General features: G+C 71.3%; 58 protein-coding genes (2 of these 58 running past the window's edge). 37 read left to right on the forward strand and 21 right to left on the reverse strand.

Going from position 1 to position 54,857, the window contains the following annotated elements:
* From ACIRVK_RS00825 to ACIRVK_RS00845, 5 genes are all read left to right on the forward strand, one after another.
* On the forward strand, positions 1-907 hold the 3' portion of the coding sequence (locus ACIRVK_RS00825; RefSeq protein WP_404242535.1) for an ABC transporter substrate-binding protein. Its footprint begins 722 nt before the window's first position; only the last 907 of its 1,629 coding nucleotides appear in the window; its start codon lies off the left edge, out of view; the stop codon is at positions 905-907.
* 6 nt (positions 908-913) lie between these two features.
* Positions 914-1,837, forward strand: a complete 924-nt coding sequence (locus ACIRVK_RS00830) for an ABC transporter permease (RefSeq protein WP_404242537.1) — start codon at positions 914-916, stop codon at positions 1,835-1,837.
* The gene (locus tag ACIRVK_RS00835; protein WP_404242539.1) at positions 1,830-2,810 is read left to right on the forward strand and encodes an ABC transporter permease; all 981 of its coding nucleotides are present in this window, start codon (positions 1,830-1,832) and stop codon (positions 2,808-2,810) included. Before ACIRVK_RS00830 ends, ACIRVK_RS00835 begins: the two co-directional genes overlap by 8 nt.
* Before the next feature lie 445 nt (positions 2,811-3,255).
* Positions 3,256-4,230 (forward strand): ABC transporter ATP-binding protein, encoded by a 975-nt coding sequence (locus ACIRVK_RS00840; protein WP_404242541.1) that lies wholly within the window; start codon positions 3,256-3,258, stop codon positions 4,228-4,230.
* The gene (locus ACIRVK_RS00845) at positions 4,223-5,281 is read left to right on the forward strand and encodes an ABC transporter ATP-binding protein (RefSeq protein ID WP_404242543.1); all 1,059 of its coding nucleotides are present in this window, start codon (positions 4,223-4,225) and stop codon (positions 5,279-5,281) included. Before ACIRVK_RS00840 ends, ACIRVK_RS00845 begins: the two co-directional genes overlap by 8 nt.
* 128 nt (positions 5,282-5,409) lie before the next feature.
* Here the strand turns inward: ACIRVK_RS00845 and ACIRVK_RS00850 are convergent, their stop codons facing one another.
* Entirely contained in the window at positions 5,410-7,524 is a 2,115-nt protein-coding gene (locus ACIRVK_RS00850; protein WP_404242545.1) for a prolyl oligopeptidase family serine peptidase, read from the reverse strand.
* Between the two features lie 186 nt (positions 7,525-7,710).
* On the opposite strand from ACIRVK_RS00850, the gene ACIRVK_RS00855 reads away from it, so the two are divergent.
* The 8 genes from ACIRVK_RS00855 to ACIRVK_RS00890 all read left to right on the forward strand — a co-directional run bounded on the left by ACIRVK_RS00855 (position 7,711) and on the right by ACIRVK_RS00890 (position 15,390).
* Positions 7,711-7,905 carry a hypothetical protein gene (locus ACIRVK_RS00855; protein WP_404242547.1) on the forward strand — a complete coding sequence of 65 codons (195 nt, stop codon included), beginning with the start codon at positions 7,711-7,713 and terminating at the stop codon, positions 7,903-7,905.
* A 45-nt stretch (positions 7,906-7,950) separates the two neighbouring features.
* The gene (mshB, locus tag ACIRVK_RS00860) at positions 7,951-8,838 is read left to right on the forward strand and encodes an N-acetyl-1-D-myo-inositol-2-amino-2-deoxy-alpha-D-glucopyranoside deacetylase (RefSeq protein WP_404242549.1); all 888 of its coding nucleotides are present in this window, start codon (positions 7,951-7,953) and stop codon (positions 8,836-8,838) included.
* On the forward strand, positions 8,835-9,245 hold the full coding sequence (locus ACIRVK_RS00865; protein WP_404242551.1) for a DUF6113 family protein: 411 nt from the start codon (positions 8,835-8,837) through the stop codon (positions 9,243-9,245). The genes mshB and ACIRVK_RS00865 overlap by 4 nt, the downstream gene beginning before the upstream one ends.
* Positions 9,246-9,399: 154 nt before the next feature.
* Positions 9,400-11,778: a hypothetical protein gene (locus ACIRVK_RS00870; protein WP_404242553.1), complete on the forward strand. Its 2,379-nt coding sequence runs from the start codon at positions 9,400-9,402 to the stop codon at positions 11,776-11,778.
* A gap of 141 nt (positions 11,779-11,919) precedes the next feature.
* Positions 11,920-12,846: an ABC transporter ATP-binding protein gene (locus ACIRVK_RS00875; protein WP_404242555.1), complete on the forward strand. Its 927-nt coding sequence runs from the start codon at positions 11,920-11,922 to the stop codon at positions 12,844-12,846.
* Complete coding sequence (locus ACIRVK_RS00880; protein ID WP_404242556.1) at positions 12,843-13,583, forward strand: ABC transporter permease; 741 nt, start codon at positions 12,843-12,845, stop codon at positions 13,581-13,583. Before ACIRVK_RS00875 ends, ACIRVK_RS00880 begins: the two co-directional genes overlap by 4 nt.
* A 5-nt stretch (positions 13,584-13,588) precedes the next feature.
* Positions 13,589-14,779 (forward strand): sensor histidine kinase, encoded by a 1,191-nt coding sequence (locus tag ACIRVK_RS00885; RefSeq protein WP_404243124.1) that lies wholly within the window; start codon positions 13,589-13,591, stop codon positions 14,777-14,779.
* On the forward strand, positions 14,776-15,390 hold the full coding sequence (locus ACIRVK_RS00890) for a response regulator transcription factor (RefSeq protein ID WP_404242558.1): 615 nt from the start codon (positions 14,776-14,778) through the stop codon (positions 15,388-15,390). Before ACIRVK_RS00885 ends, ACIRVK_RS00890 begins: the two co-directional genes overlap by 4 nt.
* A 3-nt stretch (positions 15,391-15,393) precedes the next feature.
* Here the strand turns inward: ACIRVK_RS00890 and ACIRVK_RS00895 are convergent, their stop codons facing one another.
* Entirely contained in the window at positions 15,394-16,245 is an 852-nt protein-coding gene (locus ACIRVK_RS00895) for a tetratricopeptide repeat protein (RefSeq protein ID WP_404242560.1), read from the reverse strand.
* 30 nt (positions 16,246-16,275) lie between these two features.
* Positions 16,276-17,319 carry a GNAT family N-acetyltransferase gene (locus ACIRVK_RS00900; protein ID WP_404242562.1) on the reverse strand — a complete coding sequence of 348 codons (1,044 nt, stop codon included), beginning with the start codon at positions 17,317-17,319 and terminating at the stop codon, positions 16,276-16,278.
* A gap of 140 nt (positions 17,320-17,459) precedes the next feature.
* On the opposite strand from ACIRVK_RS00900, the gene fdxA reads away from it, so the two are divergent.
* Positions 17,460-17,777 (forward strand): ferredoxin, encoded by a 318-nt coding sequence (fdxA, locus tag ACIRVK_RS00905; RefSeq protein ID WP_004926152.1) that lies wholly within the window; start codon positions 17,460-17,462, stop codon positions 17,775-17,777.
* A gap of 112 nt (positions 17,778-17,889) precedes the next feature.
* Positions 17,890-19,008, forward strand: coding sequence for a bifunctional succinyldiaminopimelate transaminase/glutamate-prephenate aminotransferase (locus tag ACIRVK_RS00910; protein ID WP_404242564.1), 1,119 nt, complete (start codon positions 17,890-17,892; stop codon positions 19,006-19,008).
* A gap of 72 nt (positions 19,009-19,080) precedes the next feature.
* Here the strand turns inward: ACIRVK_RS00910 and ACIRVK_RS00915 are convergent, their stop codons facing one another.
* Together ACIRVK_RS00915 and ACIRVK_RS00920 are read right to left on the reverse strand one after the other, a co-directional pair.
* On the reverse strand, positions 19,081-19,530 hold the full coding sequence (locus ACIRVK_RS00915) for an ATP-binding protein (protein WP_404242566.1): 450 nt from the start codon (positions 19,528-19,530) through the stop codon (positions 19,081-19,083).
* A 285-nt stretch (positions 19,531-19,815) separates the two neighbouring features.
* A complete protein-coding gene (locus tag ACIRVK_RS00920; protein WP_404242568.1) occupies positions 19,816-20,796 on the reverse strand; it encodes a heavy metal transporter in 981 nt (326 codons plus the stop codon).
* 83 nt (positions 20,797-20,879) lie between these two features.
* Here ACIRVK_RS00920 and dapE point away from each other — a divergent pair, with 83 nt between their 5' ends.
* Positions 20,880-21,959, forward strand: a complete 1,080-nt coding sequence (gene dapE / locus ACIRVK_RS00925) for a succinyl-diaminopimelate desuccinylase (protein WP_404242570.1) — start codon at positions 20,880-20,882, stop codon at positions 21,957-21,959.
* A gap of 67 nt (positions 21,960-22,026) precedes the next feature.
* Positions 22,027-22,785: a TIGR00730 family Rossman fold protein gene (locus tag ACIRVK_RS00930; protein ID WP_404242572.1), complete on the forward strand. Its 759-nt coding sequence runs from the start codon at positions 22,027-22,029 to the stop codon at positions 22,783-22,785.
* Between the two features lie 25 nt (positions 22,786-22,810).
* On the opposite strand, the gene folP is transcribed toward ACIRVK_RS00930, so the two are convergent.
* The gene (folP, locus tag ACIRVK_RS00935; RefSeq protein WP_404242574.1) at positions 22,811-23,671 is read right to left on the reverse strand and encodes a dihydropteroate synthase; all 861 of its coding nucleotides are present in this window, start codon (positions 23,669-23,671) and stop codon (positions 22,811-22,813) included.
* A 155-nt stretch (positions 23,672-23,826) separates the two neighbouring features.
* On the opposite strand from folP, the gene ACIRVK_RS00940 reads away from it, so the two are divergent.
* Together ACIRVK_RS00940 and ACIRVK_RS00945 are read left to right on the forward strand one after the other, a co-directional pair.
* Positions 23,827-24,180, forward strand: coding sequence for a DivIVA domain-containing protein (locus ACIRVK_RS00940; RefSeq protein ID WP_404243126.1), 354 nt, complete (start codon positions 23,827-23,829; stop codon positions 24,178-24,180).
* Entirely contained in the window at positions 24,177-24,755 is a 579-nt protein-coding gene (locus ACIRVK_RS00945) for a DNA-3-methyladenine glycosylase I (RefSeq protein ID WP_404242576.1), read from the forward strand. Before ACIRVK_RS00940 ends, ACIRVK_RS00945 begins: the two co-directional genes overlap by 4 nt.
* Positions 24,756-24,758: 3 nt before the next feature.
* On the opposite strand, the gene ACIRVK_RS00950 is transcribed toward ACIRVK_RS00945, so the two are convergent.
* The gene (locus tag ACIRVK_RS00950) at positions 24,759-25,562 is read right to left on the reverse strand and encodes an enoyl-CoA hydratase/isomerase family protein (RefSeq protein WP_404242578.1); all 804 of its coding nucleotides are present in this window, start codon (positions 25,560-25,562) and stop codon (positions 24,759-24,761) included.
* A 55-nt stretch (positions 25,563-25,617) separates the two neighbouring features.
* Between ACIRVK_RS00950 and ACIRVK_RS00955 the strand changes: the two genes are divergently transcribed.
* Together ACIRVK_RS00955 and ACIRVK_RS00960 are read left to right on the forward strand one after the other, a co-directional pair.
* Complete coding sequence (locus tag ACIRVK_RS00955; RefSeq protein ID WP_404242580.1) at positions 25,618-25,782, forward strand: hypothetical protein; 165 nt, start codon at positions 25,618-25,620, stop codon at positions 25,780-25,782.
* Positions 25,783-25,935: 153 nt separating this feature from the next.
* Positions 25,936-26,103, forward strand: coding sequence for a DUF3117 domain-containing protein (locus ACIRVK_RS00960; protein ID WP_003966491.1), 168 nt, complete (start codon positions 25,936-25,938; stop codon positions 26,101-26,103).
* A gap of 72 nt (positions 26,104-26,175) precedes the next feature.
* On the opposite strand, the gene ACIRVK_RS00965 is transcribed toward ACIRVK_RS00960, so the two are convergent.
* Complete coding sequence (locus ACIRVK_RS00965; RefSeq protein ID WP_404243127.1) at positions 26,176-26,874, reverse strand: O-methyltransferase; 699 nt, start codon at positions 26,872-26,874, stop codon at positions 26,176-26,178.
* A gap of 238 nt (positions 26,875-27,112) precedes the next feature.
* Between ACIRVK_RS00965 and sigE the strand changes: the two genes are divergently transcribed.
* The 5 genes from sigE to ACIRVK_RS00990 all read left to right on the forward strand — a co-directional run bounded on the left by sigE (position 27,113) and on the right by ACIRVK_RS00990 (position 32,260).
* Complete coding sequence (gene sigE / locus ACIRVK_RS00970; protein WP_404242581.1) at positions 27,113-27,817, forward strand: RNA polymerase sigma factor SigE; 705 nt, start codon at positions 27,113-27,115, stop codon at positions 27,815-27,817.
* On the forward strand, positions 27,814-28,782 hold the full coding sequence (locus ACIRVK_RS00975; protein WP_404242583.1) for an anti-sigma factor family protein: 969 nt from the start codon (positions 27,814-27,816) through the stop codon (positions 28,780-28,782). Before sigE ends, ACIRVK_RS00975 begins: the two co-directional genes overlap by 4 nt.
* A gap of 130 nt (positions 28,783-28,912) precedes the next feature.
* Positions 28,913-30,730, forward strand: coding sequence for a trypsin-like peptidase domain-containing protein (locus ACIRVK_RS00980; RefSeq protein ID WP_404242585.1), 1,818 nt, complete (start codon positions 28,913-28,915; stop codon positions 30,728-30,730).
* A 199-nt stretch (positions 30,731-30,929) separates the two neighbouring features.
* Positions 30,930-31,391 carry a sec-independent translocase gene (locus ACIRVK_RS00985; protein ID WP_404242587.1) on the forward strand — a complete coding sequence of 154 codons (462 nt, stop codon included), beginning with the start codon at positions 30,930-30,932 and terminating at the stop codon, positions 31,389-31,391.
* A 203-nt stretch (positions 31,392-31,594) separates the two neighbouring features.
* A complete protein-coding gene (locus ACIRVK_RS00990) occupies positions 31,595-32,260 on the forward strand; it encodes a hypothetical protein (RefSeq protein ID WP_404242589.1) in 666 nt (221 codons plus the stop codon).
* A 75-nt stretch (positions 32,261-32,335) separates the two neighbouring features.
* Here the strand turns inward: ACIRVK_RS00990 and ACIRVK_RS00995 are convergent, their stop codons facing one another.
* From ACIRVK_RS00995 to ACIRVK_RS01005, 3 genes are read right to left on the reverse strand one after another with little or no spacing between them, the layout of a single operon-like run.
* Complete coding sequence (locus ACIRVK_RS00995; protein ID WP_404242591.1) at positions 32,336-33,469, reverse strand: Mrp/NBP35 family ATP-binding protein; 1,134 nt, start codon at positions 33,467-33,469, stop codon at positions 32,336-32,338.
* 43 nt (positions 33,470-33,512) lie between these two features.
* Positions 33,513-34,106 carry a DUF1003 domain-containing protein gene (locus ACIRVK_RS01000; RefSeq protein WP_404242592.1) on the reverse strand — a complete coding sequence of 198 codons (594 nt, stop codon included), beginning with the start codon at positions 34,104-34,106 and terminating at the stop codon, positions 33,513-33,515.
* Positions 34,096-35,385, reverse strand: a complete 1,290-nt coding sequence (locus tag ACIRVK_RS01005) for a magnesium transporter MgtE N-terminal domain-containing protein (RefSeq protein ID WP_404242594.1) — start codon at positions 35,383-35,385, stop codon at positions 34,096-34,098. The genes ACIRVK_RS01000 and ACIRVK_RS01005 overlap by 11 nt, the downstream gene beginning before the upstream one ends.
* A gap of 199 nt (positions 35,386-35,584) precedes the next feature.
* Between ACIRVK_RS01005 and ACIRVK_RS01010 the strand changes: the two genes are divergently transcribed.
* Positions 35,585-36,328 carry a hypothetical protein gene (locus tag ACIRVK_RS01010; RefSeq protein WP_404243129.1) on the forward strand — a complete coding sequence of 248 codons (744 nt, stop codon included), beginning with the start codon at positions 35,585-35,587 and terminating at the stop codon, positions 36,326-36,328.
* 4 nt (positions 36,329-36,332) lie between these two features.
* On the opposite strand, the gene ACIRVK_RS01015 is transcribed toward ACIRVK_RS01010, so the two are convergent.
* Both ACIRVK_RS01015 and ACIRVK_RS01020 read right to left on the reverse strand, forming a co-directional pair.
* Positions 36,333-36,845, reverse strand: a complete 513-nt coding sequence (locus ACIRVK_RS01015) for a hypothetical protein (RefSeq protein WP_404242596.1) — start codon at positions 36,843-36,845, stop codon at positions 36,333-36,335.
* Between the two features lie 22 nt (positions 36,846-36,867).
* Complete coding sequence (locus ACIRVK_RS01020) at positions 36,868-37,983, reverse strand: magnesium and cobalt transport protein CorA (protein ID WP_404242598.1); 1,116 nt, start codon at positions 37,981-37,983, stop codon at positions 36,868-36,870.
* A gap of 452 nt (positions 37,984-38,435) precedes the next feature.
* Between ACIRVK_RS01020 and ACIRVK_RS01025 the strand changes: the two genes are divergently transcribed.
* Positions 38,436-39,020, forward strand: a complete 585-nt coding sequence (locus ACIRVK_RS01025) for a suppressor of fused domain protein (protein WP_404242600.1) — start codon at positions 38,436-38,438, stop codon at positions 39,018-39,020.
* A 30-nt stretch (positions 39,021-39,050) separates the two neighbouring features.
* Here ACIRVK_RS01025 and ACIRVK_RS01030 read toward each other — a convergent pair whose 3' ends face one another.
* The gene (locus tag ACIRVK_RS01030; RefSeq protein WP_404242602.1) at positions 39,051-40,277 is read right to left on the reverse strand and encodes an MFS transporter; all 1,227 of its coding nucleotides are present in this window, start codon (positions 40,275-40,277) and stop codon (positions 39,051-39,053) included.
* Positions 40,278-40,448: 171 nt separating this feature from the next.
* Between ACIRVK_RS01030 and ACIRVK_RS01035 the strand changes: the two genes are divergently transcribed.
* From ACIRVK_RS01035 to ACIRVK_RS01045, 3 genes are all read left to right on the forward strand, one after another.
* Positions 40,449-41,090 (forward strand): DUF6758 family protein, encoded by a 642-nt coding sequence (locus ACIRVK_RS01035; RefSeq protein ID WP_404242604.1) that lies wholly within the window; start codon positions 40,449-40,451, stop codon positions 41,088-41,090.
* Positions 41,091-41,222: 132 nt separating this feature from the next.
* Entirely contained in the window at positions 41,223-42,080 is an 858-nt protein-coding gene (locus tag ACIRVK_RS01040) for a PHP domain-containing protein (RefSeq protein WP_404242606.1), read from the forward strand.
* A gap of 52 nt (positions 42,081-42,132) precedes the next feature.
* Complete coding sequence (locus ACIRVK_RS01045; RefSeq protein ID WP_404242608.1) at positions 42,133-42,738, forward strand: MarC family protein; 606 nt, start codon at positions 42,133-42,135, stop codon at positions 42,736-42,738.
* 84 nt (positions 42,739-42,822) lie between these two features.
* Here ACIRVK_RS01045 and ACIRVK_RS01050 read toward each other — a convergent pair whose 3' ends face one another.
* Entirely contained in the window at positions 42,823-42,975 is a 153-nt protein-coding gene (locus ACIRVK_RS01050) for a hypothetical protein (RefSeq protein WP_133044490.1), read from the reverse strand.
* Between the two features lie 184 nt (positions 42,976-43,159).
* Here ACIRVK_RS01050 and ACIRVK_RS01055 point away from each other — a divergent pair, with 184 nt between their 5' ends.
* A complete protein-coding gene (locus tag ACIRVK_RS01055) occupies positions 43,160-44,053 on the forward strand; it encodes an NYN domain-containing protein (RefSeq protein ID WP_404242610.1) in 894 nt (297 codons plus the stop codon).
* A gap of 7 nt (positions 44,054-44,060) precedes the next feature.
* On the opposite strand, the gene ACIRVK_RS01060 is transcribed toward ACIRVK_RS01055, so the two are convergent.
* Together ACIRVK_RS01060 and ACIRVK_RS01065 are read right to left on the reverse strand one after the other, a co-directional pair.
* A complete protein-coding gene (locus ACIRVK_RS01060; protein ID WP_404242612.1) occupies positions 44,061-44,945 on the reverse strand; it encodes an alpha/beta fold hydrolase in 885 nt (294 codons plus the stop codon).
* 121 nt (positions 44,946-45,066) lie between these two features.
* Positions 45,067-47,565 carry a DEAD/DEAH box helicase gene (locus tag ACIRVK_RS01065; RefSeq protein ID WP_404242614.1) on the reverse strand — a complete coding sequence of 833 codons (2,499 nt, stop codon included), beginning with the start codon at positions 47,563-47,565 and terminating at the stop codon, positions 45,067-45,069.
* Between the two features lie 472 nt (positions 47,566-48,037).
* Between ACIRVK_RS01065 and ACIRVK_RS01070 the strand changes: the two genes are divergently transcribed.
* Positions 48,038-48,775, forward strand: a complete 738-nt coding sequence (locus ACIRVK_RS01070; protein ID WP_404242616.1) for a ferritin-like fold-containing protein — start codon at positions 48,038-48,040, stop codon at positions 48,773-48,775.
* Between the two features lie 79 nt (positions 48,776-48,854).
* On the opposite strand, the gene ACIRVK_RS01075 is transcribed toward ACIRVK_RS01070, so the two are convergent.
* The 4 genes from ACIRVK_RS01075 to ACIRVK_RS01090 all read right to left on the reverse strand — a co-directional run bounded on the left by ACIRVK_RS01075 (position 48,855) and on the right by ACIRVK_RS01090 (position 50,788).
* Positions 48,855-49,127, reverse strand: coding sequence for a hypothetical protein (locus ACIRVK_RS01075; RefSeq protein ID WP_404242618.1), 273 nt, complete (start codon positions 49,125-49,127; stop codon positions 48,855-48,857).
* 203 nt (positions 49,128-49,330) lie between these two features.
* Positions 49,331-49,558: a DUF3107 domain-containing protein gene (locus tag ACIRVK_RS01080; RefSeq protein WP_019754243.1), complete on the reverse strand. Its 228-nt coding sequence runs from the start codon at positions 49,556-49,558 to the stop codon at positions 49,331-49,333.
* Positions 49,559-49,713: 155 nt separating this feature from the next.
* The gene (locus ACIRVK_RS01085; protein WP_404242620.1) at positions 49,714-50,358 is read right to left on the reverse strand and encodes a TetR/AcrR family transcriptional regulator; all 645 of its coding nucleotides are present in this window, start codon (positions 50,356-50,358) and stop codon (positions 49,714-49,716) included.
* Positions 50,359-50,563: 205 nt separating this feature from the next.
* Positions 50,564-50,788 carry a hypothetical protein gene (locus tag ACIRVK_RS01090; protein ID WP_404242622.1) on the reverse strand — a complete coding sequence of 75 codons (225 nt, stop codon included), beginning with the start codon at positions 50,786-50,788 and terminating at the stop codon, positions 50,564-50,566.
* A gap of 196 nt (positions 50,789-50,984) precedes the next feature.
* Between ACIRVK_RS01090 and ACIRVK_RS01095 the strand changes: the two genes are divergently transcribed.
* The 4 genes from ACIRVK_RS01095 to ACIRVK_RS01110 form a co-directional block, all read left to right on the forward strand.
* A complete protein-coding gene (locus tag ACIRVK_RS01095) occupies positions 50,985-51,986 on the forward strand; it encodes an alpha/beta fold hydrolase (RefSeq protein ID WP_404242624.1) in 1,002 nt (333 codons plus the stop codon).
* An 8-nt stretch (positions 51,987-51,994) separates the two neighbouring features.
* On the forward strand, positions 51,995-53,170 hold the full coding sequence (locus tag ACIRVK_RS01100; RefSeq protein ID WP_404242626.1) for a DUF3152 domain-containing protein: 1,176 nt from the start codon (positions 51,995-51,997) through the stop codon (positions 53,168-53,170).
* Between the two features lie 56 nt (positions 53,171-53,226).
* On the forward strand, positions 53,227-53,319 hold the full coding sequence (locus ACIRVK_RS01105) for an Ms4533A family Cys-rich leader peptide (protein ID WP_404242628.1): 93 nt from the start codon (positions 53,227-53,229) through the stop codon (positions 53,317-53,319).
* 205 nt (positions 53,320-53,524) lie between these two features.
* A protein-coding gene (locus ACIRVK_RS01110; protein ID WP_404242630.1) for an ABC transporter substrate-binding protein crosses the window boundary here: on the forward strand, positions 53,525-54,857 show its 5' portion. It continues 386 nt past the right edge of the window; the window shows 1,333 of its 1,719 coding nt (coding positions 1-1,333); it begins with the start codon at positions 53,525-53,527; its stop codon lies beyond the right edge, outside the window.

Below are 54,857 nucleotides of genomic sequence, written 5' to 3' on the forward strand. Positions count from 1 at the left end.
CGGCGTCGACCTCAAGGTCTACACCGACAACAACACCGCCTACACGGACCTGATGGCCGGCAACCTCGACCTCGTCGACGACGTCCCGGCCGCCCAGCTCAAGAACGTCAAGAGCGACCTCCAGGGCCGCTACCTGAACACCCCGGCCGGCATCATCCAGACCCTCGCCTTCCCGTTCTACGACCCGGCCTGGAACAAGAGCGGCTCGGAGAAGGTCCGCAAGGGCCTGTCCATGGCGATCAACCGCAAGCAGATCACCGACACGATCTTCCAGAAGACCCGCACCCCGGCCACCGACTGGACCTCACCGGTGCTCGGCACGGCGGGCGGCTTCCAGGACGGGCTGTGCGGGGACGGCTGCACCTACAACCCCGGCCAGGCCAAGAAGCTGGTCCAGGAGGGCGGCGGCCTGCCCGGCGGCCAGGTCAAGATCACGTACAACGCCGACACGGGCTCGCACAAGGAGTGGGTGGACGCCGTGTGCAACTCCGTCAACAACGCCCTCGGCAACGACAAGGCCTGCGTCGGCAACCCCGTCGGCACCTTCGCCGACTTCCGCAACCAGATCGGGCAGCACAAGATGACGGGCCCCTTCAGGGCCGGCTGGCAGATGGACTACCCGCTCATCCAGAACTTCCTGCAGCCCCTCTACTACACCAACGCCTCCTCCAACGACGGCAAGTGGTCCAACAAGGACTTCGACCACTTCGTCGACCAGGCAAACCAGGAGACGAACACCAGCAAGGCGATCGGCCTGTTCCAGAGCGCCGAGAAGGTCGTACGGGACAACATGGCGGCCATCCCGCTCTGGTACCAGAACGGCAGCGCCGGGTGGTCGAACAGGCTCTCCAACGTCGCCCTCAACCCGTTCAGCGTCCCCGTCTACAACGAGATCAAGGTCGGCTGAACCGCCGTGGGACGGTACGTGGTCCGGCGTCTGCTCCAGATGATCCCGGTGTTCATCGGGGCCACGCTGCTGATCTTCCTGATGGTGAACGTGATGGGCGACCCCATCGCGGGCCTGTGCGGCGAGCGGCAGTGCGACCCGGCCACGGCCGCCCAGCTCAAGAAGGAGTTCGGGCTCGACAAGTCCGTCTGGCAGCAGTACGTGACCTACATGGGGAACGTCTTCACCGGCGACTTCGGTACGGCGTTCAACGGGCAGAAGGTCACCGAGCTGATGTCCACGGCGTTTCCCGTCACCATCCGGCTCACGATCGTGGCGATCCTCTTCGAGATCGTCATCGGCATCCCGCTGGGCGTCATCACGGGTCTGAAGCGGGGTCGCCCCGTCGACACCTCGGTCCTCCTGCTCTCCCTCGTCGTCATCTCCGTCCCCATCTTCGTCACCGGCCTGCTGCTGCAACTGCTGCTCGGCGTCGAGTGGGGCTGGATCAAACCGTCGGTGTCCGCGGACGCCACGTTCGGCGAGCTGATCGTGCCGGGCCTGGTCCTCGCGTCCGTCTCCCTCGCCTACGTCACCCGGCTGACCCGTACCTCCATCGCGGAGAACCGGCGCTCCGACTACGTCCGCACGGCCGTCGCCAAGGGCCTGTCCCGCCGGCGGGTGGTCATCCGCCATCTGCTGCGCAACTCCCTGATCCCCGTGGTCACCTTCATCGGCACGGACATCGGCGCGCTGATGGGCGGCGCGATCGTCACCGAGCGGATCTTCAACATCCACGGCGTCGGCTACCAGCTCTACCAGGGCATCCTCCGGCAGAACACCCAGACGGTCGTCGGCTTCGTGACCGTCCTCGTCCTCGTCTTCCTGGTGGCCAACCTGGTCGTCGACCTCCTGTACGCCGTACTCGACCCGAGGATCCGCTATGCCTGAGCAGCCGTACGAACCGGGGGGCGCCATCGCCGGCACCGGCATGGGCGGCGCGATGGACCTCGCGACGAGCGAGGCGACGACGCTGGAGCGCACGCCGGGCGGCCCGGAGGGCACGGGGCCGCAGCAGAAGCCGCGCAGCCTGTGGTCGGACGCCTGGCGCGACCTGCGCCGCAACCCCGTCTTCATCGTGTCGGCGATCGTCATCCTCTTCCTGGTCTTCATCTCCCTGTGGCCCTCGGCGATCACCTCCATGAGCCCCCTCAAGTGCGACCTCGCCAAGGCCCAGGAGGGCTCCCAGCCCGGCCATCCCTTCGGCTACGACGGCCAGGGCTGCGACGTCTACACGCGCACGGTCTACGGCACCCGTACGTCCGTCACGGTCGGCGTCTGCGCCACGCTCGGGGTCGCTGTGCTCGGCTCGGTCCTCGGCGGACTCGCCGGGTTCTTCGGCGGGTTCTGGGACTCGATCCTCTCCCGCATCACCGACATCTTCTTCGCGATCCCGGTCGTGCTGGGCGGACTGGTCCTGCTGTCGGTGGTCACCAGCAACACGGTCTGGCCGGTCGTCGGCTTCATCGTGCTGCTCGGCTGGCCGCAGATCGCCCGCATCGCCCGCGGCTCCGTCATCACCGCCAAAGAGAACGACTACGTCCAGGCCGCCCGCTCCCTCGGCGCCGCCAACTCCCGCATCCTGCTGCGGCACATCGCGCCCAACGCGGTGGCGCCCGTGATCGTGGTCGCCACGATCGCCCTGGGCACCTACATCGCCCTGGAGGCGACCCTGTCGTTCCTCGGCGTGGGCCTCAAACCCCCGAACGTCAGCTGGGGCATCGACATCTCCTCCGCCTCCGCCTACATCCGCAACGCCCCGCACATGCTCCTGTGGCCGGCCGGCGCCCTCGCCCTCACCGTCCTCGCCTTCATCATGCTCGGCGACGCGGTCCGCGACGCCCTCGACCCGAAACTGAGGTGACGCCACCGTGACGAGGAACGGCCGCAGCCGACGGCCGCGGACCGGTGCACGGCCGACGGCGCCCGTCGCCGCCCCGAGCGCCCTACGGGTTCACGGGGTCTGTGCCCCGGCATCGGTGGGCGGGACGCCGCGGTGTGAGGTGCCCTCGGTTCGATGCGCAGGCGTCGGTGTCGTGGCGCTGATCTCATGCGGTCGGTGGCCCCGGGCCGGGGTCCGGGCGGTGGTGACCGGTGTCGGCGTGGGCGCCCTGCGGGTGGGCCGTCGCCTGCGGGTTCGCGGGGTCTGCGGCCCTGTATCCGTCGGTGGCCCCGGGCCGGGGTCCGGGCGGTGGTGACCGGTGTCGGCGTGGGGGCCCTGCGGGTGGGCCGTCGCCTGCGGGTTCGCGGGGTCTGCGGCCCTGCGTCGGTCGGTGGGACGCCCTCGGTCCGATGTGGAGGTGATGGCGTTGTTGCTCGAAGTGCGTGATCTGCACGTGGAGTTCCGGATGAGGGACGGGGTCGCCAAAGCCGTCAACGGGGTGCACTTCGGCGTGGACGCGGGGGAGACGCTCGCCGTGCTCGGGGAATCCGGGTCGGGGAAGTCGGTGACGGCGCAGGCCGTGATGGGCATCCTCGACGTCCCGCCCGGGCGGATCACCGGCGGCGAGATCCTGTTCCAGGGGCGGGACCTGCTGAAGCTCAGGGAGGAGGAGCGGCGGAAGGTACGCGGCGCCGAGATGGCGATGATCTTCCAGGATGCCCTGTCCTCCCTGAACCCCGTGCTGTCCGTGGGCGACCAGCTCGGCGAGATGTTCGTCGTGCACCGCGGGATGTCGCGCAGGGATGCGCGGGCGAAGGCGGTCGAGCTGATGGACCGTGTGCGGATCCCGGCCGCCGCGGCCCGCATCAAGGACTACCCGCACCAGTTCTCCGGCGGTATGCGCCAACGCATCATGATCGCGATGGCGCTGGCTCTGGAGCCGGCCCTGATCATCGCCGACGAACCGACCACCGCGCTGGACGTCACCGTCCAGGCCCAGGTCATGGACCTGCTCGCCGAGCTGCGGCGCGAGTACAACATGGGGCTCATCCTCATCACCCACGACCTCGGTGTCGTCGCGGACGTCGCGGACAAGATCGCCGTGATGTACGCGGGCCGGATCGTCGAGTCGGCGCCGGTGCACGACATCTACAAGGCGCCCGCGCACCCCTACACACGAGGCCTCCTCGACTCCATCCCCCGTCTCGACCAGAAGGGCCAGGAGCTGTACGCGATCAAGGGGTTGCCGCCGAACCTGATGAACATCCCTCCCGGCTGCGCGTTCAACCCCCGGTGCCCCATGGCCCAGGACGTGTGCCGGACGGACGTACCGCCCCTGTACGAGGTTGATCAACAGCGGGGCAGTGCCTGTCACTTCTGGAGGGAGTGCCTCAATGGTTGACCAGGTTGAGCCCATCCTGGAAGTGAGTGGACTGGTCAAGCACTATCTCTTGACCCAGGGCATCCTGTTCAAGAAGCAGGTCGGTGCCGTCAAGGCCGTCGACGGTGTGGACTTCACGCTCAACAGGGGAGAGACCCTCGGCATCGTCGGGGAATCGGGCTGTGGCAAGTCGACAGTTGCCAAGATGCTCGTCCATCTTGAGCGGCCGACTCAAGGGTTGATCAAGTACAAGGGCGAGGACATCGCCAAACTGTCCGGCAAGGCCCTCAGATCCGTCCGCCGCAACATCCAGATGGTCTTCCAGGACCCGTACACCTCCCTCAACCCCCGTATGACGGTGGGCGACATCATCGGGGAGCCGTACGAGATCCACCCCGAGGTGGCTCCCAAGGGCGACCGCCGCAAGAAGGTCCAGGAGCTGCTGGACGTCGTCGGCCTCAACCCCGAGTACATCAACCGCTATCCGCACCAGTTCTCCGGCGGCCAACGCCAACGCATCGGCATCGCCCGGGGGTTGGCGCTGCGCCCGGAGATCATCGTCGCCGACGAGCCGGTCTCCGCCCTCGACGTGTCCGTGCAGGCCCAGGTGATCAACCTGATGGACCGGCTGCAGAGCGACTTCGGGCTGAGCTACGTCTTCATCGCGCACGACCTGTCCATCGTGCGGCACATCTCGGACCGGGTCGGGGTGATGTACCTCGGGCGGATCGTCGAGGTCGGCCGGGACGAGGAGATCTACGACCACCCCACCCACCCCTACACCCAGGCCCTGTTGTCCGCCGTCCCCGTCCCCGACCCGGAGGTCCGTGCACACCGGGAGCGGATCATCCTCTCCGGCGACGTGCCGTCCCCGACCAACATCCCCTCCGGCTGCCGCTTCCGCACCCGCTGCTGGAAGGCACGGGAGCGCTGCGCGCTGGAGGGGCCGCTGCTCGCGGTGCCGGCCGAGTTCCGCATGACAGGCGGCCCGGCAGCCCACGCCTCCGCCTGCCACTTCGCGGAAGAGAAGCACGTGGTGCCCGCGGAGGGGAAAAGCAACGGACCGGGGTGACATGGCGCACCCCGGTCCGTTTACGGCACCCGCACGGCCGTACGCTGTTCAGCCTCGCGTGTCCGTATATCGGGACCGCTTCCGTGAAGTTGCCTGCTTGTAAACGCGGTTCGTGGCTGTTTGCGGCGTTATGTCAGCGAACGCCGGAGGAAGTCCAGTTGGAGCCGGAGCAGGTTCTCCGCGACCTCCTCCTGCGGGGTCATGTGCGTGACGCCGGACAGCGGCAGCACCTCGTGCGGCCGGCCGGCCGCCAGCAGGGCCGAGGACAGGCGCAGGGAGTGGGCGACCACCACGTTGTCGTCGGCGAAACCGTGGATGATCATCATCGGGCGGTGCGGTTCGGCCGCGTCGACCAGACCGGCGTCGTCGATCAGCGAGTTACGCCGGTAGACCTCCGGCTGCTCCTGCGGGTGGCCGATGTAGCGCTCCTGGTAGTGGGTGTCGTACAGGCGCAGGTCGGTGACCGGTGCGCCCACCACTGCCGCGTGGAAGACGTCCGGGCGGCGCAGCACCGCGAGCGCGGCGAGGTAACCGCCGAAGGACCAGCCGCGGATCGCGACCCGGGAGAGGTCGAGCGGGTAGTCGCGGGCGAGCGCCTGGAGCGCGTCCACCTGGTCCTCGAGCACCACCGACGCCAACTCGTCCCGCACCGCCTTCTCCCAGGCGGGGGAGCGGCCCGGGGTGCCCCGGCCGTCGGCGACGACGACCGCGAAGCCCTGGTCGGCGAACCACTGCGAGGTGAGGTGGGGGTTGTGCGCGGCGACCACGCGCTGCCCGTGCGGGCCGCCGTAGGGGTCCATGAGGACCGGGAGGGGAGCGTCGCCGTGGTAGTCCCGTGGCATAAGCACGGCGCACGGGATGCGCCGTGCGCCCCCCTGTGTGAGCGTCACGCGCGGGGACATACCGGGATCTTCGGCGTACGAGGCGATGGTCGCCGTCGGCTTGCCGTCGCGCAGCACCTGGACGCGGGCGCCCGGTCGGTCCGGCGTGGCGGACACCAGCACGGTCACGTCCCCGGCGCGCGTCGCGGAGTGCACGCCGGGCTCCTGCGAGACCCGCTCGAGGCCGAGTTCGCTGACCCGGCAGACGTGCACCTCGCCGGTCTCCGGGTGCTCGGCCTCCTCGCCCGCCGAGGCCGCGACCAGCACGTCCTCGTCCGAGACGTCCAGCACGGCACGGACGTGCAACTGCGGTCCGGTGAGCGGCCGTTCCCCCACCGCGAGGACCCGCGCGCCGCCCTCGTCCGCGATCCGCACGAGCCGCCCCGAGGGGCTCCAGCAGGGCACCCCAGGGAAAAGATCAAGCCAAACTGGATCTTCGTCCGCGTGCACCAGCCGGGTCGCCCCGGTCTCCGGCTCCACCGCCAGGTACAGCTGACTGCGCTGGTCGCGCGCCTGGACGAGCAGCAGCGGCGCACCCGCCCCTGACCAGTGCACATGCGCCAGATACGGATAGCGCGCCCAGTCCCAGACAACCTCCGTGCGCGAGCCGTCCAGGCCGATCACGAACAGCCGCACGTCCGCGTTGTCCGTGCCCGCCGCCGGATACGGGACGTGCTGTGGATCACGTTCCGGATGGGCGGGATCGGAGATCCACCAGCGCCGTACCGGCGTGTCGTCCACGCGCGCGACCAGCAGCCGGTCCGATTCCGGCGACCACCAGAAGCCGCGCGAGCGCTGCATCTCCTCGGCCGCGATGAACTCGGCCAGACCGTAGGTGACGTTCTCCGACTCCGGCTCGGCGAGGGACCGTTCCCCCTCGCCCTCGGCGCCCACCACCCGCAGGGCGCCCTGTGCGACGTACGCGACGTGCCGGCCGTCGGGGGCGGGGCGCGGGTCGATCACCGGCCCGGGGACCGGGAGTTCGCGGGCCGTGCCGGCCCGCAGCTCGGCCGTGAAAAGCCGCCCTGACAAGGCGAAAGCCGCCAACTCCACGTCCCTGTCGGTGGCGTAGCCGACAATGCCGGCACCGCCCTCGCGGCTGCGCTCCCGGCGCGCCCGCTCCTCGGGCGGAAGGTCCTCCTCGGTGCCGCCGAGCAGGGCGCGGGGGTCGGCCGCCACGCGCTCCCGGCCGCCGTCCACATCGAGGACCCAGAGCGAATTCGCCCTGTCCGTACCGGAGGTGGAACGCAGGAACACGACACGGGCGCCGTCGGGCGCCACGGTGAACGCGCGCGGCGCGCCGAGCGTGAAACGCTGGGTGCGGGCGTGCCTACGGGGGAAGGAGTCGGACGTCGTCGTCATGCCATGACCATATTGGCCATGCGCCCCCTTGTGCGGCCGTGCGCCGATCGATGCGCAGGTCCGGATAGTTATGATCACTAGCGCACAGTGGGTATGAACCTGCTGGTCCTGGTGGATTTATCTGCCGGGATTCGTTGCCCCCTGGTCCGACCCCCGCGTTCTTGGGATCTTTGGAGGTGAGCCGCCGTGGCACTCTCGATTTCGGCGGTGGTGCTGCTGGCGATCGTCGTCTTCCTCCTGGTCAGGAAGTCCGGACTGAAGGGTGGGCACGCGGCCGTCTGCATCCTTCTGGGGTTCTACCTCGCCTCCTCGACCGTCGCGCCCACGATCCACTCCCTGACGACGAACATCGCCAGCATGATCGGCAACATCAAGTTCTGACCGGGGCTCCGTCGTCCTGTCAGTGGCGCCTCGTAGGGTGGACCCATGACGGAACCACCCCGGCGTCTGCTGCTGGTGCACGCGCACCCGGACGACGAGTCGATCAACAACGGCGCGACCATGGCCCGGTACGCGGCCGAGGGTGCCCGGGTGACGCTCGTCACCTGCACGCTCGGTGAGCGCGGCGAGGTCATCCCGCCGCAGCTCGCGCACCTCACCGGCGCGGCCCTCGGGCAGCACCGCCTGGCCGAGCTCACCGCCGCCATGCGCGAGCTCGGCGTCGAGGACTTCCGTCTGCTCGGCGGCCCGGGCCGCTACGCCGACTCCGGGATGATGGGCCTGCCCGACAACGAGGACCCCGCCTGCTTCTGGCAGGCCGACGTGGACGAGGCGGCCGCCCGCCTGGTCGAGGTGATCCTGGAGGTGCGCCCCCAGGTCCTCGTCACCTACGACGACCACGGCGGCTACGGCCACCCGGACCACATCCAGGCCCACCGCGTCGCCATGCGCGCCGCCGAGCTGGCCGCGGAGCAGGGGTGGGAGATCCCCAAGGTGTACTGGAACCGGATGCCCCGGTCGGTCGCCGAGGGCGCCTTCGCTCACCTCGCCGAGGAACTGCCCGGCCTCCCCTTCTCCAAGGCCGCCGCCGTCGACGACGTCCCGGGCGTGGTCGACGACGACCGGATCACCGCCGAGATCGACGGCGGGGCGTACGCGGATGCGAAGGCCGCCGCCATGCGCGCCCACACGACCCAGATCGAGGTCGCACAGCCGTACTTCGCGCTCTCCAACGAACTCGCACAACCCCTGTTCACCACCGAGTACTACGAGTTGGTGCGCGGCGAGAGGGCAGGAGGCGTGCGGGAGACGGATCTGTTCGCCGGGCTCGGCGTCGGGATCGGCGACGGTGCGGGACATGGGGAGGCGTCATGAACGAGCGGGGTTCGATGCTCGCGCAACCGCTGCAGCGGCCCCCCGCGGGGCGGGTGTTGCTGTTCCTCGGGCTGTTCGTGCTGGGCGGGGTCGTCGGCGTGGCCGGCGCGCTGGTGCAGGCGGGCTGGTTCCCCGGCGGACTGCTGCTCGCGCTCGCCGGTGAGGCCGGACTGCTGCTCGGCGGCGCACGGGCCACCGACGGCCGGGGCGGGGCCGTCGCGCCCGCGGCCGGCTGGATGATCGCGGTCATCCTGCTCACCGCCAGCAGACCCGAGGGGGACTTCCTCTTCGGCGCGGGAGGGGGCTCCTACCTCTTCCTCCTGGGCGGCATGGCCGTGGCTGTGATCTGCGCCACCCTTGGACTGGGGCGGCAACCGATGGGCCGTGACGTCCGACTTGGGAAGTGACGTACCACTTCGCCATTAACCGCACGTGCGAGTCCCGTGTGGGTTTCCCCGACGGTCGTGGGATAAGCGCCAGAAGTGGCCAGTATGGTGGTGCGCGCCGCCGAGCTGCCCGTGAGGTGTTGTCGGGCGGCGGAGCCAACCGGGAGAACCTGCCTTGAGTCGTGAAACTGACACTCCGTCCTCCGGACCCAACGGGCGCGGCGGAGCCGCGTACCCGTCGGGCACGCCGCCGTACGGCACGCCCACGGCTTCCGACGCCCATACGGACGCGGGCCGTTCGGCCGAGCGGCCGGAGGAACGCAAGACCGAGACGACGCTGACGACCCGGATCCGGATCAACATCCCCGGATCGCGGCCCATTCCGCCGGTCGTCGTCCGCACGCCCGTGGCGGGCGGCGAGAACTCCGAGGAGACCGGCGAGAGCGAGCTCCCGGCCGCGGCCGCGGCCTCCGTGGAGCCCGCCGCCGATCCGGCGCAGCAGGGCGACGAGAAGGCGAGCGACTGGTTCGCGCCCCGCAAGGCCGGCCCCGCCAAGGGCGGTCCTGGCGGCGGTGCCACCAACGGTGCCGGTCTGCCGGGCGGTTCGGCCGCGGGCGCGGCACCCGGCGGGGCGCGTCCGGGTGCCGGGCGTCCCGGTGGCGTGGTCGGCTCCATGAGCGTGCCCGGCGGTTCCCGGACCGCACCCCGGCCCGGTGGGACGAACGGCGCCGGGCTCCCCGGCGCGACCGGCGGCCCGGTGGCCCCCGGGCACGGTGGCGGCACCGGTTCCTTCGACGTCACCGAGGCCCTGGCGGCAGGCCCCCTCGGCAACGGCAGCCGCCCCGGCACCGGCGAGCCCCGCCGCGACGACCTGCCGTACTTCTCGGAGAACGACCGCCTCACCCAGAACGGCCGGGCCGACGACACTCAGGGCGGCACGCAGAACGGATTCGGCGGCCACAACGGCTACGGCGGTCCAGATGGCCAGAACGGCTACGCGCCCCCGGCCGACAACGGCTACGCGCCCCCGGCCGACAACGGCTTCGCCGCGCCGGGCGGCGCGAACGGCTTCGGCGGTCCCGGTGACGCGAGCGGCTTCAACGGCCCGGGCGGACGCGGCGGTCAGGGCGGCCCCCAGGGCCCGGCCGGCCCCACCGGCGGCCCGGTCACCGGCGACAGCCCCCTCGCCCCGCCCGTCGGGCCCGGCGGTGACGCCTACGGCCCCGGCGGCGAGCCGTTCGGCACGCCACGTCCCGGAAGCGACACCTTCGGCCCCGGCGCCGTCCGCAACGCCGCCCCCGGCGCGCTCGGCAGGGCTCCCGGCGCGGCGCCCCCCGGCGCGGGTCTCGGACCCGGCGGCGGACTGAGCGACGACACCGCCATCCTCACGCCGCAGAAGCCGGCGCCCGAACCGGGCGGCAAGGGCTACCCGGCGCCGGACAACGTCTCCGGGCACACCGTCACCAGCGGCATGCCGGTCGTGCCGTCCGGCGCGAAATCGCCGTTCCGCCCAGGCGGCAAGACCGACGGCCCGCTGCCGCACACGCCCCCGAAGCTGCCCGAGCCGGTCGCGCAGAACGTGCCGGCGGCGTCCGCGCCCAAGAAGCAGAAGAAGGGCCGCAGCAAACTGGTGCTGCTCGGCGGTCTCGTGGTCGTCGCCGGTGTCGGCGTCTACGGCGCCGGCCTGCTGATGAACCACTCCGACGTGCCCAAGGGCACCACGGTGCTCGGCCTCGACATCGGCGGCGGCACCCGCGACGACGCCGTCAAGAAGCTGGACGCGGCCTTCGGCAGCCGCGTGAACAAGCCGCTGAAGCTGTCGGTCGGCGGTTCCACCGTCCTGCTCAAGCCGGACCAGGCGGGCCTCCAGTTCGACGAGCAGGCCACGGTCTCGGCCGCCGCGAAGAGCGACTACAACCCGGTCTCCGTCATCGGCTCCCTGTTCGGGCAGCACCGCGTCATCGACCCGGTCATGCCCGTCGACGAGGAGAAGCTGACCGCGGCCCTGACGGCGGCCGCCGGCGGCTCCGGTTCGAAGACCGAGGGCACGATCGAGTTCAAGTCCGGCAAGGCCGTCGCCGTCTACGGCAAGGCGGGCAAGGGCATCGACGCCGCCAAGTCGTCGAAGGCGGTCGAGGAGGCGTACCGCAACCAGGTCGAGACGGACACCGGCACCCCGGTCGCGGTCGTCACCACCACCCAGCAGCCGACGGTCTCGAACGCCGAGGTCGACCGCGAGATGAAGGCCTTCGCGGAGCCGGCCATGTCGGGGTTCGTCACGGTCAAGACGGACACCGGGAAGTTCGTGCAGTTCAGCCCGCAGAAGTCGCTGTGGAAGTTCCTCAGGGTCAAGGCGGTCGACGGCAAGCTCACCGACGCCCCCGACCTGAACGTGCTCAAGGGGCTCTACGGCAACGTCTTCGACGGCGTCCTGATCACCCGCGGCACCGGCCAGAAGACGGCCGTCACCCCGCAGGACGTGTACGTGGCCCTGCGCCAGGCGCTGGTGAGCAAGACCAACCGGGTGGGGATCATCCAGACGAACCCCCGCTGACGTCAGCCGCACACGAGGGCATCCGGCAGCCGCCGGGTGCCCTCGCGTCGTACCGTCACCCCGGTGCCATGACATCTGTCATCCATCACAAAGGACCGCCGACACTGCAGGATTCGCGCTGCCGAGGCCACGATGGGTCACATGACGACGACAGCGACGACCACCGGCAGCCCGGTGGTCGGGTTCGACCAGGTGAGCAAGACCTACGGGAGCGTACGGGCCCTCGACGGGCTGACTCTCGCCCTGCACCCCGGCCAGACCGTGGCCCTGCTGGGCCCCAACGGAGCCGGCAAGTCGACCACCCTCGACCTGCTGCTGGGCCTGCGCAACCCCGACAGCGGCACGGTCCGGGTCTTCGGCACCACGCCCCGCGGGGCCATCGTCGCCGGACGGGTGGGCGCGATGCTGCAGAGCGGCGGCCTGATGGACGAGGTGACGGTCGCCGAACTGGTCCGGCTCGCCTGTGACCTGCACCCGAAGCCGTACAAGGTCGGCGACGTCCTCGCCCGCGCCGGGATCGCGCAGATCGCCGACCGCAAGGTCAACAAGCTCTCCGGCGGCCAGTCCCAGCGTGTGCGCTTCGCCCTCGCCACGGCCGGCGACAGCGACCTGATCGTGCTGGACGAGCCGACCACCGGCATGGACGTCTCCGCCCGCCAGGCCTTCTGGGCCACCATGCGCGAGCAGGCGGACCAGGGGCGGACCGTGCTGTTCGCCACCCACTACCTCGAGGAGGCGGACGCGATCGCCGACCGCGTGCTCGTCCTGCACCGGGGACGGCTGCTGGCCGACGGCACGGCGGCCGAGATCAAGGCGAAGGCCGGGGCACGCCGGGTGTCGTTCGACCTGGAGGGCCCGATCGACGAGAAGCCGATCCGGGCGCTGCCGTTCCTGACGTCCGTCGACATCTCGGGCCAGACCGTCCGTATCCAGTCCACCGACGCCGACGCGACCGTGCACGCCCTCTACGTCCTCGGTGTCTACCCCCGCAACCTCGAGGTCTCCGGACTCGGGCTCGAGCAGGCCTTCGTCGCCATCACCACCGCCGAGGAGGCGAAGCAGTCGTGAACAGCCTGATCAAGCTGGAGCTCATGCGCGCCCTGCGCAACCGCAGGTTCCTGTTCTTCTCGGTGATCTATCCGTCGATCATCTTCCTGCTCGTCTCGAACCAGAACGGCACCAACGGCAAGGTCGACGGCACCGGCCTGACCGTGGCCGCGTACGTGATGGTCTCCATGGCCTCCTTCGGGGCCCTGACCGCCGTCCTGATGGGCAACAGCGAGCGCATCGTCAAGGAGAGGGAGGGCGGCTGGGTACGGCAACTGCGGCTGACCACCCTGCCCGGGCGCGGCTACGTCCTCGCCAAGACCGCCAGTGCGGCCGTGGTCAGCCTGCCGTCCATCGTGGTCGTCTTCCTGGTCGCCGCCCTGGTGAAGGACGTACGGCTGGACGCCTGGCAGTGGTTCGCCCTCACCGGCGCGATCTGGGCCGGCAGCCTCGTCTTCGCCGCGCTCGGCGTCGCCATCGGCTACCTCGCCTCCGGGGACGCGGTCCGCCCCATCACGATGATCATCTACTTCGGTCTGTCGATCCTGGGCGGCCTGTGGTTCCCGTCCTCCAGCTTCCCGACCTGGCTGCAGAACATCGCCAAGTGGCTGCCCACCCACGCGTACGCTGCGCTGGGGCGGTCGATCGAGCAGAGCCAGGCCCCGCACACCCAGGACATCGCCATCCTCGTCGCCTTCTTCCTGATCTTCGCGGGCGGAGCGGCCTGGCTGTACCGGAAGGACACGCTGAAGGCGTGAGCACGATGACGGACGACGGGCTGCCCGAGGAAGTCCGGGCGGAGAACGCGATCCGGGTGGGCCAGCCGCCCCGCACCATGGGCGAGGCGACTCGCAAGATCGTCTGGATCATCCCCTGGCTGATCTTCCTCGGGGCGCCGGTGCAGGACCTGACCTCCGGCCACCACACGAGCGCCGCGACCGTGGCCGGCTGGGCCGCCCTGGCGGCGTTCACCGGGGTCTATCTGACGCTGGTCTTCCGCAACATGGGCCGGCCCTTCGGCGGCCGGACCGTCGTCCTGCTGGTGGCGCTGCTCGGCGCGCTCGCCGTCGCCCTGTGCCTGACCCTCGGCGGCGCGTGGATCGGCCTGTTCGTGTACGTCTCCGTCACCTGCGGGGCCGTCCTGCCGCAGCAACCGGCGTACTGGGCGATCGGGCTGAACTCCCTCGCGATGCTCCTGATGATCCTGTACACCGGGTCGGGGGACTGGAGTCTGCTCCTGGTGGTGGTGCTCCTCGGGTTCGCGATGACGGGCGTCAAGCAACTGGTCCGTACGACGGTGGAGTTGCGCAAGGCCCGCGCCACCGTCGCCCAACTCGCCGCCAACGAGGAGCGGTTGCGGCTCGCCCGGGACCTGCACGACCTGCTCGGCCACTCGCTGTCGCTGATCACCCTGAAGAGCGAGCTGGCCGGCCGTATGCTTCCCGACCACCCCGACAAGGCGGCCCAGCAGGTCGCCGACATCGAACAGGTCAGCCGGCAGGCCCTGGTCGACGTCCGCGAGGCGGTCACCGGCTACCGGCGCCCCCGGCTGAGCGCCGAACTCGCGGGCGCCCAGGTCGCCTTGACGGCGGCCCAGGTCATCGCCGAGGTGCCCGCCGACCCCGACCTCGCCGGCGTCCCCGAGGAGAGCGAGTCCGCGCTGGCCTGGGCGCTGCGCGAGGCCGTCACCAACGTGGTGCGGCACAGCGGCGCCACGCGGTGCACGGTGGAGGTGCTGCACCGCCAGACCCTCGACGGGCGGGTCCTGGAACTCTCCGTCGAGGACAACGGCTCGGGCGGCCCGGCCAAGGGCCCCGGCAACGGCCTGACCGGCCTGACCGAGCGGCTGGAGAAGGCCGGCGGCACCCTGGAGGCGGCCGGTACGAAGCACGGTTTCCGGTTGGTCGCCCGCGTCCCGGCGAACGGCCCGGCGGCCGTAGGATCCGGGGCATGAGCCCTACGATCAAGGTGCTGCTCGCCGAGGACCAGTCCATGGTCCGCGAGGCGCTGGCCGCGCTCCTCGGCCTCGAGGACGACATCGAGGTCGTCGCCCAGGTGGCGCGGGGTGACGAGGTGCTCGCCGCGGTCCGCGAGCACGGCGTGGACGTGGCCCTCCTCGACATCGAGATGCCGGGCTGCACGGGCATCGAGGCGGCGGCCCAGGTCCACAAGGCCCTGCCCGCCGTGAAGCTCGTCGTCCTCACCACCTTCGGCCGCCCCGGCTACCTGCGCAGCGCCATGGAGGCCGGCGCCGACGCCTTCCTCGTCAAGGACGCCCCGGCGGCGCAACTCGCCCAGGCGGTACGCAAGGTGCTGGCCGGCGAACGGGTCATCGACCCCACCCTCGCGGCAGCGGCCCTGGCGGAGGGCGCCAACCCCCTCACCGACCGGGAACGGGAGGTCCTGCGCGCGGCGGCCGACGGTTCGACGAACGCGGAACTGGCGGCGGCCCTGCACCTGTCCCAGGGGACGGTACGCAACTACCTCTCGACGGCGATCCAGAAACTGGCGGTCCGCAACCGGGCGGAGGCGGTACGGATCGCCCGGGAAAAGGGCTGGCTGTGAAGGTCAGTTGAGCATCGCCCGCGCGGAGTGGGCCTGTCGCCGCACCCGTTGCGCCGCCGGCTCGTCCACGGCCGCCACGACCTCGGCGTAGGCCTCGAGTTCGGTCGCCCCGGCGATGAATTCCCCGCGCTGGACCAGCAGTTGCGCCCGCTCGTAGCGCAGTCGCGCCGGGTGCGCGGGCAGCAGCAGGGACAGCTCCACCGCCCACAGCGCCACGTCCGACCGCTCGGGCCGTGCGGCCGCCCAGGCGCGGATGTTGTTGAGGATCCGCAGCACCACGTCCAGCGGATCGGCCGGCGTCAGCATCGACGGATGCAGCGCGGCGCCCGTGGCCCCGGCGACCAGCAGCTCCGCGTCGCCCCCGCCGAGCACCCGCCCCCCGTCGAACGGATCGGCGAGCACCTGCTGTTCCTGCGGCCCGAACCCGACCACGAAGTGCCCCGGCAGCGCGACCCCGTACACCGGCGCGCCCGCCCGCCGGGCGACCTCCATCCACACCACCGACAGCAGGATCGGCAGGCCACGGCGCCGGCGCAGCACCTGGTGCAGCAGGGACGACTCGAGGCGCTGGTAGTCGGCGGGGGAGCCGCGATAGCCCTCCCGGGCGCCCAGCAGGTGGTGCAGCGCCGTGGCCCAGGACATCGGCCCGCCCGGCCGGAACGGCAGCCGCCCCGCCAGCTCGTCCAGTTCCATCTGCGCCGCGTCCAGGCCGGCCTCGTCCAGCTCCCCGTCCGCCTGCGCGGCCACCAGCAGGCACAGCAGGGACAGGTCGGGCCGCTCGGCGCGCGCCTCCTCGGCGAACCTCCGCCGCAGTTCGGCGGAGCGCTCGGGGGGCGGGGGATTCGGGGAACGCATAGCTGGCTCGTGCCCTCTCACGGCGATCGGTTACCGGCCGCCGCCGGACGTGTCCGGCTCCCGGTAGTGGTGGTACGCGTGGTGCGCGGTGAAACCCAGCCGGGCGTACAGCGCCCGCGCCCCCGCGTTGTCCGTCTCGACCTGCAGCCACGCGGCCGAGGCGCCCTCGTCCAGCGCCCGCCGGGCCAGCGCCGCCATCACGGTCGTCGCAAGTCCCCGCCGCCGCATCTCCGGAGCCACCTCGACGGCCGCGAAGGAGGCCCACCGTCCGTCCACGACACACCGGCCGATCGCAGCCGGAGCCTCCGCCCCCGGCACGATCGCGAACCACACCGACGGCCCTCCCCCACTCTCGGCTTCGCTCGAGCGGGGGGACCCCCACCCAAGCACCTTCAGCGCCACCTCGCTCACCCCCTTGCGCTGGTAGCGCGCGAGCCACGCCTCGTCGGCCACCCGGGACAACACCACCCCGGCCCCCTCGTCCCGGTCCGCGACCGGCGCCAGCTCCCCGACCCACACCTCGGCCGTCACCTCACGCACCCACCCGCGCCGCTCCAGCTCCGCGCACAGCAGTTCCTGTGTGCCCTCGGCGCCGGTCGCGGCCTGGATGTACGCGGGCAGCCCGCGCTCGCCGTACCACCGCCGTACGGCCGTCAGCGCCTCGTCGAGCGGCACGCCCGGGTCGCCGACGGCCAGCACCGAGTTCGCCCGCCGGGTGAACCCGGACGCGGCGCGCAACTCCCACTCCCCGAGATGCCCGCTCTCCACCGGACGCCACGCCCGGGAGGCGACACGCGCGAGTTCCTCGAACGAGGCGGCGGGCCCCCGGCGCCGGGCCGGCGCGGCGGGCACCACCTTGCCCGCGACCAGCGCCGATTCCGGGATGCGGACGCTCTCGCCGCTCTTCCGTGTGATCAGCAGCACACCGTCGTCCCATGATGTGAGAACACCCACCGTGTCGGTGAACTTCTCGGGCGACACCGCAGCATCGTTCAGGCATCGCACGGAGACCCGTTTACCCACGTCAGCAGTGGTGATACGGACCTCGAGTCGGCCGGCGGCAGAGATTTCCACAGGTCAGTTCACCCCTCCTGTTCGGATCACACCCAGGAACGGAGATACTAGGGGCGGGCATCGACGACGCCGCGCTCCCGCGCGCCAGGCGGCGGAGCCTGTGGAGGCCCGCCAGCGCCCTATCGAGGAGGAACGACAGCGTGACCTACGTCATCGCGCAGCCTTGTGTCGACGTCAAGGACAAGGCGTGCATCGAGGAGTGCCCGGTCGACTGCATCTACGAGGGCCAGCGGTCCTTGTACATCCACCCGGACGAATGCGTCGACTGTGGGGCCTGCGAGCCGGTCTGCCCGGTCGAGGCCATCTTCTACGAGGACGACACTCCGGAGGAGTGGAAGGACTACTACAAGGCGAACGTCGAGTTCTTCGACGAGCTCGGTTCCCCGGGCGGCGCGAGCAAGCTGGGCCTGATCGAGCGGGACCACCCCTTCATCGCCGCGCTGCCGCCGCAGGCCTGACGGCCCGCGCGCCCGCAGCCGTGCCGCCTCGGTCCCGTGCGTCCCGATCACCTCTGATCGCCGCACGGGGCCGGGGCGTTTGCCGTACGACCCGAAAGTGAGCGTCAGACCCGTGTCCGCAGTCTCCGACCGCCTGCCCACCTTCCCCTGGGACAAGCTGGAGCCGTACAAGAAGAAGGCCGCCGCGCACCCGGACGGCATCGTCGACCTCTCCGTCGGCACCCCTGTCGACCCGGTCCCCGACCTGGTCCAGAAGGCCCTCATCGACGCGGCGGACTCTCCGGGCTACCCCACGGTCTGGGGCACGCCGGCCCTGCGTGACGCGATCACCGGGTGGGTCGAGCGCAGGCTCGGCGCCCGCGACGTGACCCACCGCCACGTCCTGCCGGTCGTCGGCTCCAAGGAACTGGTCGCCTGGCTGCCGACCCAGCTGGGCCTCGGCCCCGGCGACCGGGTCGCCTTCCCGCGCCTGGCCTACCCCACCTACGAGGTCGGCGCCCGCCTGGCCCGCGCGGAGTACGAGACCTACGACACCGAGACATTTGCGGCTGACGCCGCGGGGACGACCCTCGACCCCGAGGGCCTGAAGCTCCTCTGGCTCAACTCCCCGTCCAACCCCACCGGCAAGGTCCTCTCCAAGGCCGAGCTGACCCGGATCGTCGCCTGGGCCCGCGAGCACGGCATCCTGCTCTTCTCCGACGAGTGCTACATCGAGCTGGGCTGGGAGGCGGACCCGGTCTCGGTCCTGCACCCGGACGTCAACGGCGGCTCGTACGAGGGCATCGTCGCCGTGCACTCCCTCTCCAAGCGCTCGAACCTGGCGGGCTACCGCGCGGCCTTCCTGGTCGGCGACCCGGCGGTCCTCGCCCCCCTCCTGGAGATCCGCAAGCACGGCGGCATGATGACGCCGGCACCGACCCAGGCGGCGGTGGTGGCGGCCCTGGGCGACGACACGCACGTCCAGGAGCAGCGCGAGCGTTACGCGGCCCGTCGCAGCGCCCTCCGCGAGGCACTTCTGTCCCACGGCTTCCGCATCGAACACAGTGAGGCGAGCCTCTACCTCTGGGCCACCCGGGACGAGTCCTGCTGGGACACGGTCGCCCACCTGGCCGACCGAGGCATCCTGGTGGCCCCGGGCGACTTCTACGGCGAGGCGGGGGAGAGGTTCGTCCGGGTGGCCCTGACGGCGACGGACGAGCGGGTGAGGGCAGCCGTTCAGAGGCTTTCTTGAGGACATGTGAAGCGGCGGGGTCCAGGAGCGCCCTGGACCCCGCCGCCGTACACCGGCACGGCGCAGCTGATGTCAGCCGACCGGCAGCCCCTTCAGAGGCAACGTCTGCGCAGTCGGCACTCCACCCTTGGTGAGCGAGTCCGTCGGCAGCCCACCCTTCGTCGCCGTCTTGGCGGTGTCACCGAGGATCCCGCCGGCCGACCCCGCCGCCTGCCCCGCGGTCTGCTGCGCCGCGGGCGTCGCCTTCTTCACGGCCTGGCCGCTGGTCTGCCCGGCGGCCGGCAGTGCCTTCTCGACCGTCTTGCCACCGGTGCTGCCCGCGGCCTTGGTGACGTTCTGCGTCGCGGCGTCGACGGTGTTGCCGACGTGCGCCCCGTCCAGGGCGGTCAGTCCGCCGAGGTTGGGCGTGGCCGGCAGTTCGGTGGCCGCGCTCGCGGAGCCGGCCGCACCGACCCCGGCAGCCACTCCCGCTGCGGTGAGCAGCGCGGCACGGGCGATCCGGCGGGTCAGAGGGAGGGACATGATGCTCCTGTTGATCGACTGGGTGTTGATCGTCCGGGCTCGGACGCAGTGACTACCGCTCGAGGCCCGCGAAGGTTGCGGCGGCCAAACGTAAAGAGTTGGCAATGCGTCGCATAATCGGCTGCGTACATAAACGGGCAAAAGGTGCCTGGTACGAAAGTGTGCCGAATCCTTACAGCCCTTTGTTCTCAAGGCTTCCGACGGATTCGAGGGTGACGGGGCGAAAACCTGCGCGCAGCACGGGACCCGCGACGCCCCGTTACCCCGCGCGGGTGAAGGCCCGTACTACTGCCCGGTGACGATGCGGACCGCGTCCGCGACCTTCTCCGTCCCGCCCGTCTGCTGGGAGGCGGCCGTGCTCCACCGGCTGTCGGTGTTCCCGGCGCTCCACTCCCGGCCGCCGAAGGACACCCGCTCGATGTGCAGCGCGGTCGCGTTGGCGACGGCCCAGTGCGCCAGCTGCCACCCGCGCTGCCCGGCGGTGCGCCCCCTGGCCGGGCTCTTGCGGACATCGACGGGAACGGTGACCGTGTGCGCACCCGACGTCGGCGTCGGGGACGGCGAGGGCGTCGACGCGTGCCGGCGGCTCACCGCGGCCCCGGCCGGCTGCAGCACGCCCCGCCCGAAGTCCCGGACGAGTGCGGCCCGTACGGCGTCCGGTCCCGTGGCCTGGACGGTGGTGGGGTCGGGGCGGCCCTGGCAGGTCAGGGTGGCCGGCGCGTGCCCGGTGAGCGCGGCGGCGAGCAGCGCGGCGTCCGGCTCGTGCTTGGCGTACGCCTCGGGGAAGCCGCTGCGCTGCACGCGCTGCGCGGCGACGGTGAGCGGGAGGGTCTCGTAGTCGGGCACCTTGGCCAGGTGCTCGTAGAAGACGCCGGCCGCGTACGTCGGGTCCAGGATCTGCTGCTGCGTGCCCCAGCCCTGCGAGGGCCGCTGCTGGAACAGGCCGAGTGAGTCCCGGTCGCCGTGCTCGATGTTGCGCAGCCCCGACTCCTGGATCGAGGTCGCCAGCGCGATCGTCACGGCCCGCTCGGACATCCCGCGCCCGGTGCCGACGGCGGCGATCGTCGCCGCGTTCACCGCCTGCTCCGGGGTGAACTCGTACGCCCGGCCGTCGCCCGTGCCCGAGACGACCTTGCAGCCCGGTCCGTGGCCTCCGGTGACGTACTGCACCACGAGGTAGCCCGCGACGGCGAGCAGGATCACGAGGGCCGCGCCGAAGCGGAGGAGGCGGCCACGGCGTTTGCGGGGGGTAGACGGCTCTGGCACGCCGTACAAGGTAGCGGAGGCCGCTGTGGCTCCTGCTGCGGGTGTGGACAACTGTCGAAGGCCCGCGGGATAGGGTCGACGCCATGGCCGACACCTCGCTTGACCTCACCCTCGACGCGGCCGAGCTCACCGCGCGGCTCGTCGACTTCCCCTCCGAGAGCGGCACCGAGAAGCCCCTCGCCGACGCGATCGAGACCGCCCTGCGTGCCCTGCCGCACCTGACGGTCGACCGGTACGGCAACAACGTGATCGCCCGCACCGCCCTGGGCCGTCCGGAGCGGGTCGTCCTCGCCGGCCACATCGACACGGTGCCGATCGCGGACAACGTCCCCTCCCGGCTGGACGAGGACGGCGTCCTGTGGGGTTGCGGCACCTGCGACATGAAGTCCGGGGTGGCGGTCCAGCTGCGCATCGCGGCCACGGTCCCCGAACCCAACCGGGACCTCACCTTCATCTTCTACGACAACGAAGAGGTCGAGGCCGAGCGCAACGGCCTCAAGCACGTCGCCGAGGCCCACCCCGAGTGGCTGGAGGCCGACTTCGCGGTGCTGCTCGAGCCGTCGGACGGCCAGGTGGAGGGGGGCTGCCAGGGCACGCTCAGGGTGCTGCTGAAGACCAAGGGCGAGCGGGCGCACTCCGCGCGCGGGTGGATGGGGTCCAACGCGATCCACGCGGCCGCCCCGATCCTGGCCCGCCTCGCCTCGTACGAGCCCCGCTACCCGGTGATCGACGGCCTGGAGTACCGCGAGGGCCTGAACGCGGTGCGGATCTCGGGCGGGGTGGCCGGCAACGTCATCCCCGACGAGTGCGTGGTCACGGTCAACTTCCGCTACGCCCCCGACCGCACCGAGGAGGAGGCCGTCGACCACGTCCGCGAGGTGTTCGCGGACTGCGGCGTCGAGGAGTTCGTGATCGACGACCACAGCGGCGGCGCGCTGCCCGGCCTGTCCCACCCGGCCGCGGCGGCCTTCATCGAGGCGGTCGGCGGCACCCCGCAGCCCAAGTACGGCTGGACGGACGTCTCCCGCTTCTCCGCCCTCCGCATCCCAGCGGTCAACTACGGCCCCGGCAACCCGCATCTGGCGCACAAGCGGGACGAACGGGTGGAAACAGCGAAGATCCTCGCCGGTGAGGAACGCCTCCGCGCGTGGCTGACACGCTGAGATCCCCCGTCCGTAACCCGCGTAGACCTACCCTGAGGTGGAAACACCGCAAGCGGAGGGAGCGCACATGGCTACCGGAAACCCCGAGGGCAAGAAGGTGCCGCCGGACGAGCAGCGCCTGGGACCGGTCCTCCGACGGCGGGGCCAGGTGACGGCGAGCACCACGGACCAGCGGCTGCTGGACGCGGGCGGCCCCTCGGACTGGGTCCACACGGACCCCTGGCGCGTGCTGCGCATCCAGTCGGAGTTCATCGAGGGCTTCGGCACGCTCGCCGAACTTCCGCCCGCGATCAGCGTCTTCGGCTCGGCCCGCACGCCCGTCGACTCCCCGGAGTACGAGGCGGGCGTACGGCTGGGCAGCGCGCTGGTTCAGGCCGGGTGGGCGGTCATCACGGGCGGCGGTCCCGGCGCCATGGAGGCGGCCAACAAGGGCGCGTGCGAGGCGGGCGGCACCTCGGTCGGCCTCGGCATCGAGCTCCCCTTCGAACAGGGCCTCAACCCTTACGTCGACATCGGCCTCAACTTCCGCTACTTCTTCGTCCGGAAGATGATGTTCGTCAAGTACGCCCAGGGATTCGTCGTCCTCCCGGGCGGCCTCGGCACCCTGGACGAGCTCTTCGAGGCCCTGACCCTCGTACAGACCCAGAAGGTCACCCGGTTCCCGATCGTCCTGTTCGGCACCGAGTACTGGGGCGGCCTGGTCGACTGGCTCAAGAACACCGTGGTCTCCCAGGGCAAGGCGGCGCAGAGCGACCTCCTGCTGTTCCACGTGACGGACCAGGTGGAGGAGGCGGTCTCGCTGGTCTCGCGGGAGGCGGGCCGCTGACCTTCCGGTTCCGGGGGCCGGCGTCCTACGCCAGCCCCCGGCGGGCCACCGCCGGCGGCCGGTGCCCCGCGATGGACGCCACCATGTCCAGCACCTGCCGCGTCTGAGCCACCTCGTGCACCCGGTACACCCGCGCCCCGAGCCAGGCCGAGACGGCGGTGGTCGCCAGCGTCCCCACCACCCGCTCCTTCACCGGCTTGTCCAGCGTCTCGCCCACGAAGTCCTTGTTGGACAGCGAGACCAGCACAGGCCACCCGGTCTCCACCATCTCCCCGAGCCGCCGCGTCGCCTCCAGACTGTGCCGGGTGTTCTTCGCGAAGTCGTGCCCCGGATCGATCAGCACCGACTCGCGCGGCACCCCGAGCGCCACCGCCCGCTCGGCCAGCCCCACGGTCACCCGCAGGATGTCCGCCATGACGTCGTCGTACGTCACCCGGTGCGGACGCGTCCGTGGCTCGGCGCCCCCCGCGTGCGTGCACACGAGCCCCACCCGGTAGCGCGCCGCGACCTCCGCGAGGGCGGGGTCCACCCCTCCCCACGCGTCGTTCAGCAGGTCGGCCCCCGCCTCGCACACGGCCTGCCCGACCTCGGCCCGCCAGGTGTCCACGCTGATCACGACGTCCGGGAAGCGCCGCCGCACCTCCGCCACGAACCCCACGGTCCGCCGCGCCTCCTCCTCGGCGGTGACCTCCTCGCCCGGGCCCGCCTTCACCCCGCCGACGTCGATGATGGCGGCCCCCTCCGCCACCGCCTGCTCCACGCGCGCGAGGGCCGGCTCGTCGCGGAAGGTCGCCCCCTGGTCGTAGAAGGAGTCGGGGGTCCGGTTCACGATCGCCATGACCACCGGCTCGTGCGCCGGGAACTCGCGCCTGCCCAGCCTGAGCATCCCCTGTGACCTCTCGTAGTACGACCTGCGTGGTACGACCTGCGTGTCCGGGCCTTTCGGCCGCCTGTGACCCTAACTGTCAGCGTCGCATGGCACGATCGGACCCTGACATATTCAGCTTCCTGACATCGAGCTTGGGGACCGCAGCGATGGTTATGTTCTTGTTCCTGGTCGTCGCTCTCGCCGTCGTGGTCGCCGCGGTGACCCTGGCCGTGGTGGGCGGCGGAGAGGGCGAGGGCCCGCTGCCCGAGGTGGCCCCGGAGCGCCTGCAGGACCCCCTGCCGCCGGACCGCCCGCTCGACCGCGCCGACGTCGACGCCCTGCGCTTCCCGCTCGCCGCCCGCGGCTACCGCATGGCGGACGTCGACGACGCCCTGAACCGCCTCGCCGCCGAGCTCGCCGAGCGGGACGCCCGCATCGCCGACCTGGAGTCCGCGCTGGCGGGCGCCCGGGCCGCCGCCCACGTGTCCATCGAGAAGCCGCAGCGCGGCCAGGAGGACCACCAGTGAGCGACGGCACGGCGATCACCGGTCCGGACGGCGCCCTGCGCTGCCCCTGGGCCCTGTCGACCGAGGACTACGTGGCGTACCACGACGAGGAGTGGGGCCGCCCGGTCCACGGCGACGACGCCCTCTACGAACGCCTCAGCCTCGAGGCATTCCAGTCCGGCCTGTCCTGGATCACCATCCTGCGCCGCCGCGCCGGCTTCCGGGCCGCCTTCGCCGACTTCCGGATCGAGAAGGTCGCCGCGTTCACCGAGACCGACCGGGCCCGCCTTCTCACCGACCCCGGCATCATCCGCAACCGGGCCAAGATCGACGCGACGCTCGCCAACGCGCGCGTGCTGGCGCAGTGGACGCCGGGCGAGCTGGACGAGCTGATCTGGTCCCACGCGCCGCAGCCGGGCCCGGCCCCCCTGACCCTGGGCGACGTCCCGGCCGTCACCGAGGAGTCGACGGCCCTGTCCAAGGCACTGAAGAAGAGGGGCCTGCGTTTCGTGGGGCCCACGACGGCGTACGCGCTGATGCAGGCGTGCGGTCTGGTCAACGACCATCTGGCGGCCTGCGCCGTCAGACAGGGCTGATCATCAGCGGCCCAGGTACTTCGGCTTCTCCTTGTTGACGAAGGCCTGCACCGCGATCATGTGGTCGTCGGAGGACCCGGCCCGTGTCTGCAGCTCGTCCTCCTTGTCGAGCGTCTCGTCGAGCGAGTGCGTCAGTCCGTAGGCCGTCGCCTCCTTGATGGCCGCGTAGGCGACCGTCGGCCCCTCGGCGAGCGCCCGCGCCACGTTCTCCGCCTCGGCGCGCAGCTCGCCCGCCGGGACGAGACGGTTGGCGATCCCCAGCTCGTGCGCCTCCTGAGCGGTGACGCTCCGCGGGAACAGCAGCAGGTCGGCGGCGCGACCCGGCCCCACCACCCGCGGCAGCGTCCACGACATCCCCGAGTCCGCGGTCAGGGCGACACCCGCGAACGACGTGTTGAAGGCGGCGGTGTCGGCCACGATCCGGTAGTCCGCCACCAGCGCCAGCCCGAAGCCCGCACCGGCCGCGACCCCGTTCACGCCGGCCACCACGGGCTTCGGCATCCCCGCCAGCGCCCGCACGATCGGGTTGTAGTGCTCGCGCACCGTGCTCATCGTGTGTCCGGACCCCGTCTCGCGGTCCTGCGCCAGCAACCCGACGTGCTCCTTGAGGTCCTGCCCCACACAGAAGGCCCGCTCCCCGGCGGCCGTCAGCAGCACCGCTCGTACGGCGTCGTCGGCCGCCGCCTCCTGGACGGCGTCCCGCAGCGCGACCTTCGTGGCGATGTTCAGCGCGTTCATCGCCTCGGGCCGGTTCAGCGTGATCGTCGCGAGCCCGTCGGACACCTCGTAGAGCACGGTGTCGGCCATGGTCAGTCCCCTCCGTTGGTACGACCGGTCAGTACGTCTCGGTACGAAGGACAGCATGACGGAGATCGCCGTGCGCGCACCGGACCGCACGTGTGACCTGCGTCAAAGAATTCTCACCGGTTTCCGGTCGGCGGATGTCCGGGCGGCGGCGCAGTATCGCAGTCACATCGCCGAATTGGGTGGTTTTGCTCGCGCGCGTTGCCCAAGCGATGCCGACTGATGTTGGTCATCGGGTCCTGAGATGCGGGATAATGGCCTGGAAGCAATGTGTTCGATGCCGGTGTCGCGTGTCCAAGTCCCACGCCTGGACCGCGCGTGCCCTCCCGGGCCGTCGGCCTTTGACGATGAGCTGGTTTCAGGAAGGGGAACGAGCATGGCGGCCATGAAGCCGCGAACGGGTGATGGCCCGCTCGAGGTGACCAAGGAGGGGCGGGGCATCGTCATGCGCGTTCCGCTCGAAGGCGGCGGTCGGCTCGTCGTCGAGTTGACCCCTGACGAGGCCGACGCGCTCGGCGACGCCCTCAAGAAGGTCGTCGGCTGACGCGGAAGCGACCATACCCTTTCGACAACCCCGGCACCCACGCGGTGCCGGGGTTGTTGTCTGTGTGCCTCGTCACCGCTTGACGGCGCACAGCAGGCCGTCGCCCACCGGCAGCAGCGACGGCATCAGTTCCTGGCTCTCCCGCACCGCGCGCAGCAGCTCCCGCAGCCGCAGCACCTCGGTCGGCTGCGGTCCCGAGTCGACCGTCCTGCCGTTGGCGAAGACGCCCTCGAAGACCACCAGGCCCCCCGTACGGAGCAGGCGCAACGATTCAGCGAGGTAGTCCATGACCTCCTGCCGGTCGCCGTCGCAGAAGACCAGGTCGTAGCCGGCGTCCGCGAGGCGCGGCAGCACGTCGAGGGCACGGCCCGGGATGAAGCGGGCGCGGTTGCTGGCGAAACCGGAGGCGCGGAAGGCCTGGCGGGCGAACTGCTGGTGCTCCGGCTCGGGGTCGACGGTGGTCAGCACCCCGTCCGGGCGCATGCCGTGCAGGAGGTGGATACCGGAGACGCCGGTGCCGGTACCGATCTCGGCCACCGCCTTCGCGTCCACCGAGGCGGCCAGCAACCGCAGCGCGGCGCCCGTGCCGGGCGACACCGAGCGCAGCCCCGCCTCACGGGCCCGGTCCCGGGCCCAGCGCACCGCTTCGTCCTCGGCGGCATAGGCGTCGGCGAACGCCCAGCTTGCCTGCCGGTTGCCGGTAATGACCCTCTCCTGTCCCCGTGGTTGCCTGGGCGTGACTGTATCCGTTGGGGCCGGGAACCCGCAGATGGGACCGGGCGTTTAGAGGGTGGGAGACGACGCCGGGGGGACACGGTTGGATCACGACGACGAGCGGGGGCTCGAGGAGCCGCTGACGCGGCGGCACGAGCCGGATCAGCCCCCATCAAATTCTCGTAAAACCGCTTATCCGGTCCTAACGGGCGAGGTGGCTATGGTAGGGGCTCCACTGGACACCACCAGAGATGACAGGGGAGGTGCGGCCGCGCCCAACGGGGACCGGGGTGGAGTGCTCAGGCGCTTCCTCGGATCAGCGGGCAGGCCGAAATCCGTGAACGACACCGCTGCTGACCCCAGCCACGCCGCTGACCACGCCCAGACCGCGACGTTCTCCACCGACGCGGACGGGCAGGCGTGGACTCCGCCCACCTGGGAGGAGATCGTCAGCATGCACAGTGGTCGCGTCTACCGGCTGGCGTACCGCCTCACCGGTAACCAGCACGACGCCGAGGACCTCACCCAGGAGGTCTTCGTCCGCGTCTTCCGCTCCCTGTCGACCTACACGCCGGGCACCTTCGAGGGCTGGCTGCACCGCATCACCACCAACCTGTTCCTGGACATGGTCCGCCGCAAGCAGCGCATCCGATTCGACGCCCTCGGCGAAGACGCGGCCGAGCGGCTGCCCAGTCGCGAGCCCACCCCGCAACAGGCCTTCAACGACGCCCACTTCGACGCGGACGTCCAACAGGCCCTCGACACCCTCGCGCCCGAGTTCCGCGCCGCGGTCGTGCTGTGCGACATCGAGGGACTGTCGTACGAGGAGATCGCCGCGACCCTCGGGGTCAAGCTCGGCACGGTCCGCTCCCGGATCCACCGCGGCCGCTCCCAGCTGCGCAAGGCCCTCGCGCACCGCGCGCCGCAGGCCCGCACCGGCGAGCGCCGCTCCTTCGTGCCACGCGTGGCCGCTCTGGGGGGAGGGGGCGCGACCGCGTGAGTGGATCACGACCCGATCCGGCCGAGCGACGCCTCGCCGAGCAGCATCTGGGAGACCGACTCTCCGCCCTGGTGGACGGAGAGCTCGGTCATGAGACGCGTGAGCGAGTCCTCGCCCACCTGGCGACGTGCGCCAGGTGCAAGGCGGAGGCGGACGCGCAGCGACAGCTGAAGAACGTCTTCGCGGAGGCGGCCCCGCCGCCGCCCTCCGAGAGCTTCCTGGCCCGGCTCCAGGGGCTGCCCGGAGGAGGTGATCCCGACGACGGCGGCTCGCCGTTCGGCGGGGGAGGCTTTCCCGGCGGACTCTCCGGAAGAGGTGGCGCCACCGGAGTCCTCGGGCTGAAGCGCGGCGAACGCTTCGCGTTCGACTACGTCCCCTCCCGTTCGCCCACCGCCCCCGCCCTTCCCGCCTCCGACCGCGGCTTCCGCATCCATGACGTCGGCCGGCCCGACACCGACCGCTCCGCCTCGCGCGGGATGCGGTTCGCGTTCGTCGCCGCCGGTGCGGTCTCGCTCGCCGCGATCGCGCTGGGCGGTGTCACGGCCGGTGCGCCGACGGGACTGGACGCGCGGGCCGGGGCCGACAGCAATGTGACGCCGGCGCGTACGCCGGCGACGGGAGCGGCCACGTCGCCCGAGGGCCAGCGGCGCCGTGGTGTGGGGCCGCTGCTCGCCCAGGGGCAGGGCGGACGCTCGCTCGGGGACACCCCGGTGGCCCCGACCCAGCTGTCCGCACCGCTGCTGCCGGGCGTGCCCAGCCCCGCCACCGGTGACCGGACGATCCACACGCTGACGGCGCCCGTCCTGGCCGGCGCCGCGGTGATGTCCCCGCTCATACGTCCGCTCACCGCCGTCTCGCCGCTGACTCTGACCTCCACCACCGCTCCCGAGGTCAGGACTCCCGGGCTGCTCGCCGCGACCGTCCCCGACCCTACGGCCACGCCCTCCGCCAACGGCTCCCGCTGACCGGCATCTGCGCCTCGGAGCTGGAACCTGGTTGAATCCAAGGTGAACCGTGCCCGCGACGACGAAGCGGGCGCGGAGCCGACGAACCGCGTCCGCGACGGGCTGCGCCGCGGTCAGCTGTGGGGAGCACATGAACCAGGGGAAGCCCACCAGGCCGAAGTGGTGGAACCGGGGGCCCCGGGAGGCCGGCCCCACGGGCGACTTCGAGCTGCAACGCCCGACAGCGCCCACCGCCGACGAACCGCCCTCTCCCGAGGCCCCCACCGAGCCCTCGACCGACTACGAACTGGCTGGCCCTGCGGAGGCGCCGACCGGTGAGTCGGCTGAGTCGGCGGTGCCCCGGGGGTCCGAGGCGGACGGTGACGCTGGGTTGGGTCGGAACGGCGAGGCGGAAAGCTCTACGCCTGCCGAAGGTGCGGAGTCAGCTTCGCCTCCCGTCGATTCCGTGTCCGAGCCTGCGGTCGCATCTCCTGCGCCGGCCCCCGAGTCCGAGACGGGCGGTGACTTCGAGCTGGCTCGTCCTGCGGAGGTGTCCGCCGACCTCGCGGATACCGCTCGGCAGGGTGAGGTGGAAGCCTCCGCGCCCGCGGCCGTGGTTCCGGAAGGGGGGTCGGCCCCCGTCGAGGGGCCCAAGCCCCTGCACGATCCCGATCCCTACAGCACCCCGCCCTACGGCGAACCCGGGCCCTGGGCCCCCGCGCCGCCCGTTCAGCACCCCGCGGCCACGTCGGCACCGCCCGGTGACCCGGCGGCCTCGCCCTGGCAGAACTACGATCCGTGGGCCGCCGTACCCCTCCAGCAGACCGGCACGCCCGTCGACGACGAGGTCAGACGGCGGCGGCGGGTGCGCAGGGCGTTGGTCGGTGGGGCCGTCGGGCTGGCGCTGGTGTCCGGAGGCGTCGGGGGTGTCGTCGGGGCCTATGTCGAGCGGAACGGGGACGCGGGGACCGTGGCCTTGCCGCAGGCCGGGAAGGAGCCGGCGGGGCGGGCGCCGGACAGCGTGGCGGCGATCGCCGCGCGGGCGTTGCCCAGTGTGGTGACCCTGCACGTCAGCGGCGCCAACGAGTCCGGCACCGGCACCGGATTCGTGCTCGACGACCAGGGGCACATCCTCACCAACAACCACGTGGTCCAACCCGCGGGCTCCTCCGGCGACATATCCGTGACCTTCAACGACGGGGACACCGCCAAGGCCACCGTCGTCGGCAGGGACACCGGGTACGACCTGGCGGTGGTCAAGGTCAGCGGGGTGAGCGATCTCAAGCCCATGCCGCTCGGCAACTCCGACAACGTCCAGGTCGGCGACCCGGTCGTCGCCATCGGCGCCCCCTTCGACCTGTCCGGCACCGTCACCTCCGGCATCATCAGCGCCAAGGAACGGCCCATCACCGCTGGCGGCGACAGCTCGGACGGCAGCGACGTGTCGTACGTGGACGCCCTGCAGACCGACGCGCCCATCAACCCCGGCAACTCCGGCGGGCCCCTCCTCGACTCCCACGCCCGGGTCATCGGCATCAACTCCGCCATCCGTTCCGCCGACGGGAGCACGGACTCCGGCACCGGCCAGTCCGGCTCGATAGGCCTCGGCTTCGCGATCCCGGTCAACCAGGCCAAGCGCGTCGCCGAGGAGCTGATCAGCAGTGGCAAGGCGACCCACCCCGTCATCGGCGTCACCCTCGACATGAACTACACCGGCGACGGAGCCCGCGTCGCTCAGAAGGCCGACGGCGGCGGCCCCGCGGTCAGCAAGGCCGGCCCCGGCGACAAGGCCGGCATCGAGGCGGGCGACCTCATCACCGCGGTCGACGGCGAACGCGTCCACTCCGGCGAGGAACTGATCGTCAGGACCCGCGCCCACCGCCCAGGCGACCGTCTGCAGCTGACGGTGGTGCGCGACGGTGTACCGCGAACCGTCACGCTGGTGCTCGGGTCCTCGGGCGGCAGCTGACCGGAACCTCGCGGATCGGCCCGAAACGGTGGCCGTCCAAGGCAAACATCCCGGAAAACCACCACCGGGACGCACGCGGAACGCCCGGGGCGGTACCGGTTCGACGGGATCGCCGGGTACCGTGGATCCGGCCCGGACCACGGAAGACCCGCACCGACCGCTGAGGGCCGAGGACCGAGGACATCGCGAGGAGCTTCAGGTGTTCAATGACATAGGACCGCTCGAGCTGCTGACGATCATCGTGATCGCCGTGCTCGTCTTCGGTCCGGACAAGCTCCCGAAGGTCATCCAGGACGTCATGCGGACGATCCGGAAGATCCGAGAGTTCTCGGAGAGCGCCAAGGCGGACATCCGGCAGGAACTGGGCCCGGAGTTCAAGGACTTCGAGTTCGAGGACCTCCACCCCAAGACGTTCATCCGCAAGCACCTGGACAGCGACGAACTGGGGCTCAAGGAGATCCGCAACGGCTTCGACCTGAAGAAGGAGATGGCCGAGGTCACGGAGGCCGTCCAGACCTACGACACCGACGCCTCGTCCTCCTCGTCCGCCACTCCCTCCGCAGGCCCGTCCGGCCCGTCCGGTTCCTCCGGCGGCCGCGTCGACATGACCAAGAAGCCCGAGGAGGACGGCCGCCCGCCCTTCGACGCGGACGCCACCTGAGTCGTACCGCGTGACGCGTTTCATACGCTGTCGCGCCCTCCGACGGCCTGAACCCGCGCTTCTGTGTGACCCACGCGCCGGGAGGTTTCCCGGCTGCCCGGAGCGGGGTGGCTATGCTGCCGAGTTGATGTGCGGACCGGACGAGTCAGCCCGAAGGGGGGCGGGCCGCTCCGGTTCGACGAGAGCGAGGAGGCGTCCGGGCAATGGAGACGACGAGTCGGGCAGTCGCGCAGGCGTCGGCCGCGGAGGGCGGACAACAGGTCCCCTCCGCCCGGCGCACGGTCGACGGCTACCTGCAGGCGCCCTTCCCGTGGTACGGCCTCGACGAGGCCTTCACGGGGCCGCGCTGGCTGATGCAGGTCGGGACGGCGGCCGACGGGGCCGTCGAGCACGGGTCGATCGGGCACGGCGACGAGCCCTCGGTCAAGAACGAGGCCGGCTCCACCGGTGAGCCGCGGGAGAAGTTCGCGGTGGTGGTGACCGTCGCCGCGAACCCGTCCCGGCGCAGCGCCGACGGCACGGGGCTGCTCGAGGCCACGTCGGTCTCCTCGGCGGCGTGGCTGGCGGGGGTGGGCCTGCTGTCGTTCACCTGGCCCGGCCAGATGGACCACAGCCTGCGCGACGACTGGCTGGAGCAGCAGACGGAGACGGCGTGGGCGCTGGCCGACGACCTCGAGGGCCCCGAGTGGTCGACGCTCTCGCTGCCCGTGGACGGCGTGCCCACGCCCTTCCACTACCGGGAGTCCGAGTTCGGCTGGGTGCTCGCCGGATCCACCCAGGAAGGGGTGCACGTGGGGGCGTACGGGAGAGGGATGAGCGCGTACGGACTCGGCTTCGCCATGATCAAGGACATCGGCACCTACGCGTAGGCGGCGCGGGCACGACGAAGGGGCACCATCCCGCCGGATGGCGCCCCGCGGTCGTACCCCGTGGTCGTACGAAGGCTAGAACTTGTTCTTCGGGGTGATCCCCAGGGACAGCCCCGAAAGGCCCCGCTGGCGGCCTCCCAGCTTCCCCGCGATCGCCTTCAGGGCCGCGCCCGCCGGGCTGTCCGGGTCGCTCAGCACCACCGGCTTGCCCTCGTCGCCGCCCTCGCGGAGGCGGACGTCGATCGGGATGGAGCCGAGGACGGGGACCGTCGCGCCCGTCGTGCGGGTGAGGCCGTCGGCGACCGTCTGGCCGCCGCCCGTGCCGAAGACGTCGACCATCTCGCCGCAGTGCGGGCAGGGCAGCCCGGACATGTTCTCGACCACGCCGACGATCTTCTGGTGGGTCTGCACGGCGATGGAGCCCGCGCGCTCGGCGACCTCGGCCGCCGCCTGCTGAGGCGTCGTCACGACCAGGATCTCGGCGTTCGGGACCAGTTGGGCGACGGAGATGGCGATGTCGCCGGTGCCCGGCGGCAGGTCCAGGAGCAGGACGTCCAGGTCGCCCCAGTACACGTCCGCGAGGAACTGCTGCAGCGCCCGGTGCAGCATCGGGCCGCGCCACACCACCGGCGCGTTCCCCTGGATGAACATGCCGATGGAGATGACCTTCACGCCGTTCGCCGACGGCGGCATGATCATGTTCTCGACCTGGGTCGGACGGCCGTCCGCGCCCAGCATGCGCGGCACGCTGTGCCCGTAGATGTCGGCGTCGACCACGCCCACCTTCAGGCCGTCGGCGGCCATCGCGGCCGCCAGGTTCACCGTCACCGAGGACTTGCCGACGCCGCCCTTGCCGGAGGCGACGGCGTAGACGCGGGTGAGGGAGCCGGGCTTGGCGAAGGGGACCTCGCGCTCGGTCTGGCCGCCGCGCAACGCGTTGGCCAGCTCCTTGCGCTGCTCGTCGCTCATCACGTCCAGGGAGACGTCGACGCGGGTGACGCCCTCGACCCGGGAGACCGCCTCGGTCACCCGCTGTGTGATGGTCTCGCGCATCGGGCAGCCGGAGACCGTCAGGTACACGGTGACCGCGACCGCCCCGTCCGCGCCGATGTCGACCGACTTGACCATCCCGAGCTCGGTGATGGGGCGGTTGATCTCGGGGTCGTTCACCGTCGCCAGTGCCTCGCGCACCGCGTCTTCGCTAGCCATACAGACGATGGTACGGCTCGGTAGCCTGGCCCCGGTAAGCCCGTCACCGGTCGTCTACGTCACGTCCCCGCGACCGTTCTGCCGGGAATACGGTGTGTTCGTGGTGGCCGTCCGTGCGGTGCTCCAGCTCCTTCATCAGGTCCTGCAGCTCGGAGCGGATCCAGTCGCGGGTGGCGACCTCGCCGAGGCCGATGCGCAGGGCGGCGATCTCCCGGGTCAGGTACTCGGTGTCCGCGATGGACCGCTCGTTCTGCTTGCGGTCCTGCTCGAGGTTGACCCGGTCGCGGTCGTCCTGTCTGTTCTGCGCGAGCAGGATCAGCGGGGCCGCGTAGGAGGCCTGCAGGGACAGCATCAGGGTCAGGAAGATGAACGGGTAGTTGTCGAAGCGCAGGTTGTGCGGCGCGGACACGTTCCACACCACCCACAGCACGATGACGACCGTCATCCAGACGATGAACCTGCCGGTGCCCAGGAAGCGGGCGATGCGCTCCGAGAGGCGTCCGAAGGCCTCCGGGTCCCACTCGGGCAGCAGCCGGCGGCGCGGCGCGCGCGGCTGGTCGAGACGGACACGCGTGCGCGTGGTCGCCGTCGCGCCCGCCGGGGTCCGCTCGCGCGTGCTCTCGCGCTCAGGCGTCATGAGCGGCCACCCCCTCGTCCTCGTCCAGGTGGAACTCGGTCTCCCGCCAGTCCTCGGGCAGCATGTGGTCCAGCACGTCGTCCACGGTCACCGCGCCGAGCAGCGACCCGGACTCGTCGACCACGGGCGCCGCCACCATGTCGTACGTCGCGAAGAACCCGGCGACCACCGGCAGCGCGGCCTCCGGGTCGAGGGGCTGCAGGGCGTCGTCGATGATCGAGCTGACCAGCGTGTACGGGGGGTCGCGCAGCAGGCGCTGGAAGTGGACCGTGCCGAGGTACTTGCCGGTCGGTGTCTCGTCGGGCGGGCGGCAGACGTAGACCTGGGCGGCGAGGGCGGGGGAGAGGTCGGCGTTGCGCACGCGCGCGAGGGCGTCGGCGACGGTGGCGTCCGGCCGCAGCACGATCGGCTCGGTGGTCATCAGACCGCCCGCCGTGTGCTCCTCGTACGACATCAGGCGCCGCATGTCGGCCGCGTCGGAGGGCTGCATCAGGCTCAGCAGCCGCTCCTTGTCCTCCTCGGGGAGTTCGGAGAGCAGGTCGGCCGCGTCATCCGGGTCCATGGCCTCCAGGACGTCGGCGGCGCGCTCCTCCTTCAGCTTGCCGAGGATCTCGATCTGGTCGTCCTCCGGGAGCTCCTCGAGGACGTCGGCGAGCCGGTCGTCGTCGAGGGCGGCGGCCACCTCCGCGCGCCGCTTGGGGGAGAGGTGGTGCAGGACGTTCGCCAGGTCCGCGGGGCGCAGCTGCTCGAAGGTGGCCAGGAGGCTCTCGGCGCCCTGCCCGTGCTCCTCCAGGGAGAAGCCGGTCACGGCGGACCACTCCACGGTCAGTTGCTCGCCCCTGGCCCGCCGGAAGGCGCCGCCCTTCCTGCCCTTGCGGACGAAGACACGGTCCACCTCCCACTCCCTGCGGGCCGGCAGCTGCTGCACCGCCATGTCGAGGACGGTGACCTCCTCGCCGGTCTCGACGAGCGTGACCCGGCGGTCCAGGAGCTCGCCGAAGGCCAGCCGCTCGGTGGGGCGTTGCTCGAAGCGGCGGACGTTGAGCACTCCGGTGGCGATGACCTGGCCGGACTCGATGCTGGTCACCCGGGTCATCTGCAGGAAGATGCGGCGGCGGGTGGGCAGTTCGACGACGAGGCCGAGGACGCGCGGGGGCCGGCGGCCGACGCGCAGCATGACGACCAGGTCGCGCACGCGGCCCACCTGGTCGCCGTTGGGATCGAAGACGGGGACGCCGGCGAGGTGCGAGACGAAGATCCGGGGGGCGGCGCCTGCCATGGTCGTGCTTCCTTTTCGTGCGGGGTTCGTTGTGCGGTGCTCTTCCGAATTGCCCGCTCGGGTGGGCTTCAGGCTAGCCCGTCCCGATCGGATACGCCCTGGTGACGGGTCCGGACGGTCCGGCTCCGCCGGGGGGCGCCGGCCCCTGTAGGGTGCCGAGCACCGTTCAGGACAGCCGTTCAGAAAGGCAGCCGTGTCTGTGACTGCGAGGTCCGTGGGCCGTACTCGTGGGGCGGTGCTCACCGGCGCCGTGTGGGCGCTGGTCGTGACGGGGACGGGGGTCCTGACCGGGTGCAGCGAGAACCCCGACGCGGGCACCAACGGGGTCGGCAAGCTGCCGGCCGCCACCATCCAGTCGAAGACGCGGGCGGCCGCCGCGTCCGCGGGCGCCGTGCGCCTCGCCGGAAACGTCGTCACCAACGGGCGCACGTACACCCTGGACATGCGGTTGAAGTCCGGCGGTGCCACCGGCTCGGTCACCTCCAAGGGGGAGGCCTTCGGGCTGCTGCGGATCGGCGAGCGGCTGTACCTGAAGGCGGACGCGGGCTTCTGGAACCACGCCGACGGGCACGCGGACACCTCCGCGGCGGGCAAGCTCGACGGCAAGTACGTGAAGGTGCCGCAGGGCGACCCCTCGTACAGGAAGTTCAGCGGCTTCACGGACAAGGACGTCCTCCTCGGGGGACTGCTGACGCTGCACGGCTCGCTCGCGACCGACGGGCACCACGAGCAGGCGGGTACCCGCACCATCCGCATCACGGGTGACAAGGGCTCAGGAGGCACGCTGGACGTGTCCCTGGAGGGCGAGCCGTATCCGCTGCGTCTGCAGCGGGCGGGCGGCGCGGGGACGCTGACCTTCTCGGCGTGGGACAAGGACTTCGCCCTGACCGAACCGCAGAAGGACGAGACCGTGGACTACGGCAGGCAGCTGCCGGCGTCCTGATGCCTCACCGGTGTCGTTTCCTCTTCACGAGCAGCCGGTGCAGCCCCGCGGGGACCGGCTGACGGGTCGTCGCCGGCGTCGGCACGGGTGCCTCGGCCAGGCTGTCCTCGGGCAACGGCGTTGTCGCCCCGGTCGGTTCGAGGCGCAGCACCCGGCACTCGCGGGCCCACCGCCCGGTCATCGCCTCGCCGTCGGGCGCGTTGAGCCGCTTGCCCTTCAGCTCGGCCACCGTCGCCTCCCAGGCCTCGGAACCCGACGCCAGCTCGACGACCCTCGCCTGCCAGGAGACCAGCCGGCCTCCCCGGTCCTTGCTGCGCACCGTGACCTCGGCCATGTCGCCGTCGGCCAGCCCCGTCAGCGGCTGCTCGCCCGGCCCGTCGCCGACGACACACGCGGCCCCCTCGTGCCACACGTGCCACAGCGCCCGGACGGGCACGCCCCGGCCCTTGACCCAGACGAGCCCGGACTTCTTCGTGGCCTCCTCGACGAGGGCCTGCTCGAGCAGCTCGCTTGTCATGGGCTCAGCCTAACCAGGCCGCTCACAGCCAGCCGTTGCGCTTCAGCGCCCGGTGGATGCCGACGCAGAGGAGGACCGTCAGGCCGAGGACGGTCGGGTAGCCGTAGCGCCAGTGCAGTTCGGGCATGTTGTCGAAGTTCATGCCGTAGACACCGGTCACCATCGTCGGTACGGCGATGATGGCGGCCCAGGCGGTGATCTTCCGCATGTCCTCGTTCTGCGCCACGGACGCCTGCGCGAGGTTGGCCTGGAGGATCGAGTTGAGCAGCTCGTCGAAGCCGACGACCTGCTCCTGGACGCGGGTGAGGTGGTCGGCGACGTCCCGGAAGTACTTCTGGATGTCGGGGTCGACCAGCAGCATCGGCCGTTCGCTCAGCAGCTGCAGCGGACGCAGCAGCGGCGCCACCGCCCGCTTGAACTCCAGTACCTCGCGCTTGATCTGGTAGATCCGCGCCGAGTCGACACCGCGCGCGACCCCGCCGCGGCCCGGCGAGAAGACCTCGGTCTCCACCGCGTCGATGTCGTCCTGCATCGCGTCGGCGACCGCGAGATAGCCGTCCACGACATGGTCGGCGATGGCGTGCAGGACGGCCGAGGGGCCCTTGGCGAGCAGTTCGGGGTCGTCCTGCAGACGGTGCCTGAGGGCGCGCAGCGAGCCCTGGCCGCCGTGCCGGACGGTGATGAAGAAGTCCCGGCCGGTGAAGCACATGACCTCGCCGGTCTCGACGATCTCGCTGTTGGCGGTGAGTTCGTCGTGCTCGACGTAGTGGATCGTCTTGAAGACGGTGAACAGCGAGTCGTCGTAGCGCTCCAGCTTGGGCCGCTGGTGGGCCTGGACGGCGTCCTCGACGGCCAGCGGGTGCAGCCCGAACTCGCTCGCGATACCGGAGAACTCGGCCTCGGTCGGCTCGTGCAGCCCGATCCACACGAAGCCCCCGTCGCGGCGCACCTGACGCATCGCCTCGTGCGGGGCGAGCGGCTGGGGCGTCTGGACGCGGGCCCCGTCGCGGTAGACGGCGCAGTCGACGACGGCGGAGGGGGTCCGGGGGTCGCGCGTCGTGTCGTACCCGGCGGTGTCCGTGCGCGGCGAGACGCGGGACGGGCGGACCGCTGCGCGCAGGTCACGGATCATCGACATGGCGGGCTCCTTCGTGACGGGCAGCGAAAGGCGCCGACGACGGGTGGAACTGCCCGGAATGGGGACGTCCTGACGGCATGTGCTCGGCACGTCCACAAAGCGGGGAGCACCGCACCGTCGCGGTGGCGGGCTTCGCTACTGATTCAGATCAGACAGATCAGGCAGAACGAAACGAAGTGCTCTTCCGCGTGAAGACGTGAGCGTGAAAGGCGGGGGCAGCCCAGGCCGGATCAGGCGGGTCAGCGGCGGGAAGAGCGAGCGGTACTGCACGGGTGACTTCGATCCATGACAGCCCCACCTCCTCCGGCCGGTCCCCCGTAAGGGAGTCTCCATGGCGTCGGGACCCGATCGACGCTCCCGCGTGCTGCCTCGACGACCGGGCCAGAGTACCAGCCACCCCATCTGTCAAGGTCCCTGCTTTGCCTGGTCCCGGCGAGTTCTATGCTCGCCGCATGGTTGATGTTCTTCCTCTGGTCGAGGCGAGGCTGCGCACCGCGCTGGGCGAACCGGACGCCCGCGCGGCGGTCACGTTCCTGGGCGCCGACCCCATCGAGGTGCTCCGCTTCCGCGAGGACGACATCGTCCGCTACGCCACGCTCGGCATGTCCGCGCAGCCCATGGGCGACCCCACGGCGATGGTCGCCGACCCCGTCAAGGGCCCCCGCGCCGAACTGGTCCTCTCGGTACGGGCGGGCCTCGCCGACACCGACAAGGCGCTGCGCCCGCTCGCGGTGCTCGCCGCGTCCCCGCAGGTCGAGGGGGTGATCGTGGCCCCGGGCGCCTCGCTCGACGTCGGCGGCCCGCTGTGGCCGTCGGCCCCGTTCAGCTCCGTCCTCGTCGCCGAGCCGGGCGGTCTGGTCGAGGACCTCGACCTGGACGAGCCCCTCGACCCGGTCCGCTTCCTGCCGCTGCTCCCGATGACCCCCAACGAGGCCGCCTGGAAGCGCGTCCACGGCGCCCAGGCCCTCCAGGAGCGCTGGCTGACGCACGGGACGGACCTCAGGGATCCGTCCCGCGCGTCCGTCTCCCTGGCGTGAGCAAGCTCACCAACGGGAGGCTCGTTTCCATCAGTTGGCGAAGACGGTGACACCGTCCTCGGCCGCGTGCTTCGGCTCCAGTTCTTCCGCCTCGTGAATGAGGGAGTTCCGGCGGACCAGGACCACGAGCGCGCCCAGCGCGGCGGTGGCCGCCGCGACCACGAACGGGATGCGGATGTCGGTCCACTCCTCGATCTTCGGCGCGAAGTAGGGAGCCGCGGCCGCCGCGAACCAGCGCACGAAGTTGTAGCCCGCGCTCGCCACCGGGCGCGGGGCGTCCGACACGCCGAGCGCCAGTTCCGTGTACACCGTGTTGTTCACGCCGATGAAGGCACCGGACAGGACGGTGCAGACGACGGCGGCGGTGTGGTCGCCGTACCCGAGGACGAGCACGTCGGCCGCCAGCAGGACCAGCGAGCCGCCGAGCACCTTCAGCGAGCCGAACCGTGCCTGCAGACGCGGCGCCACGATCACCGAGAAGACGGCGAGCAGCACGCCCCAGCAGAAGAACACGGCACCCGACTTGTACGGCGTCATGTTCAGCACGAACGGGGTGAAGGCCAGCACGGTGAAGAACGTGTAGTTGTAGAAGAACGCCGAGACGGCCGCCGAGGCCAGGCCCCCGTGCCCGAGCGCCTTGATCGGGTCGAGCAGGGAGGTCTTCCGGGCGGGCTTCGGCTGCTCCTTCAGGAACGCCGTGATGCACAGGAACCCGACCGCCATCAGGAACGCGGTGCCGAAGAACGGGTAGCGCCAGCTCTGGTTGCCGAGCAGTGCGCCCAGCAGCGGGCCGCAGGCCATGCCGAGGCCCAGGGCCGACTCGTACAGCAGGATCGCCGCGGCGCTGCCGCCCGCCGCCGCGCCGACGATGACCGCGAGGGCCGTCGACACGAACAGGGCGTTGCCCAGGCCCCAGCCGGCGCGGAAGCCGACGAGTTCGGCGACCGAGTTCGAGGTGCCGGCGAGGCCCGCGAAGACGACGACGAAGGCGAGGCCGAGCAACAGGGTCCGGCGGCCGCCGATCCGGCTGGAGACGAAGCCGGTGACCAGCATCGCCACGGCCGTGATCAGGAAGTACGAGGTGAAGAGCAGGGAGACCTGGCCGGCGGTGGCGTTCAGGCCCTTGGCGATGGAGGGCAGGATCGGGTCGACGAGTCCGATGCCCATGAAGGCCACGACGGACGCGCCGGCCGTCGCCCACACGGCCTTCGGCTGCCGCAGGATGCCGCCCGCTCCCGCGTCGAAGGGGTCGTCCATGCTTCCTCCACTCTCTCGAGCCTGTTAGTTGCTATATACACATACTAGGTTAGGGTGCCTAATTAATGCAAGTCGCATCTAGTTTTCCCTGGTGGCGGTTCCGGTGCAGGTTCCGTCCGGTCGGGTGATCGTCCTTGACGTGAGGGGGCCGGGGTAGGACCGTGGGGCCCTATGAGGGGCGAACCCAGTTGCCCGAAGTGTGGTGGCCGGGTCAGGGCTCCCGGACTCTTCGCCGATTCGTGGCAGTGCGATGAGCACGGCACCGTGCATCCGGTGCAGCCCGTGGTCCCGCCCAGCGTCGAGGCCCTCAGTGTCGTGGTGCACCGCACCAAGGTGCCCGTGTGGATGCCGTGGCCCCTGCCGGTCGGCTGGCTGTTCACCGGCGTGGCCTGCGCGGGCGACGACCGGCACGGCGGCCGCGCCACCGCGGTGGCCTGCTCGGGGCCGGGACCGCTCGGGGGCATAGGGGAGCTGATCCTGGTCGCCGAGGAACTCGGCGTCGGCCTCGGCGCGCGGTACGCGGGGGTCGCCGGCCCGGACCCGGGGCCGTACCTGAGCGTCGAGAAACCGCCCCAGGCCAAAGTCCTGGCGGGCGGCCGCCCGACCCCGCTCTGGCATGTCGCCACCACCCCGGACGACCGCGCGGTGTTCGCGGGCGAGGCCCGCGGACTGTGGCTGTGGGCCGTGGTCTGGCCCGAGCAGTCCGGCCTGCTGATGTACGACGAACTGGTGCTGACGGATCTGCGCGACGCCGGGGCGGAAGTGGAACTGGTCCCCTGCGGTGCGTTGTCGCCGCGCTTGCTTGAGCCGTAGGGGTCACCGGGCCGCATCTCTTCCGGCGTTGCTGTAGGGGGCGAGGATGGGGTTCGGCTGTGACAGGGCACCCTCGAAGGCCCGTTATCCTTGAGCGTCCCCCTCCGTCCCGGCATCCCTGGAGTCAGCGTCGTGCGTATCGATCTGCACACCCACTCCACGGCCTCCGACGGCACGGACACCCCCGCCGAGCTGGTGCGCGAGGCCGCCGCCGCGGGACTCGACGTCGTTGCGCTGACCGATCACGACACCACCCGTGGACACTCCGAGGCGCTGGCCGCGCTGCCCGCCGGGCTCACGCTGGTCACCGGCGCCGAAATGTCCTGCCGGATCGACGGCGTCTCGATGCATCTGCTCGCCTACCTCTTCGACCCCGAGGAGCCGGCGCTGATCGCCGAGCGGGAGCTGGTGCGGGACGACCGGGTGCCGCGGGCCCGGGCCATGGTCGCCAAGCTGCGGGACCTGGGCGTGCCGGTCACCTGGGAGCAGGTGGCGCGGATCGCCGGGAACGGCTCGGTCGGGCGGCCGCATGTCGCGACCGCGCTGGTCGAGCTGGGTGTGGTACCCAGCGTGAGCGACGCGTTCACCGCCGACTGGCTGGCCGACGGCGGTCGGGCGTACGTCCCGAAGCACGAGACGGACCCCTTCGAGGCGATCCGCCTGGTCAAGGCGGCGGGCGGCGTGACGGTGTTCGCGCACCCGGGTGCCAGTAAGCGCGGCCGTACCGTGCCGGAGCCGGCGATCGCCGAGATGGCCGCCGCCGGGCTCGACGGCATCGAGGTCGACCACATGGACCACGACCCGGACACCCGGGCGCGGCTGCGCGGACTCGCCGCCGACCTGGGACTGCTGATCACCGGTTCCAGCGACTACCACGGCAGCCGGAAGACCTGCGTCCTCGGGGAGTACACGACCGACCCCGAGGTCTACGGGGAGATCACACGCCGGGCGACCGGGGCGTTCCCGGTGCCGGGAACCGGCGGAGCCTGACGCCCGCCCACGTCACCCGCTCACCTCTTCTCCCGCAAGGCCCTCATCGCTCATGTTCGACGCTGCCGTCTTCGGCTCCCTCTTCCTGACCCTCTTCGTCATCATGGATCCCCCCGGGATCACCCCGATCTTCCTCGCCCTGACCGCCGGACGCCCCGGCAAGGTGCAGAGGCGGATGGCCTTCCAGGCCGTCTGTGTGGCGGGCGGCGTGATCACCGTCTTCGGGCTCCTGGGGCACCAGATCCTGAACTACCTGCACGTGTCCGTGCCCGCGCTGATGATCGCGGGCGGACTGCTGCTCCTGCTGATCGCGCTGGACCTGCTCACCGGCAAGACCGACGAACCGAAGCAGACCAAGGACGTCAACGTGGCGCTCGTGCCGCTGGGCATGCCGTTGCTGGCCGGTCCCGGTGCGATCGTCTCCGTCATCCTGGCCGTGCAGAAGGCGGACAGCGTGGCCACACAGGTGTCGGTGTGGTGCGCGATCCTCGCCATCCACGTCGTGCTGTGGCTGGTGATGCGCTACTCGCTGCTGATCATCCGGCTCATCAAGGACGGCGGTGTCGTCCTGGTGACCCGGCTCGCCGGGATGATGCTGTCGGCGATCGCCGTGCAGCAGATCATCAACGGGATCACCCAGGTGGTCCGGTCGGGCTGAGCCGCGCAAGCGCAGAGCCCCCGTACGGCGTCCGTGCCATACGGGGGCTCTGAAGCTTCAGCGGTGATCCGCGTCAGTTGTCGGTTACGCGGCCGTGTTCTCGGCCGGTCGGATCCACAGGCGCTGCCCGATGGCGGCGGCCTGCTGCACGATCCGGTTGACGGAGGCGGCGTCCACGACAGTGCTGTCCACGGGCGTACCGTCGACCTCGTCGAGTCGCATGATTTCGAAGCGCATGGCCTCTCCCTTCGTCTCGCTGTGTTCCGTACCAGTCAACGGTCTGCGTGTTACGAACATTCCCTACGCTAAAGAAATTTTTCGAACGGCTAACTACTGACCGGTAAATGATCGCCGAGATGTGTGAATGAGACTGACCGGGACCGGTTGTGTTCGCAGCGTGACCGCCGGGACAATGGAGGCGATGAACGACGACCTCGCGGCCTTCAGTGCCCGCATCGACCGCACCAACGAGCTGCTGCAGCGCATGCTCGCCGAGGTGGCGAAGACGCCCTCGACCCATGCGATCTTCGTCGACGCGGGATACCTGTACGCGGCCGCGGGCCGGCTGGTGGCGGGGACGGAGGACCGCCGTGCCTTCGACCTGGACGCCGAGGGCCTGATCGAGGCGCTCATCGACCGGGCGCGCACGATCTTCGCCGACAGCCGGCTGCTGCGGGTCTACTGGTACGACGGCGCGAGACGCCGCATCCACACCGCCGAGCAGCAGTCGATCGCCGAACTCCCGGACGTCAAGGTCCGCTTGGGCAACCTGAACGCCAACAACCAGCAGAAGGGCGTCGACTCCCTGATCAGAACCGATCTCGAGTCGCTCGCCCGGCACCGCGCCATCAGCGACGCGGCGCTGCTCGGCGGCGACGAGGACCTGGTGTCGGCGGTCGAGGCGGCGCAGGGGTACGGCGCCCGGGTCCACCTGTGGGGCATCGAGGCCCCCGAGGGCCGCAACCAGGCGGAGCCGCTGCTCTGGGAGGTCGACAGCCAGCGCACCTTCGATCTCGACTTCTTCAAGCCCTACGTCGCCCGCCGCACCGCCCCCGCCTACGAGGCCGGCGCCTCCCGGCCCACCCGCGAGGACGTCCGCTTCGTCGGCGCGCAGATCGCCGCCAAGTGGCTGGCGGCGCGGGGCCGGGAGTCCCTGGTCGAGCTGCTGCCCGGCCACCCTTATCTGCCGGGTTCGGTGGACCAGGACCTGCTGGTGGAGGCGGAGGGCCTGCTGCAGTACTCCCTGCGCGGCCAGGCCGATCTGCGCCGGGCCCTGCGGGACGGGTTCTGGGAGCACCTGCAGACCCAGTACTAAGCCCTTTCTAGCCTTTTCGGACGCGGTCCCAGAAGTCGGCGAAGGCGCGGGCCGTCTCCTGCGGGTCGTCGGTGTTGGGGGAGTGTTCGGCGTCCTGGACGACCGTGCGGTGGGCGCGCAGCCGCAGGGCCATGTCGTCGAGCAGGGGCACCGGCCAGGTGTCGTCACGGGACCCCGACAGGACGTGGAACGGCAGCGGTACGGCGGCCAGTTCCGCCACGCGGTCCGGCTCGACGCACAACTGGCGGCCTGTCGCGATGAGTTGGGCCGGCTTGTTGCCCATCCAGCGGCGCCGCAGGTCCTCCCGGTCCGCCAGCCCCTCGTCGATGTCCCCGGCGTCGCTCTCCTCGGGCGGCTCCATCGCCTGGATCGCCTCCCACACCTCGGCCATCGTCATCACGGCCAGCGCGTCCCGCAGCAGCTTGACGCGTTGCTGCTGCGCCACGGAGATCTGGGCGGGACCCGAGGCCATGAGGGTCAGCGAGAGGAAGGGCGAGGGGTCGAGCAGCACCGCCGCCCGGGCGATCTGGCCGCCGAGGGAATGGCCGACGAGATGCACGGGCGCGCCGACCGCCTCCGCCTGCGCGAGCACGTCCCTCGCCAACTCCTCCTGTGCGTACGCCGATTCGTCGTGCTCCGGCCCGTCGGACTCGTACTGACCGCGTCCGTCGAGCGCGACGACCCGGTAGCCGCGTGCCGTCAGCGGCTCGTGCAGCGGGTTGAAGTCCTCCTTGCTGCCGGTGAACCCGGGCAGCAGGAGAGCGGTCCCCTTCGCCGCCACGCCGCCGTCCGCGTCCACGGACGACTCCACCGCCGCGAACTCCCCGCGTGCGGTGCGCAGGCGGTAGGTGCGGGCTCCTGGTGGCGGGGCGAAGGTAGGGGGTCGGCTCATGGGGGCGAGGGTACCGGCTGAAGGTTTCGTTCCCGGGCGCCGGGACGCCTGTCGTTACGCCGACGGCCCGGTCCACCTCGTGGTGGACCGGGCCGTCGGGACGGTGCGTGCTCGCGCCGCGTCAGGCGTCCGTGGACTCTGCGGCGGCGGCCGCCTTCCGGGTCCGGCGGGCCGCCGGCTTCGTCTCCGCGCCCTCGGCGGCTGCCGTGGCCTTGCGCGTACGCCGAGCCGGCGTGACGTCCGGCTCGTCGGCGGCCTGCGCCGGAATGGCCACAGCGGCCTTCCGGGTACGGCGCGGTTTGGCCTCCGCGGCCTCGGCCGGAGCCTCGGCTGCGGTCGCCGTCTTGCGAGCGCGAGTGCGCGGCTTGGCCTCGGCGGCTTCGGCCGGTTCCTCGGCCGTCGCGGCGGCCGACTTGCGGGTGCGCCGGGTGGGCTTGGCCTCCGTGCCCTCGGCCGTGTCGGCTGCGGCTTCGGCGGTCGCGGCGGCCGTCTTGCGGGTGCGGCGCGGCTTGGGCTCCGTGGCTTCGGCGGCGGCGTCGACCGGAGCTTCGGTCGCGCTCGCCGTCTTACGGGTGCGGGTGCGCGGCTTGGCTTCCGTGCCCTCGGCCGTGTCGACGGCGGCTTCCGCGGTCGCGGCCGTCTTGCGGGTGCGCCGGGTGGGCTTGGCCTCCGTGGCCTCCGCGGTGTCGACAGCGGCCTCGGCGGCTGCCGCGGTCTTGCGCGTACGGCGCGGCTTGGCCTCGGCGGCCTCGGTGGCGGTGTCCGCGGCGGGCGCCGCCTTGCGGGTGCGGGTGCGCGGCTTGGCCTCCGTGGCCTCCGCCGTGTCAACCGCCGCCTCCGCCACGGCCGTCGCCTTACGGGTACGGCGTCGCGGGGCCGTCTCGGTCGGCTCCTGAGCCGCCTCCACGGTCCCCTCGGCGGCGTCGACGGCAGCCGCGGTACGGGTACGGCGTCGCGGAGCGGCGGGAGCCTCGGGCTCGGCGGTCGGCGCGTCCGGGACGACCGGCGTCACCGGTGCGACCGGGGTCTGCGCGGACGCCACGGCCTCCGGCGCCTCCACCGGTGCGGAAGCAGCCGTCGGTTCCGCGGACTTGCGGGTGCGGCGGCGGCGCGGCTTGGCCGGTTCGGGGGCGTCCAGGGCGGGGCCCTCGGCCGTCGTCACCGCGGTCTCGGCCGAGCTCGTCGCCGGCTGGTCGACCGGGGCGCCGACGCGGGTGCGGCGACGGCGGCGCGGGGTGCGCGTCGAGCTGTCCTCGGCCGGCACGGCCTCGGCGGCCTCCGGCGTCCCCGTCGCCGTATCGGCGAGCGGCTCCCCGGAGCGCGTACGACGCCGGCGACGCGGCGTGCGGGCCGGGCGCTCGCGGTCGGCGGTACGGGCGTCGGGCCGGCCGCCGCCCCGCTCGCCCCGGCCGCCGCGACCGCGGCCACCGGTCTCACCGAGGTCTTCCAGCACCTCGGCGTCGAGGCCCGCGCGGGTGCGCTCGGCGCGCGGCAGGACACCCTTGGTGCCCGCCGGGATGCTCAGCTCCTCGAAGAGGTGCGGGGAGGTGGAGTACGTCTCCGGCGGGTCGTTGAACCCGAGTTCCAGCGCCTTGTTGATGAGCTGCCAGCGCGGGATGTCGTCCCAGTCGACGAGGGTGATGGCGATGCCCTTCGCACCCGCGCGGCCGGTACGGCCGATGCGGTGCAGGTACGTCTTCTCGTCCTCGGGCGACTGGTAGTTGATGACGTGTGTCACGCCCTCGACGTCGATGCCGCGCGCGGCGACGTCGGTGCAGACGAGGACGTCCACCTTGCCGTTGCGGAAGGCGCGCAGCGCCTGCTCACGGGCGCCCTGGCCGAGGTCGCCGTGGACCGCGCCGGCGGCGAAGCCACGCTGCTTGAGCTGGTCGGCGAGGTCGGCCGCGGTGCGCTTGGTACGGCAGAAGACCATGGCCAGTCCCCGGCCGTCGGCCTGCAGTATCCGCGCGACCATCTCGGGCTTGTCCATGTTGTGCGCGCGGTAGACGAACTGCGCTGTGTTCGCGACCGTCGCGCCCTCGTCGTCCGGCGCGGTCGCGCGGATGTGCGTGGGCTGCGACATGTAGCGGCGGGCCAGCCCGATGACCGCGCCCGGCATGGTGGCCGAGAACAGCATCGTCTGGCGTCGTGCGGGCAGGAAGCCGATGATCTTCTCGACGTCGGGCAGGAAGCCCAGGTCGAGCATCTCGTCGGCCTCGTCGAGGACCAGGCACTTGACGTGCTTGAGGTTGAGCTTCTTCTGGCCCGCGAGGTCGAGCAGCCGGCCCGGGGTGCCGACGACCACGTCGACGCCCTTCTTCAGGGCCTCGACCTGGGGCTCGTAGGCCCGGCCGCCGTAGATCGCCGTCACCCGGACGTTGCGGACCTTGCCGGCGGTCAGCAGGTCGTTGGTGACCTGCGTGCACAGCTCACGCGTGGGGACGACGACGAGCGCCTGCGGGCTGTCGGTGAGGTCCTCGGGCTTCGCGCGGCCCGCCTCCACGTCCGCCGGGACGGTGACGCGCTCGAGGAGCGGGAGGCCGAAGCCCAGCGTCTTTCCGGTGCCGGTCTTGGCCTGGCCGATGACGTCCGTGCCGGAGAGGGCGACGGGGAGGGTCATCTCCTGGATGGGGAAGGGGGTGATGATGCCGACGGCCTCGAGGGCCTCGGCGGTCTCGGGAAGGATGCCGAGATCTCTGAACGTAGTAGTCAGGGTGCTGCCTCTTCTGTGTGCGCGGTGCGAGGCGAGCGCGGGGGGTCTTTGACGGACCGTGCCGGGGACGTCGGCTGCCTTACGGTCTTGCCGTAGGGCACGGGACCACTGCCGACGCTCTAGCGCTCGTACCGCTGAGGGGGTCCCCTCCGAGCGTCGTACGCGATGTGCCGTACGGCCTTGGAGGGCTGTCGGGTCGGAGCCGATCGGGCCACCGACCGGGCATCCTCATACGTGCGGCCCGTCGAGTACTCGGCAGGCGCATTACCACCATACCCCGGAATCACGCACACGCGATGGCCGATTTGGTCACGTAGCCGTCATCACACTGATCGACCAGGGACTTACGGAGCGCGGCGAGCGGACTATTGTGCGCTTCATGACGACGCCTGACAACGCCTCCGACGCATCCGCCGAGCAGACCTCCGTGGCCGCCCAGACCTGGGACCGGGCCAGTGTCGACCCCCAGTACCGGGCCGCGGTCGTCGACCTGCTCGGCGCGCTCGCCTACGGCGAACTCGCGGCGTTCGAGCGGCTCGCGGAGGACGCGAAGCTGGCGCCGACGCTGGCGGACAAGGCGGAGCTGGCGAAGATGGCGTCTGCCGAGTTCCACCACTTCGAGCGGCTGCGCGACCGGCTCACGGAGATCGGGGAGGAGCCGACGCTGGCGATGGACCCGTTCGTCGCCGCGCTGGACGGCTTCCACCGGCAGACGGCGCCGTCCGACTGGCTGGAGGGGCTGGTCAAGGCGTACGTCGGCGACTCGATCGCCAGTGACTTCTACCGTGAGGTCGCGGCCCGGCTCGACGCGGACACCCGCGAGCTGGTGCTGGCCGTGCTGGACGACACGGGGCACGCGGGGTTCGCCGTGGAGAAGGTGCGGGCCGCGATCGACGCGGAGCCCCGTGTGGGCGGGCGGCTCGCTCTGTGGGCCCGGCGGCTGATGGGCGAGGCCCTGTCCCAGTCCCAGCGGGTCGTGGCGGACCGGGACGCCCTGTCCACGATGCTCGTGGGTGGGGTGGCCGACGGGTTCGACCTCGCCGAGGTGGGCCGGATGTTCTCGCGGATCACCGAGGCCCACACGAAGCGGATGGCCGCGTTGGGGCTCGCCGCGTAACGCCCCTAGGAGCGTTGGCGGCGTCGTCTCCTCAGCCGTTCAAGTCGTTGTCGGAGGGTTTGTCGGAGGGTTCGGAGGGTTACGCCGGCGCCTGGCGCCGGCGGAGTCGCCCCGACGGACGCAGCAGCAGGGACAGCGAGGCGGTGGCGACGACGGCCGCGCCGATCAGGACGAGCAGGACGTTGCCCGGGTCGAAGGCGCTGTCGGTGACGAAGGCACCGAAAAGGGCTCCCGCGACGCCGGTCGCGAGGACCAGGGAACGGGCCGGCAGGCGGTGGCCGAGGCGGCGGTCCGCGGCCCAGGCCAGTACCAGACCGAGCAGAGCGGAGCCGAGCGCTTCGAACAACATCATGGGGGTCCCTCCCACACGGCCACACTGCCCATCACGGTCGTAGCCCGTCATACCCGTGACCTGCGGAATGCAATCCTCCTGTGTGCGCTCTGTGTGCTCCGTTCGTGGAGGCGGAGATTCCCGCGCAGAGCACCGGACAGAACGCGGAGGGGCCCGGCGACTGATCAGTCGCCGGGCCCCTCCGCCGTGCTCCGGGGTGTTGCCTACAGCGCGCCGAAGCCCACCTTGCGCGGGGCCGGCTCGCCGAGCTCGACGTAGGCGAGACGGTCGGCCGGGACGAGGACCTTGCGGCCGTGCTCGTCCACGAGGCTCAGCAGCTGCGACTTGCCCGCCAGGGCCTCGGACACCGCCCGCTCGACCTCCTCGGCACTCTGACCGCTCTCCAGAACGATCTCGCGGGGCGCGTGCTGCACGCCGATCTTGACCTCCACGGCTATGTCCCTCCGACGGTCAGTGAAGTGCGCGAACCTTAACGCGCCGTACCCAGCACACATTAGCCCGGTGAGGGGACGCGCACGCTCCGCCCGGGAACGCCAAGAGCGAACAGGGAGCGGGAACAAAACCCCCCGGGGGGAGGCGTGTGTCCTCAGTGCTGCTGCTCGACGCCGTGCAGCGGGAAGCCCGCGATACCGCGCCACGCCAGCGAGGTCAGCAGCTGTACCGCCTGGTCGCGCGGCACGCTGCGGTCGCTGTGCAGCCAGGAACGGGCCACGACCTGGGCGAGGCCGCCGAGGCCGGAGGCCAGCAGCATCGCCTCCGCGCGCGAGAGGCCGGTGTCCTCGGCGATCACGTCGCGGATCGCCTCGGCGCACTCGTTCGTGACCTTGTCGACGCGCTCGCGCACCGCGGGCTCGTTCGTCAGGTCCGACTCGAAGACCAGGCGGAAGGCGCCGCCGTCGTCCTCGACGTACGCGAAGTAGGCGTCCATGGTCGCCCGTACGCGCTGCTTGTTGTCGGTCGTCGACGCGAGGGCGCCGCGTACCGCCTGGATCAGCGACTCGCAGTGCTGGTCCAGAAGAGCCAGGTAGAGGTCGAGCTTGCCCGGGAAGTGCTGGTAGAGCACCGGCTTGCTGACGCCGGCCCGCTCGGCGATGTCGTCCATCGCGGCCGCGTGGTAGCCCTGCGCCACGAAGACCTCCTGGGCGGCGCCCAGCAGCTGGTTCCGTCGGGCACGGCGCGGCAGGCGCGTGCCCCGCGGGCGTGCCGCCTCTGTCTGCTCGATGGCTGTCACGCCGCCTCCCAATGTCGTCCACATGCGGTGTGCGCCGCGCGGCCATCGTACTTTTCGGTAACCGTGGTGTGCGCGGTGCGAGCGCAGAATTTCACGGACCGGACGGTGACGAAAGCCGCCCAGAAGGTTTCAAACCGGTCAGGATTGGGCATCGAAGTGCCCCGTTCCAGCTCAGCGGCACCCTGGCAGGCCCCGGTGTCCCCCGTCAGCGGTAGTCGTCCTCGTCGCCGGAGACGACTCGGCGCTGCTCGACCAGGTCGGCCTCGTTCGCCCTGGCCGGGTCGACGTCCTCCAGCGGGTCGTCGCGGTCCGGGGTGAGGGCGGCGTACTGCTCCACGGCGTCGTTCTCGGGCGCCTCGACGTCGATCTCCGGTGCCGCCTCGGTGTCCTCGTCCTCGAAGGTCTCGGGGTCGGTGGGGTCGATGGCCATGGTGGGCTCCCTTCCTACGTCTCCTAGTTCCCGCCCCTGTGTGTCCACGTGAATCTCGCTGGAAGAAGCAGGGGTTACACGCGGGTGCCCTCTTTATGAGCCTAGGAGACACCCGATGCGGACGCCATGGGATGCGTCCGCCGTCTGTGACGGCCGACACAGCGGTCCCTGCGTGATCGTCTCGTAACATTGCCGCATGTCTTCGACCGAGCTGCCGTCCGTACCGGCGTCCAATGTGCTCCCGAAGGTGGCGCCCGTCAGGGTCGCCGAGGGCGAGCGGCTCAGGTCGGTCGGGTTGCCCGGGATCACGTTGACCGTCCGGTCGAGGCCACCCGCGCGCGAGGGGCTGCCGCCCGCGTTGTACGTCCACGGGCTCGGCGGTTCCTCGCAGAACTGGTCGGCGCTGATGCAGGAGCTGGACGGCGTCGTCGACAGTGAGGCCGTCGACCTGCCGGGCTTCGGCGACTCCCCGCCGCCGGACGACGGCGACTACTCGGTCACCGGGCACGCACGCGCGGTGATCCGTTACCTCGACGCGGCCGGACGCGGGCCCGTGCATCTGCTCGGCAACTCGCTCGGCGGCGCGGTCTCCACGCGCGTGGCCGCGCTGCGGCCCGACCTCGTGCGCACCCTCACCCTCGTCTCGCCCGCCCTGCCGGAGATACGCGTCCAGCGCAGTGCCGTGCCCACGGCCCTGCTGGCGCTGCCCGGGGTGACCGCTCTGTTCACCCGGTTCAGCCGGGACTGGACGGCGGAGCAGCGGGTGCGCGGGGTCATGGCGCTCTGCTACGGCGATCCCGGGCGGGTGACGCCGGAAGGTTTCCGCAACGCCGTCGAGGAGATGGAGCGGCGGCTGCAGCTGACGTACTTCTGGGACGCGATGACGCGTTCCGCGCGCGGACTGGTGAACGCCTACACGCTGGGCGGCCAGCACAGCCTGTGGCGCCAGGCCGAGCGCGTCCTCGCCCCGACCCTCCTCGTCTACGGCGGACGCGACCAACTCGTCGCCTTCCGCATGGCCCGCAGGGCCGCCCGCTCCTTCCGCGACTCCCGCCTGCTGACCCTCCCGGACGCGGGGCACGTGGCGATGATGGAGTACCCGGACACGGTGGCCCGGGCGTTCGTGCAACTCCTCACGGAGGCGGGGGAGTCGCCCGCGCGCGTGGGTGAGGCCGCTGTCGACGGTGCGGGGGGCTGAGGGGCGACGTGGGACGCCACAGCCGTCGGGGGAAATCCGGCGCCGCAAGGAGTGACGCGGGGGGCAGAAGTGACACAGGGGGCGTAGGGGCAGGGCCGCGGCTTCCGGCTGACGGTACGCCGGCACATGGCTCTCCCGCCTGGGGGACGGTTCACGGCGTGCCGGAGGTTCGGGGCGGGCATCCTGAGCAGCGGGAAGCCGGGGGCGGATGGGGTGAGTTGACGGGGGTCGGCGGTCGTTCCGGGCGCGCCGGCTCCGCTGGGCCCGGTGTCGTCGTACCGCGGCAGCGGCGGGCGCCTCGCAGTGGGCCACGGCAGGAGTACCTGGACGCCTTCGGTGAGGAAGGCCTGTCCGAGGCCGACGTCGACGACGACCTGCCGCCCACGGGCGTGCCCGCCCAGACCAGGGGGACCAAGGGACGGACGTTCACCGGCATCGCGGCCGCCGCCGTCACCACCGTGCTCGCCGTGGTGGTCGCCGGACAGGTGACGCACGGACGCGAGAACACCGGTGTCGGCACGCAGGCCGTCACCGACCAGGCACGGGACGCGCGGGCTCCGTCCCCCTCGCCGAGCGTGACGACGTTGACGTACGCCCAGGCCATGGACACGAAGTTCCCGCTCGGCGCCGATGTCGAGGGCCCGGGGAGGTTCGACGCGGTCCCCGGCGTCGACAAGGCGCCCGGGAAGGGGCAGAAGTACACCTACCGGGTGGACGTCGAGCAGGGACTCGGGCTGGACGGCGGGCTGTTCGCCGACGCCGTGCACAAGACCCTCAACGACGACCGGAGCTGGGCCCACGACGGCGCCCTCACCTTCGAACGCGTCGACACCGGCAAACCGGACTTCGTGGTCACCCTCGCCAGCCCCGGGACCACGGCCGAGTGGTGCGCCAAGTCCGGTCTGGACACCACCGAGGACAACGTCTCCTGCGACTCCGCCAGCACCGACCGCGTCATGATCAACGCATACAGATGGGCGCAGGGATCAACGACCTATGGTGCGGACATCCATGCGTACCGCCAGATGTTGATCAACCATGAAGTCGGACACCGGCTCGGTCACGGCCACGTCCAGTGCACCAGGAACGGCCAGCTCGCCCCGGTCATGCAGCAGCAGACGAAGTTCCTCGACCACGACGGGATCCACTGCCTGCCCAACCCCTGGCCGTATCCCGGGAGTTGACAGCAGCCCCCTCGGTCACATTGACATGCGCAGAAAGTTCCTCCATATTTCTGGGCATGTCGACCCCCCACGCCCTCCGTCGCGCTGCCATCGAGCTGGCGCTCATCGGAGTGACCGCGCTCTGCGTGGCCGACATCCACTGTCGCTGACGCCCGCCCCCAGGCGTTCGCGTCGCGTTCCCTTCCTTTCGCCGTGACCTGACCCGTCGGTCACGGATTTCCACGACCTGACGCCCGGGCAGACGTCTGTTCACTTACGTCTCATCCCTTGTCAATCTGTCTCACCATTCGAGCCACCGTGACTCACCACGACTCGCCGGGGCTCGTACCCCCACTCCGAGAGGTCGTCCATCCGATGCGTCAACCGTCCCTCACAGCGCGCCGCGTGGCCGCGGCATCCGTGGGCCTGGTCCTGGCAGCGGGCGCCGCCGCCTGCGGGCCGAAGGACAACGATGCCAAAGGCTCCGCAGGCGACTCGACGCCGCACAAGGGCGGCACCCTGACGGTGCTCAACTCCAGCCCGCAGGAGAACTTCGACCCCGCCCGCCTGTACACCTCCGGCGGCGGAAACGTCCCTTCCCTGGTCTTCCGTACGCTCACCACGCGCAACCGCGCGAACGGCGCGGCCGGCGCCAAGGTGGTCCCCGACCTCGCCACGGACACCGGGCGCCCCAACAAGGACGCGACCGTGTGGACGTACACCCTGAAGCCGGGGCTCAAGTACGAGGACGGCACGCCGATCACCTCCGCCGACATCAAGTACGGCATCGAGCGTTCCTTCGCCCCCGAACTCTCCGGCGGCGCGCCCTACTTGCGGGACTGGCTGGTCGGAGCCGCGAACTACCAGGGGCCGTACAAGGACAAGAAGGGCCTGTCGGCGATCGAGACGCCGGACGACCGGACCATCGTCTTCCACCTGAACAAGCCCGAGGGCGAGTTCCCCTACCTGGCCACGCAGACGCAGTTCACGCCCGTCCCGAAGAGCAAGGACACGGGCACGAAGTACGCCGAGCACCCGGTCTCGTCCGGCCCGTACAAGGTCGTCGAGAACGACAACAACGGTGAGCACATCGTTCTGGAGCGCAACACCTACTGGTCGACGGCGACGGACTCCGAGCGCAAGGCCTACCCGGACAAGGTCGACGTGAAGTCGGGGCTCGACTCGTCCGTGATCAACCAGCGGCTGTCGGCGTCCCAGGGGGCGGACGCGGCGGCCGTCACCACGGACACCAACCTCGGCCCGGCCGAGCTCGCCAAGGTGTCGGGCGACAAGGAACTCGCCTCCCGCGTCGGCACCGGCCACTTCGGCTACACGAACTACATAGCGTTCAACCCGACCGTCAAGCCGTTCGACAACGCCAAGGTGCGGCAGGCGATCTCGTATGCCATCGACCGCTCGTCCGTGATCAACGCGGCCGGCGGCAGCGCCCTCGCCGAGCCCGCCACCACCTACCTGCCGAACCAGAAGTCCTTCGGCTACACGCCGTACGACCTCTTCCCGGCGGGCGCGACGGGCGACCCCGCGAAGGCCAAGGAGCTGCTGAAGGCGGCCGGTTACCCGACCGGGCTCACCGTCACCCTGACGCACTCCAACGCCAAGAACTTCGAGACCAGCCCGGAGATCGCGACCGCGATCCAGGACGCGCTGAAGAAGGCCGGCATCACGGCCAAGCTGCGCGGCCTGGAGG

The sequence above is a fragment of the Streptomyces sp. NPDC101152 genome (assembly GCF_044768275.1).
Taxonomy (GTDB): Bacteria; Actinomycetota; Actinomycetes; order Streptomycetales; family Streptomycetaceae; genus Streptomyces.

Excerpts from the sequence above, each read along its gene's own strand:
- ACIRVK_RS00960 (WP_003966491.1), top strand. The coding sequence starts at position 25,936 with ATGGCGGCCATGAAGCCGCGAACGGGTGATGGCCCGCTCGAGGTGACC.
- ACIRVK_RS01060 (WP_404242612.1), bottom strand. The coding sequence starts at position 44,945 with ATGAGCCGACCCCCTACCTTCGCCCCGCCACCAGGAGCCCGCACCTAC.
- ACIRVK_RS00875 (WP_404242555.1), top strand. The coding sequence starts at position 11,920 with ATGACGACGACAGCGACGACCACCGGCAGCCCGGTGGTCGGGTTCGAC.
- ACIRVK_RS01020 (WP_404242598.1), bottom strand. The coding sequence starts at position 37,983 with ATGTCGATGATCCGTGACCTGCGCGCAGCGGTCCGCCCGTCCCGCGTC.
- ACIRVK_RS01025 (WP_404242600.1), top strand. The coding sequence starts at position 38,436 with ATGGTTGATGTTCTTCCTCTGGTCGAGGCGAGGCTGCGCACCGCGCTG.
- ACIRVK_RS01015 (WP_404242596.1), bottom strand. The coding sequence starts at position 36,845 with ATGACAAGCGAGCTGCTCGAGCAGGCCCTCGTCGAGGAGGCCACGAAG.
- ACIRVK_RS00915 (WP_404242566.1), bottom strand. The coding sequence starts at position 19,530 with ATGTCCCTCCCTCTGACCCGCCGGATCGCCCGTGCCGCGCTGCTCACC.
- ACIRVK_RS01090 (WP_404242622.1), bottom strand. The coding sequence starts at position 50,788 with ATGGCCATCGACCCCACCGACCCCGAGACCTTCGAGGACGAGGACACC.
- dapE (WP_404242570.1), top strand. The coding sequence starts at position 20,880 with ATGGCCGACACCTCGCTTGACCTCACCCTCGACGCGGCCGAGCTCACC.
- ACIRVK_RS00895 (WP_404242560.1), bottom strand. The coding sequence starts at position 16,245 with ATGCGTTCCCCGAATCCCCCGCCCCCCGAGCGCTCCGCCGAACTGCGG.
- ACIRVK_RS00955 (WP_404242580.1), top strand. The coding sequence starts at position 25,618 with ATGACGGAGATCGCCGTGCGCGCACCGGACCGCACGTGTGACCTGCGT.
- ACIRVK_RS00835 (WP_404242539.1), top strand. The coding sequence starts at position 1,830 with ATGCCTGAGCAGCCGTACGAACCGGGGGGCGCCATCGCCGGCACCGGC.
- ACIRVK_RS00950 (WP_404242578.1), bottom strand. The coding sequence starts at position 25,562 with ATGGCCGACACCGTGCTCTACGAGGTGTCCGACGGGCTCGCGACGATC.
- ACIRVK_RS01075 (WP_404242618.1), bottom strand. The coding sequence starts at position 49,127 with ATGATGTTGTTCGAAGCGCTCGGCTCCGCTCTGCTCGGTCTGGTACTG.
- ACIRVK_RS00995 (WP_404242591.1), bottom strand. The coding sequence starts at position 33,469 with ATGGCTAGCGAAGACGCGGTGCGCGAGGCACTGGCGACGGTGAACGAC.
- ACIRVK_RS00930 (WP_404242572.1), top strand. The coding sequence starts at position 22,027 with ATGGCTACCGGAAACCCCGAGGGCAAGAAGGTGCCGCCGGACGAGCAG.
- ACIRVK_RS01095 (WP_404242624.1), top strand. The coding sequence starts at position 50,985 with ATGTCTTCGACCGAGCTGCCGTCCGTACCGGCGTCCAATGTGCTCCCG.
- ACIRVK_RS01030 (WP_404242602.1), bottom strand. The coding sequence starts at position 40,277 with ATGGACGACCCCTTCGACGCGGGAGCGGGCGGCATCCTGCGGCAGCCG.
- ACIRVK_RS00980 (WP_404242585.1), top strand. The coding sequence starts at position 28,913 with ATGAACCAGGGGAAGCCCACCAGGCCGAAGTGGTGGAACCGGGGGCCC.
- ACIRVK_RS00940 (WP_404243126.1), top strand. The coding sequence starts at position 23,827 with ATGTTCTTGTTCCTGGTCGTCGCTCTCGCCGTCGTGGTCGCCGCGGTG.
- ACIRVK_RS00850 (WP_404242545.1), bottom strand. The coding sequence starts at position 7,524 with ATGACGACGACGTCCGACTCCTTCCCCCGTAGGCACGCCCGCACCCAG.
- ACIRVK_RS01065 (WP_404242614.1), bottom strand. The coding sequence starts at position 47,565 with ATGACCCTCCCCGTCGCCCTCTCCGGCACGGACGTCATCGGCCAGGCC.
- ACIRVK_RS01050 (WP_133044490.1), bottom strand. The coding sequence starts at position 42,975 with ATGCGCTTCGAAATCATGCGACTCGACGAGGTCGACGGTACGCCCGTG.
- ACIRVK_RS01005 (WP_404242594.1), bottom strand. The coding sequence starts at position 35,385 with ATGGCAGGCGCCGCCCCCCGGATCTTCGTCTCGCACCTCGCCGGCGTC.
- mshB (WP_404242549.1), top strand. The coding sequence starts at position 7,951 with ATGACGGAACCACCCCGGCGTCTGCTGCTGGTGCACGCGCACCCGGAC.
- ACIRVK_RS00845 (WP_404242543.1), top strand. The coding sequence starts at position 4,223 with ATGGTTGACCAGGTTGAGCCCATCCTGGAAGTGAGTGGACTGGTCAAG.
- ACIRVK_RS01045 (WP_404242608.1), top strand. The coding sequence starts at position 42,133 with ATGTTCGACGCTGCCGTCTTCGGCTCCCTCTTCCTGACCCTCTTCGTC.
- ACIRVK_RS01035 (WP_404242604.1), top strand. The coding sequence starts at position 40,449 with ATGAGGGGCGAACCCAGTTGCCCGAAGTGTGGTGGCCGGGTCAGGGCT.
- folP (WP_404242574.1), bottom strand. The coding sequence starts at position 23,671 with ATGCTCAGGCTGGGCAGGCGCGAGTTCCCGGCGCACGAGCCGGTGGTC.
- ACIRVK_RS01105 (WP_404242628.1), top strand. The coding sequence starts at position 53,227 with ATGTCGACCCCCCACGCCCTCCGTCGCGCTGCCATCGAGCTGGCGCTC.
- ACIRVK_RS00990 (WP_404242589.1), top strand. The coding sequence starts at position 31,595 with ATGGAGACGACGAGTCGGGCAGTCGCGCAGGCGTCGGCCGCGGAGGGC.
- ACIRVK_RS00865 (WP_404242551.1), top strand. The coding sequence starts at position 8,835 with ATGAACGAGCGGGGTTCGATGCTCGCGCAACCGCTGCAGCGGCCCCCC.
- ACIRVK_RS00885 (WP_404243124.1), top strand. The coding sequence starts at position 13,589 with ATGACGGACGACGGGCTGCCCGAGGAAGTCCGGGCGGAGAACGCGATC.
- ACIRVK_RS01070 (WP_404242616.1), top strand. The coding sequence starts at position 48,038 with ATGACGACGCCTGACAACGCCTCCGACGCATCCGCCGAGCAGACCTCC.
- ACIRVK_RS01055 (WP_404242610.1), top strand. The coding sequence starts at position 43,160 with ATGAACGACGACCTCGCGGCCTTCAGTGCCCGCATCGACCGCACCAAC.
- ACIRVK_RS01000 (WP_404242592.1), bottom strand. The coding sequence starts at position 34,106 with ATGACGCCTGAGCGCGAGAGCACGCGCGAGCGGACCCCGGCGGGCGCG.
- ACIRVK_RS00890 (WP_404242558.1), top strand. The coding sequence starts at position 14,776 with ATGAGCCCTACGATCAAGGTGCTGCTCGCCGAGGACCAGTCCATGGTC.